The organism is Agathobaculum hominis, assembly GCF_014288055.1.
Lineage (GTDB): Bacteria > Bacillota > Clostridia > Oscillospirales > Butyricicoccaceae > Agathobaculum > Agathobaculum hominis.
This window is the reverse complement of record NZ_JACOPK010000006.1, coordinates 115,344-172,271: the sequence shown is the minus strand read 5'-3', so window position 1 is coordinate 172,271 and position 56,928 is coordinate 115,344. Positions and strand designations below refer to the sequence as shown.

Sequence of the window (56,928 nt, the reverse complement as noted above, 5' to 3'; positions counted from 1 at the left end):
CAAGACAGACGGAATGCACCGAACGGGTAATTTTCCCATCCGGTGCAGCGTTCTGTCGTTTTTATTTTCTGTTCTTCGGGTTGACGATGTTGCGCCAGTCCAGATCGCCGCGGTCAAGACCGAGGATGAGCATTTCAGCCGTTGCCGAGTTGGTAGCGATCGGGATGTTGTGCATATCGCACAGTCGTGCGATCGCGTGGACATCCGGCTCGTACTGCGAGTTGGACATCGGATCGCGGAAAAACAGCACAAGGTCGATCTCGTTGTAAGCGACGCGCGCGGAGATCTGCTCCTCGCCGCCCTGCATGCCGGCCAGACACTTGTCGATCTTGAGACCGGTTGCCTCTTCGACGAATTTGCCGGTCGTGCCGGTCGCGCAGATGTTATGCTTTGCCAGGATGCCGCAGTATGCCATGCAGAACTGTACCATCAGCTCTTTTTTGCGGTCATGTGCGATCAGTGCTATGTTCATTTCCAAACGTCTCCTTCCTTATCCCCATGGTTGGCTTGTGTCAACGTCAGATTTTGTCTCTCTGTGACGGTTAAATCTTCATCAGCGGCACGCGCTCTCCGTCCAGACGGCGCGCGATATTCTGATAAGCACGCGCAGCACCGTGCTTTTTGGCTGCGATGATGCTCGTTCCGCTGTTGCCGCAGGCGATCAGATCCTCATCCTCGGGCACGATGCCGAGCAGCGGAAGCCCTGCCTCATCCATCGCGTCGTCGATGTTGCCCGAGCGGCCGCGGCTGATGAGCCTCGGACGCACGCGGTTGAGCACCATGCGGATGCGCTGGATACAGTATTCCTGCTCGATGGTGCGGGCGCAGCGCTCCGCGCCGCGCACACAGGCGCGGTCGGTCGCGGTGACGATGATGGCCTGCGTGGCGATATGCGCCAGAAAGGACATCTCCGCCGGGAGTCCCGCCGGACCGTCGATGATGAGATAATCAAATCCGGCCTGCTCTGCCTGCTTTGCGAGCTGGTCCATGCCGCGCTCGCTCAGAGCGGGCAGTCTGACCGGCGCGGTCAGCAGGTACAGCGTCTCGTACACAGGATGACGCGCCATGGCGTCCGCGAGCTGCACCATGCCGCCCGCCACGTCGGCAAACGAGTAGACCACCCGATCCGACATGCCCAGTACGATATCCAGATTCCGAAGGCCGCAGTCGCCGTCGATGACGAGCACCCGATGCCCGTTTGCGGCGAGCGCCGCACCGACGCCGGCGGTAAGAGAGGTTTTTCCTGTTCCGCCCTTACCGGACGCCACCAGAATTACCTTTAACATACAGCCTCCGAAAGTGAGCCTGCCCGAATGTTTTTCCGCGCAGGCCGTGTAAGTTCTATTTGGTTACATTATAAACTAACGCCATGAATTTGACAAGCGGTCAGGCAAACTTTTTCTGCTGCGTGCGCGGACACTCGGAAAAAACTTATCGTAAAAGCGTGTTTTCCGTCGGCACAGCGTCAACATTTTCCACGTCGTCCGCCGTAAAGAACTCGTCGAGCATATCGCGGACGACCGGCGCGACGTATGCGCCGTGACCGGCGCCCTCGCCGACCACGCAGATGACGATCTGCGGGTCGTCGAACGGCGCGAACGCGATGAACAGACCGTTGTCGAACGCCTCGCCGTTCTCATAGGTCTCGGCTGTGCCGGTCTTGCCGCCGACCTTGATAGGATAGTCCGCGAACACGCTGCCGGCGGTGCCGCCCTCGTCGGTGACCTCGCTCATGCCCTGCATGACAAGGCGGCGGGTTTCGTCCGAAATCTCGATCTTCTCCTTCACATTCGGCGTTTCGTTCTTGACCACGCTTGAAAAGTCGTAGCTCTTGATGTTGCGCACGAGCGTCGGCTGATAGAGCGTGCCGCCGTTGACGACGGCAGAGATATAGTTTGCCAGCTGAAGCGGCGTAAAGCCGTTATCCGACTGGCCGATCGCCGCGATAACATCGTCGCCGCCCTGCCAGCCGCGCGTGGAGGGGTCAGCCTTTTTCATTTCCGCGCGGTAGGTCGGGCCTGCGGCATGGCCGGAGCGCTCGCCGATGCCGATGCCGGTGACGACACCGAGACCGAACCGCTCGGACCACTTTTCCAGATGCTCGCCGGTCAGTTTCTGACCGACGGTATAGAAAAACGTGTTGCACGAATACTTGAGCGCGCCTGTGACGTCGAGCGTCATCGGCGTGTCATGGTTTTTACAGGTGAATTTCTGGCCGCCGTACTCGAAAACGCCCGTGCAGGTGATCTGCGTGTTCGCGTCGATGACACCCTCCTCCAGACCTGCGATGGCGGACAGGACCTTGAAGGTCGAGCCGGGCGGATACACGCCGCTCGTAACGCGGTTCACCTCGGGATGACGGCTGTCGTTTGCACGGTCCTCGGCCGCGGCGGTCGAATTGTAGTCCGCAAGGCTGTACGTCGGGTAGGACGCCATCGCGAGCACCTCGCCCGTATTCGGGTCGAGCGCGACCGCCGCGCCGCCCCTGCCGTTTCCGGCAAGGTTTTCCGCGAGCGAACGCTCCGCGACCTCCTGCAGGTCGAGGTCAAGGGTCGTCACGACGTTGTCGCCCGGCCGGGGCGCCGTGGTGGACTGCTCCGCGACCTCGCTGCCGCCGAGGTCGGTCTCCACCGTGCGCGAACCGGACGAGCCGTGCAGATAGCTCTCGAACGCTTTTTCCAGACCGGTCTTGCCGATGACCGAGGTCATCTGATAGCCGGCGAGGTCCTTATAGGTGTCCTTCCACTCGGTCGCGTCCACGACGCCCACCGTTCCGAGCACATGCGCGGCGGCGGTCGTGTCGTACTGACGCACGGCCTCACTCTGCACCTCGACGCCCGGATACTCCCCGTGATGCTCCTTGATATAGGCGATGAGGTCCATCGAAACGTCGTCTGCGAGCGTAAAGGTGATGGTCTTGCTGAAGCCGACCTGACGCATGCTGTAATACACGCCGACGAGCGTGCGCACATCGTCCTGCGGCAGATTTGCCGCCATGCCGAGCTTTTCGGTCATATATTTTCCCATCGCCGCAACAAATTCGGTCGGAGAGACCAGCGCTGTCGCGTCGATCTGCTTTGTTTTGTCGATGGCGTTTCCGTCTGCGTCATACTCGACCGGCGCTTCCCTCGCCTGCCGGACGGCGGTCTGCACGGCGGTCAGGCCGAGCGTCTCGCAGCTGTCCTTGATGTAGGCGGACAGCGTGGACATGCTACTGCTCCCCGCCTCGGCGGTGTAGGTGTAGGGCGCGGAGGCCGAGATCGGCAGCATATCGTTCAGGAGAGCGCGCGCCTCCCCGGCTTCCTCCTCGGTTTCGTCCGTATATTCATCCTGCGCAGGCTGCGCCTGCTTTTTTGCCGCCGCAAGCGTTTTGCTCACGTCGCCCGTGACATTCAGGCCCGCCGCATCCGCCTGCACGCGCTGCGCAAGGTCAAGCAGCCGGTCAAATTTGTCCTCCTTGTTCTCCCAGAAGTCGGAATACAGCAGAACGAGCGAAAAGCCGGTCTTGTTCGAGACCATCGGACGGCCGTAGCGGTCAAGGATCTCGCCGCGCGCGGCGGAGACCGTCGAGGTCGTCGTCAGAAACTGCGCGGAACGCTCGAGATATTCCTGTCCGTGCACAAGCTGGAGGTCGACCAGACGGCTTCCTGCCAGACCTGCGCACAGCAGCAGCATGACGAGCAGCGCGGCAAGCCGGTGCAGCAGTTGTTGTTTATTTTCCATGGGGTCGCTCCTTTATATCCACCGGTCGTCCCTCGAAAATGCGCGGCTGATGCGCCGCATGGGCAGATAGACGATAAAGCACAGCATGCACGCGACGAGCGTTCCGCCGACCGTCTGATGCAGCACGAGCAGGAAGGACGCGCCCTCCCGCATGAGCTGCACAAAATAGCGCAGCATGCCGAGCAGCAGCATCTCGAAGGCGTTCATCAGCACCATGGAGAGAAAGCCGCCTGCGAGCGCCGTCCGGCTGATCAGGCCGCCGAGCAGGCCGTACAGCATGAACCAGATCGGGTAAATGCCGTCCATGCCGACCAGACCGACGTCGTACAGCACCCCGGCGAGCAGACCCACGACCGCGCCCTCGACCGGGCCGTCGAGCAGGGCCGCCGCCGTCACGGCCGCAGGCAGCAGATCGACATGGTAGCCGAACAGCGGATGCGCGCCGAAGACAGTCGTCTGGATGACGTAGACAAGGATGGTCACAAGAGCGTACAGCAGCATTTTCGGGATAGAAATCAGTTCTCTCTGCATGGCATCACTCCGTTGTATCGGTGAAATCGGTGATGATGGACACGCTCGAAACGTTCGAGACGTTGACGAACGGCCGCAGCACGGCATAATACGAAATGCCGGTCTCCTCGGGCTGCACGCTCTCGACCGTGCCGATCATGATGCCCTTGGGAAAGGCGCCGCCGCGGCCCGAGGTCTCGACCGTATCGCCGACAACGACCTGATTGCCTGCCGTAAGGTAGGAAAGGCGCAGCCGGTCCTCGCTCATGAGGTCATAGCTGCCCTCCGCGATGGCGGTCTCGCGCGTGCGCGTGATGAGCGCGCCGCACTGCATGTCCACGTCGGTCACGGTCGTGACCTCGCACGTATTTGAGCCGGCCTCGCTGACGTAGCCGACCATGCCGTCGATCGTCGTGACGAGGTCCCCCTTCGCAACGCCGTGCGCGGTACCCTTGTCGAGCGTCAGCGTGACTGCGGTGTCGCCCGGATTGCGGCTGATGACCTCGGCGTTCACGGTCGTAAGGTTGCGCTGCCGCTCAGGCTGGCCTGCCTGTGCGCGGAAGCGGTTGTTCTCCTCGATGGCGAGCTGTGCGTCGCGCACCAGCTGCTCATTCTCGCGGAGCTGCTTTTTCAGCTCTTCGTTTTCCGCCTTCAGCTCGTCGAACTCGGTAAAATAGCCGATGCCTCTGCCGAACACGCCGCCGATGCCGCTCGCAAGGCGCTGCACCGGGCGGATGACCGCGCCTGCCGCGCGGCTCACCGGCGAGGGATTTCCCGTCACGCCGCTGTATACGGCCGACAGGATACACAGCACGGCCACCGCGGCGATTCCGACGAAAAACCGCGGCTCTACGCTTTTTCTTCTGCGCAAAACAAATCTCCTCTCAACGAACAGCGTTCAGCTTCCGCAGCATGACGCCGAGCGGCGCGACCGGAAGCCCCATAACGCTGTAATAATCGCCGCAGATGCCCTCGATGAGCAGCGCGCCGTGACCCTGGATGCCGTAGGCGCCCGCCTTGTCGAGCGGCTCGCCGGTCGCGAGATATTCCTCGAGCTCCTCCTCGGAAAAGTCGCGGAAAGTAACCTCGGTACGGGTGCACAGCGTCTGCGCGCCGCCGTCCGGCGACAGCACCGCAAGTCCGGTCAGCACCTCGTGCGTGCGGCCGCGCAGGCGGCGCAGCATATCCGCCGCGTCCGCTCTGTCCTTCGGCTTGCCGAGCGGCAGATGGTCGATGGTCACCATGGTGTCCGAGCCGATGCACACCGCGTCCGGATGCGACTGCATCGCCGCCTCGGCCTTGAGGCGCGACAGGCGGACGACCTCGTCCGCGAGCGGCGCGCCGTCGCGCAGGCTTTCATCCGCGTCCGCCGGGCAGACGGCAAAATTCTCTGTGATAAGGCTCAGCAGCTCGCGCCTTCTGGGCGAGCCGGATGCCAGTACGATTTTCATTTATTCGACTCCTCTTTTATATAAGCCGCGCGTGAACTCGCCCTCGAGCGGCGCACCGCTGAGGAACGCGCGTGCGATGTGTGCGCACTCCTCCGGACTTTCCGTTGTGAACAGCAGACGCGCTGTCTGCACGCCGAGCCGCGCGAAATCCTCGCGCAGACACAGCGGACGGTTGCCGATGAGCGTGTTGCGGCAGCCGTATTCGGGCAGCAGCGGAAAGCTCTCGTGCCGGCGGTCGGTCAGCACGGTCACGCCGTTTTTACACGAGCATTTTCCGCCGTGCTGACGGCGAATGGCGCAGTTTTCGAAGATCATGAGCGGCAGACGGCCGTAGACGATAAGGTCGGTCTCGAGCGGTCCGCTCATGTCGCGGATCTGCGCAAGACGCGCCTCGAACGACAGCGTCTGGCGCGAAACACCCATTTCCGCGAGCGCGCACAGCGTCCTGCTGTTGTAGGCGTTCAGGCCGAAATCGCCGTGCACGGCAAAGCCGAGCCGCCTTGCGAGCGGGATGTGGCCGATGTTGCCGACGAGCACGGTGTTCGTGCCGCGGCTCATCGCCTCGCCGAGCAGCATTTCGATCTGTCCCTGCTCGCTGTCGGAAAAGACGCGCGGCAGTACGGCCGGAAGACCGGTGCGCGCGGCAACCTCGAGCGGCGCATAGACAGCCTCCAGTCCGAGACCCTCGAGCGCTTTCGCCTGCGCCTCGGTGCGGACGGCGGCCGTATAGCCGCGGAAGCCCTCACGGGACGCCGCCTCCTCGTCGCGCGGCAGCACATTGCCGTCCATCCAGTCGCGCGAGGGCGCGACCGAGCGCTTGGAGAGCAGAAGCGCGAGCGCATCGCGGCGCATGCCGTTCATGACGGATGCCGGGACGACCAGACCATCCTCGACCTCGATATGCATGTTCTTCACATAAAACGGCGTGCCGCCGGTCTTGGAGAGCGATTTTTCCACCATTTCCGGGGTCGTCGGGCGGTTTTTCGCCTGCTCCGTCCCGCCCGTCACGGTCACTTCTCCGGCGCTCAGCACAGCGCCCGTGTCTCGGCGCGCGCTGAAGAACAGATTCACCGGCACGAGCGGCGCTTCCTTGCCCTCGGCAAAGCGGCGCGCAGCCTCGTCATAGAGCGCCTTGACCTCGTTCATCGGCACGTCGGTCTTGGTGCCGAACATGCTGTCGCCCTTTTTCCCGGTGTAGTAGCCGTCGGTGAAGCCGTCGCGCGAAAACACGCGGCGCAGGATGTCGCGCTCCCCGGCGGTCGGCTTTCTGTGCTCGCGCAGCAGGTCGGCATAGACCTTCGTAACGATCGCGGCGTACTCCGGGCGCTTCATGCGCCCCTCGATCTTGAGCGAGGATACGCCCCAGTCCGCCAGCTCCGCAACGTGACCGGCGAGCATCAGATCCTTGAGCGAGAGCGGGTAGCCGCCGTTGTACGGCAGGCGGCACGGCTGCGCGCATAGGCCGCGGTTGCCCGAGCGCTGTCCGATGACGGCGGACAGGTAGCACTGACCCGAATAGCACATGCACAGTGCGCCGTGGACGAACACCTCGGTTTCGACGCCTGCCTCGCGCGTGATCTGCTCGATCTGCTCGCGCGTGCATTCGCGGCTGAGCACGACGCGGGAAAAGCCGATGTCGCGCGCCTGTCTTGCCCCGTCGAGCGTGTGGATGGTCATCTGCGTGGAGGCGTGCAGGGCGAAATCCGGCGCGTGCGCATGGATGAGCCGCGCGAGACCCAGATCCTGCACGATGAGCGCGTCCGCGCCCGCCTCATACAGGAACTTCGCGTCCTCGAGCGCGTCGTCCAGCTCGCGGTCTCCCACGAGGATGTTCAGCGTGATGTTGCTCTTTACGTTTCGTGCGCGGCAGTAGGCGATGGCGTCCGCCATTTCCTCGTGCGAAAAGCCCTGCGCGTTGCGGCGCGCATTAAAGGTGCCGAAGCCCATGTACACCGCGCCCGCACCCGACTGCACGGCGGCGCGCACGCCCTCGGGCGACCCTGCCGGCGCAAGAAGTTCAGGAATTTTTACGTTCATTTGCTGTCTTTTCCGTTCTTTTCAGTCTTTTTGCCGCTGCGGAGCGCCTCGAGCTCTGCCTCGAGCTTGCGGCATTTTTCCTCCGCTGCGAGCGCCTCGCGCTTGGCCTTGATGCACTGGTCGGCCAGATTGACCGACGCCAGCGCGATCGCGCGCGTCGAGGCAAAGGAGGCGCTGCCGCCGCAGGACACGATGACCTGCTGGGCGAAGGAGGCGACCTCGTTCATGTATTCCACCGACTCATCCGCCATCAGCGTGTACTTCTGACCGGCGATGCGGAGTAAAATTCTGTTTTTCATATTTTCTCCCGTCCTTTCGAAAACGTGCAAGAGGGCATATTATCATAAATTACAGTATACCACATATTTCGTGTTTGTGGAACGGAAAATATGCGCAAAATGGCGTTTGGGCGTCAGGTGGATTTTGTACGCCCCCTGAACGGAAAAGCCGGGCGGCGCTCTTGTGAGTTTCGCTTTGCTGTGCTAAAATAGAAGTATCTATCGGACGGAACTGTCTTCCGCCGTATTTTCCGGAGGTTTATTGATTATGCTGAACATGAAAGAGGTGCGGCGCATCGTCGTCAAGGTCGGCTCCTCAACGCTGACCTACGACAACGGCAAGCCGAATATCCGCCGCATCGAGCAGCTCGTGCGCACCATCAGCGACCTGCAGAACCGCGGGTTCGAGATGGTACTCGTCTCGTCCGGCGCAGTGGCGGTCGGCACGGCCAAGCTGGGTCTGAAGGAGCGACCGCGCGAGCTCGCCGTAAAGCAGGCGGCCGCCGCCGTCGGCCAGTGCGAGCTGATGCACATTTACGATAAAATGTTCCTTGAATACGGCATCAATGTCGCGCAGATCCTGCTGACGCGCGAGAATATCGTCGACACCGAGCAGCGCCAGAACATCCACAACACGTTTACCGAGCTGACCAAGATCGGCGTCGTGCCCATCATCAACGAGAATGACTCGGTCGCGACCGCCGAGCTCAAGCACATCGAAAACTTCGGTGATAATGATACGCTGTCCGCCGTCGTGGCGCGCATGTGCGAGGCCGACCTGCTCGTCATCTTCTCCGACATCGACGGCCTGTACGACTCCGACCCGCGCAAGAATCCGCAGGCCAAGCTGATCTCCCATGTCCCGGTCATCACCTCCAAGGTGCGCAAAATGGCCGGCGGCGCCGGCTCCTCGCTCGGCACGGGCGGCATGGCGACCAAGATCGGCGCGGCCGAGCTGTGCATGGACGCGAACATCCCCATGCTCGTAGCCAATGGCGACAAGCAGGGCCTGCTGTACGACATCGTGGACGGCAAGCAGGTCGGAACGCTCTTCTCCCGAAACAACGAATAACTCAGAGGTGAAAATCAATGCGACAGCTTCTTGAAATCGCCGAGGACGCGCGACGTGCGAAATACACGGTCGCAAAGCTCGGCACGAACGATAAAAACCGTGCGCTCCTCGCCATCGCGGACGCGCTCGAGGCGCGTGCAGACGAAATCATCGCGGCAAACGCCGCCGACATCGAAAACGGCAGAGCCGCCGGACTGAACGACGGTCTGATCGACCGCCTGATGCTCGATAAAAAGCGCATTGCGGGCATCGCGGAGGGCTGCCGTCAGGTAGCCGCCCTGCCCGACCCGGTCGGCGAGGTGCTCTGGATGCGCAAGCGCCCGAACGGTCTCAATATCGGTCAGAAGCGCGTCCCGATGGGCGTGATCGGCATCATTTACGAGGCGCGCCCGAACGTCACCGTCGACGCGGCGGCGCTGTGCTTCAAGGCCGGCTCGGCCTGTATCCTGCGCGGCGGAAAGGAGGCCTTCCGCTCCTCGATGTGCCTGACGAAGATCATGCGCGAGGCGCTCGCCTCCTGCGGTCTGCCCGAAAACGCCATCAATCTCGTCGAGGATACCTCACGCGAGACCGCGACCCAGATGATGAAGCTCAACGGCTATCTCGACGTTCTCATTCCGCGCGGCGGCGCAGGTCTCATCCGCTCGGTCGTTATGAACGCGACCGTGCCCGTCATCGAGACCGGAACCGGCAACTGCCATATCTACGTCGACGCTTCCGCAGACCTCGAAATGGCAAAGAACATCCTTGTTAACGCCAAGTGCCAGCGCCCGAGCGTGTGCAACGCGGCGGAGAGCCTGCTCGTGCACCGGGATGTCGCGGCGAAATTCCTGCCGATGGCGGCGGAGGGTCTGGCGGGCGACCATGTCACCATCCACGGCTGCGCGCGCACGACCGAAATCCTCGGCGACGCCATCCTTCCGGCAACCGACGAGGACTACGGCCGCGAATACCTCGGCTACGAGATCTCCTGCAAGGTCGTCGACTCGCTTGACGAGGCCATCGACCACATCAACCGCTTCAACACCGGCCACTCCGAATGCATCGTCACCCGTGACTACGACGCTTCGCAGCGTTTTCTGGAGGAAGTGGACGCGGCGGCGGTCTATGTCAACGCCTCCACGCGCTTTACAGACGGCTTCGAGTTCGGCTTCGGCGCGGAGATCGGTATTTCCACTCAGAAGCTGCACGCACGCGGCCCGATGGGACTGAATGCGCTGACCACGACCAAGTATATCATCTACGGAAACGGACAGGTAAGATCATGAATAAAACGATGGAGAAGGAATACAAATGGCGTGCGGACGAGCTGCTGCTGAACCGCGCGCTGCTGTGGGCCTCCTCGCGCATCGGCAGCCAGAGCCGCACCATCCGCATGGAGTCAAGCTATTTCGATACCGCGGACGGGATGCTGCGCAATAAGAAGGCTGCGCTGCGCCTGCGCCGCGAAAACGAGCGCACGGTGTGCTGCATGAAGCTGCGCGGCGAGGAGGAAAGCACGGACGGTCTGCGAGCACACGAGGAATATCAGTGCGATGCAGGTACGCTCGAAGACGGTCTGCGGCAGCTGCCCGAAAAGGGCGCGCCCGAGGCGCTGTGCGGCGAACTGCTGCACGCGGAGCTCAAGGAGATCTGCACGGTTTCGTTCCGCCGCTGCGCCGTGCTGCTCCAGGAGCAGGATACGGTCTGCGAGCTTGCGCTCGACAAGGGCGAGCTGCGCCGCGAGGGTCGGAGCGCGCCGCTGTGCGAGATCGAGCTGGAATATGTCGCAGGCGACGAAAAGGCGTTCCATGCTCTTGCCGCCGAGCTGGCCGACCAGCTCGACCTTGTCCCCGAGAACGAAAGCAAGCTCGCGCGGGCCATGAAAGTCTAACCTGCCGCGGAACTTCGTTCCGCCGGCAAGCGAGACTGTCGAAAAACTTCGTTTTTCCGACAATCTGTGTTTTGACGTTGCAAAACACGGACGTCCGAAAGTTCCCATGCGGAAACTTTCTCCCTCTTAAAGTATAAAAACCGAGGTACACGCCCCCCGGTTGCTCTCATTGAATATTTTTGAGGATAGAGGCCTACGGGCTCATAAATTTGCTCTGCAAATTTGATTAAATGAAAAGGCACGCCAAAGGCGTGCCTTTTCTGCGCCCTCCGGGCGCTATTTCCTGCCATATTTTGCCTTCGGCAAAACAGGCAGGACAGGCGCTCCGCAGAGCGCCGCATAAAATTCCCCATAAAAGTCCAGCTCTGCCGGACTTTTATACCTCTGCCCGCGCCGCGGCGGCGCGGCCTCGTCCGCTGTGCGGACGAGAGGGGGTTATCGCCCCCGGTTTCGTCAGGAACCGGGGGCGTATCTAAGGGGGACAGCGTCCCCCTTAGAGTCCCAGCTCCTTCTGGAGCTGAGAAATCATTTCCTTGTACTCCTCGTCCTTCAGGAATACCGGCTCCGGATTGGTGATCGCGAAGCTGCCGCCGAACTCAAAGCCGCCCTCGTACTTCGGTACGATGTGGAAATGCAGATGCGGATTGCTGTCGCCGAAGGAGCCGAGGTTGATCTTGGTGCAGCCCCACAGCTTCTTGATCGCACCGGAAGCCGCTGCCAGATCAGCACAGTAGTCGTTGCGCTCCTGCTCGTCGCACTCGCACAGCTCCTTCTTGTGGCTCTTCAGCGCCAGCGCGCAGCGGCCCTTGTGCGCCTGATCCTTGAACAGATACAGCGTGCCGGCCTTCATATCGCCAACCTTGAACATGATCGCCTCGCGGCCCTCATGATGCTCGTCACAGTAGAAACATCCCATTGTAATTATCTCCTTTACTGCGGACAGGTCTCGCCCGTCCTGTATTTGTCTTTATTATACAACCTGCGCACCGAGATTTCCACTCTTTTTTATCTCGCGTACAGATTGGTGTCCCACGCCGGGACATAGGGGTGATGGCGCAGGTACAGCGCATAATCTGCGCACAGACTGTGGATAAGCAGCGGAAGCTCGAAGAAATCCTCGCTGCGGTGATATGCTGCGATATTCAGCTTCGGCCTGTCCCGCTCGATGGTCTGCCGCGCACCGGCGATCGCCTCGCGCTCCGCGCCCTCGACATCCATCTTAAGATAAGTGCACGGCCTGCCGTTCAGCACGCTGTCGAGCGCGCGCATCTGCGTCTCGCGGCCCTTGTTCGCGACGTGCGACTGACGGCCTGCCTGATCGGAGAAGCAGCGGATCTCGTCCCTGTCCCACGCGCCCGCCTGCACGAGCGTCACATCGCCCTCGATATTCGCCGAAGCCCATTCGTTCAGCTTGCGGAAGCTGCGGCGGTCGGGCTCGAGCGCGGTAACGGACGCAAAGCGGCCGTCCGTGTAGTGCAGCAGCTCTCGGATGGTGTCGCCGTTGTACGCACCGAGATCGGAAAAATGCTCGTCTGCGCCCGGCCGGAGAATATTCTCGAACACCTCATCCTTGCCGCTCTCGCTGTTTCGCAGGTATTTCAGCCTGCCCGACAGCTTGAAGCGCACGGTGTCGAGAAATACCTCGCGCGAACGCTCGTCCGCAAGCAGCTCATACGCCCTCTGCATGTCCGCGCTGTGCTCACGCACGAACGCCTCGTCAAAAAGCGGTCCCGGCACGACCGGAACATCGGGCGCGACAACGTCATAGCCTGCGTCCAGCTCGTACATCTTCGCGAGCACCTCGGGACGCTGACTGGCGAACGAAATGACGATCACGATGTCCTCGCCAAGCTCCGCCGTCGTGTCCGACAGCTTGCGCACCGAAAAGCCGTGAAACAGATTGCCGCGCGCAAATTCATCGCTCGCGAACACCCCGCTCGCGCGGATGCCGAGGCGGTCGAACTGCGCGAGTATCTTATCCGCGCCGTCGCCCATGCCGTAAAGCACGATGGGGCGCGTCTCTTCCTTCAGCCGGCTCCAGACCGACTGCTCCAGTGTTAAAAAGTCCATATCTTCTCCTGTATCATTCAATCTGCACGGAATGTACCGTGTTTCCGTGCTCCGAGATCAAGGCGATCAGATCGCCCGTTTTCAGCCATACCGTCGCGGTGTTGTCGTTCGGATGCACGCCGATCTTTCCCGGCTCCGCGAGGAAGTCTCGGTCAAGACAGACCTCCACCCGGCGCTCCTCGTCGTTCAGCACGCCGAGCGGCGTGACCGCGCCCGGGATCAGTCCCATGATCGCCATCAGATCGTCCGCCGACGCAAAGCTCAGCCTGCGCGTGCCGTGCTTTTTCTGAAATTTCTTCAGATCGACGCGCTTGTCGCCCTTTACCGTGATGAGATAGTAGTTCCGCTTTTTATCGTCCCGCACAAACAGATTTTTTGCGTCCGCCTCTGGGTACGGCAGCGCCACCTGAGCCAGCTCCTCCATGCTGTACACCGCCGGATGCTCGGTGATCTCGAAATCGAGATTTTTCTCCTTCAGAAAAGCGTAAACCTCCTGTTTGTTCATAATATCCGCTCCCCCTTCATTGACTGTATTATACGGGAAGCTGCCCCATGTTGTAAAGGGAAAAAATTTGCCCATTTTCCCGTTGCGGTTTATCGGACAGTACAGTATAATTTATTATGATAAGTATGTAACGAGGAGGTGCCGCCATGTCCAAACCAAACGGCATTCTGGCGATGAACCCGGAAAGATATCGAGAGATCGACGGTGTGGTCTTCGATCTGGACAGCTATGCGCGGCACTGCAAACCGGCCCCTGAGGAACGCCCCTCACAGACCGATGAAGCACCGTCTGCTGCGCCTGCGCCCGTGTTCGCGGTCGACCCCTATCCCGACGGCTGGTACCCGGCCGAGGACGGCCGTCCGCCGGTGCCGGTCATGGGCGGCGCGCTGCCGCCGTGCGAGAGTGAAAGCGACGTCATCCGTGAGGAAAACGGCGTAAAAACCGTCGTTCAGACGGTTTATTATGCGCCCGGCTCCGGTTCCGGCTCCGGCTCCTACACGACCTCGTATACCACGAGCTTCCGCTCGTCCGGTTCGGGTTCGGGCGGCTCCTGTGTATTCGGCTCGTGCGTTTACACGGCCGGCGGCTACGGACTGGAGCTGATCTGATGCGCGGCTTCCATGTGAACTGGACACGCCCCTTTGCGGTCCGCGCCCCCGGTATGCCGTATGCGGTCGAGCCGTTCGAGCTGCTCACGACCGCGCTCTCCGCGCTCTTCTGGCGGCGCGAAAACGGCAGCATCTGCATGGTCTGCGACAGCCGCGCGGCGGAATACTACGCTTCGCTCGGACTGGATTTTCTCTGGGACGACGGGATGCACCCCCTGCTCGATGCAATGCCGGACGACATCAACGCCACGGCGTTCTGGGCCGCCGGCAAGCTGTACGCAGTCGCCGCGATGAAGGCGCCGTGCGTCATGCTCGACACCGACCTCATCTGTTGGAAGAATATCGATGCGCTGCTGGACGGCGCGGACGCCGCCGCCATCCACCGCGAGGACATCATTTCGTCCATTTATCCCGGAAAATCCGCCTTTTCCCGCTCGAACGGCTTTGATTTCGACGCTTTCGACTGGAGCGTGCAGCCGCTCAACACCGCGCTGTGCAGCTTTTCAGACGATGATTTCCGCCGGTTCTATGCAGATACCGCCATCCGCTTCATGCGCTCTGCGCCGCAGGCGGACGACACGCTGACCTACATGGTGTTCGCGGAGCAGCGCCTGCTCGCCATGTGCGCCGAAAAGGCGCACATCCGCATCCGTGCGCTCTCCGACCTGCCTTCCCTGTTCGGCGGCGCGCAGAACGGGTATTTTTCACATGTCTGGGGCTTCAAGCAGCAGATGCGTGAAAATCCGGCGCTCTATGAGGACTTCTGCCGCCGCTGCGCCGCAAGACTGCGCCGCGATTTCCCCGCCGAGGCCGAAAAAATCGCACGCATCCCCGCGCTCAGCGTATTTTTTGACGAAAACAAAGCACAGAGACGATGAAGATCGCTCTGTGCTTTGTTATATCTGTTTTCACTTCAGCGCCAGCACGAAATCCGCGAGGCGTTCGGTGGCGTCGGGGTGCGCGACCGCCTTCATCGTGTGGCGCACGGTCTCCAGACGCACCGGATTGGTGAACAGCTCGTAAACCGCCTCATCCACCGGAAAATGCTTGGTGATGAGCGCCGCCATGCCGTTATTTACGAGAAAATCGACGTTCCGCTCCTCGTGACCCGGGATGGGGTCTGCCAGCAGCATGGGCAGGTTCTTCGCGAGCGCCTCCGAGACCGTCAGGCCGCCCGGCTTGGAAATGATGCAGTCGGACGCACTCATCATCACCTCAACGTTGTGCACAAAGCCATAGGGGCGGATGACGCAGTTTCCGTTGTAGCGCGCGGCGAATTTTTCAACGTGCATCTGCATTTTCTTGTTATTGCCGCAGACGACGAGCATCTGGAACGGCATGCCGATCTGCACGATCTTTTCGATGGTCTTTACGTGCTCTGCGTGTCCCATGCTGCCGCCCATCAGCAGAATGGTATGCATATCCGGGTCGATGCCGAGCTCCGCCGCCGCCGCACGGCGGTCGAGGCGCTGGTTGAACTTCGGATGCACCGGAATGCCGAACGGCAGGATGCGCTCACGCGGCACGCCGCGCTGCACGCAGCGGTAGGTCAGTAGCTCGCTCGCCGTGACGATATACTGCACGCGCGGCACATCCTCCCAGTACGGATGGAGCGTGTAGTCCGTGACGATGCCGATGGTCATGATGTCCGCGAGCTTTTTACGCTTTTTCAGCTCATCCACCATCTGCGCGGCGAAAACATGCGTGCAGATGATGACGTCCGGCTCGCGGTCGGAAATGACGCGCGCGAATTTGGTCGCGCCGAGAGCATTGATGATATTGATGATGCTCGGCGCAGAGGAGAAATAGCTCGCGCCGTTGTTCTCTGCCAGCTGATAGACCAGACGGTACAGCGTCTGCATATGCTTGGAGGAGAACAGATATCCCTTGTCGATCGTGGTTTTAATAAGGTTGCTGATATAGGCGTACACATCGAGCGTGTCCACCTCCGCCCCCTTGTTCTTTAGCATATCTCCGATCGCCTGCGCCGTGGCATGATGACCATAGCCGGCGGTAACGGACAAAATCAAAACTTTCATGCTTACTTCCTTTCCTGCATGGGGAACGCTGCATCCTTCGCAGCAGCTATGTTCATTGTACACGAAACCGTCCCGAATTGCAACCGCAAACGCAGTTTATCCCGGTAACAATATGGAAATACCGAACATTTTCGCCAGACTTTGCACACTTCATCAAGCCGTCATTTCCTGCCGTTTTTCTTTTTTCGTGCATTCGTTCATTTTTTGTTCGTTTCCCTATTTTATTTTATCGGAAACTGTACTATAATAAAAAGAAGCACAGCTTTCGCTGAAAAAAACCAGAACAAACAGGAGGCTTAGGGAAATGGCCCTGTCTATCAAGCCCTATATTGAAAATAAGGAAAGAATTCACCTCATCGGCATCGGCGGCGTATCCATGAACTCGCTCGCAGAGCTTCTGCTGAGCAAGGGTGTGCCGGTCTCCGGCTCCGACCGCCTGCGCACCGACGTCACCGCGCGTCTCGAGGCGCTCGGCGCCTCGATCACCTATGAGCACAAGCCGGAGAACGTCGAGGGCGCGTCCCTGATCGTGCGCACCGCCGCCGTTCACGACGAAAACCCCGAGATCGTCCGCGCACACGAGCTCGGCATCCCGGTCATGGAGCGCGCAGAGGCCTGGGGCCACATCATGCGCGACTACGATAATGTCGTCTGCCTCTCCGGCACCCACGGCAAGACCACCTCGACCTCGATGATGACCATGATGACCATCGAGGCGCAGATGGACCCGACGGTCATGGTCGGCAGCAACCTGCCCGCCATCGGCGGCACGCTCCGCATCGGCGGCAAGGGCTGCTTTGTTGCGGAGAGCTGCGAGTACACCAATTCCTTCCTGCGCTTCGCGCCGACCGTTTCGGTCATCCTGAACGTCGAAGAGGATCATCTCGACTTTTTCAAGGACATCAACGACATCATCCACTCGTTCCACGAGTTCGCAGAGCTGACCCCGATGAACGGTCTTGTCGTTGTCAACCATGACGACCCGAACGCGATGCGCGCCGTCGCGCACATCGACCGCCGCATCCGCACCTTCGGCACAACGCCCGATGCAGACGTTTACCCGACCGAGGTCCGCGACGAGAACGGCTACTACCGCTTTACCGTCAACATCGACGGCAGGGAATACGCAAAGGTCGCGCTCTCGGTGCCCGGCCGCCACAACATGCTCAACGCCCTCGCCTGCTGCGCGGCAGCGGAATTCCTCGGCGTTTCGAGCGAGGCCGCGGAAAAGGGTCTGAACAAGTTCACCGGCTCCTCCCGCCGCTTCCAGCTCGTCGGCAGGATGCCGAACGGCGCGACGGTCGTTGACGACTACGCGCACCATCCGAGCGAGATGAAGGCGACCCTCTCCACCGCGAAGGAGATGCACTTCGACCGCATCCTGTGCGCGTTCCAGCCGCACACCTATACGCGCACCAAGGCGCTGTTTCCCGAGTTCGTCGACGCTCTGAAGCAGTGCGATCAGGCCATTCTCGCGCCCATCTATGCTGCGCGCGAGCAGAACACCATCGGCATCTACTCCTCCGACATCGCAAAGGAGGTCCCGGGCGCTGTCTCGTTCGATACCTTCGATGAGATCGCGGATTACCTGCGCAAAAACGCAGGCCCGAACGACCTCGTCCTCACCATGGGCGCCGGCAACATCAACACGGTCGGCCCGATGCTCATCAAGTAAATCCTTCGGCGGCTCTGTCTGTTTTCACGCACGCAGAGCCGCTTTTTTCATCTCAAAGGAGGCTTTTCCCATGCCGAACGACCTGCAGAGCGATCTTTCCCGTCTCGTTGCGCGCATCGAGCGCGAGGACGCGCCGCTTGCCGCCGCCGACCCGTACCGGCCGTATTTTCACCTTGCCCCGCCGGTCGGCTGGATGAACGACCCGAACGGCCTGTGCCGCTGCGGCGAATGTTATCACGTGTTCTATCAGTACGGCCCCTTCGACCCCGAGGGCGGCGTCAAGCACTGGGGGCATTACCGCAGCCGCGACCTTCTGCGCTGGGAAAAGTGCCCGGTTCTGCTCTTTCCGTCCGATACATGGGACCTGCACGGCGTGTTTTCCGGCTCGGCGCTCGTCGAGGACGGCGTGATGTACCTCTACTACACGGGCAACGTGCTGTCCGCCGGAGCGCACGACTACATCACCTCCGGCCGCGGCCACAACACCGCGCTCGCGGTCTGCCGCGACGGACTGACCGCCGAGACAAACGAGCTGCTGATGGAAAACCGCGACTATCCTGCCGGGCTGTCCTGCCATGTCCGCGACCCTAAAGTCTGGGCGCAGGACGGAAGATACTACATGGTGCAGGGGGCGCGGACGCTGGACGACCGGGGCGAGGTTCTGGTATTTGAAAGCACGGACAAACGCCGCTGGACGCACATCAACACCATCCGGACGCCCGCGCCGTTCGGCTATATGTGGGAATGCCCCGACCTGTTCGAGCTCGACGGGCAGTGGTTCCTCTGCTGCTCGCCGCAGGGCGTGCCGCACGAGAAAAAGCGCTTTCAGAACACCTATTCCTGCGGATTTTTCCCGCTTTCGGGCGATTTCCGCAGCGCGTGCACGCTCAGCGCGTTCATCGAGCTTGACTGCGGCTTCGACTTCTACGCGCCGCAGAGCTTTCTCGACGGCGCGCGGCGCATCCAGTTCGGCTGGATGGGCATGCCGGACGCGCCCTGCGGCAATCCCGCGACCGTCGCGTGCGGCTGGCAGCACTGCCTGACCGTGCCGTGCGAGCTGACGCAGCGCGGCGGCAGACTGCACCGCTATCCTGTGAAGGAGCTGGAGCAGCTGCGCGAAAAGCCGGTTTCTCCTGAAAACGCGCATATTTTCGACATGGAACTGCGAATTTTTTGCCCCGGAAGGCTTGTCATACGCGGAGCCGCTGTGGTAGAATGGAGCGATGACGAGGTCATCCTGTCGCTCGGCGCCGTGAGCGGCGCAGGCCGCACGGTACGCTATGCCCGGACGCAGGCGCAGACCATGCGCATCCTCGCGGATGCCTCGTCGCTCGAAATCTTTATCAATCACGGCGAGACTGTGCTCACGACGCGCTATTATCCCGACCCGGCCGCGCGCGGCGTCGTTCTGGACGGCGGTACGGCACAGCTCTGGAGTATAAACAGAATGGAGATCATGGATGGCATTTCCCGGTAATCAGTACAAGATCCTGGCTCTCGACCTCGACGGCACGCTGCTGAACGAGAAAAACCAGGTCTCACCCCGAGATGCACAGGCAGTGCGCCGCGCCCAGGAGCGCGGCGTTCAAATCGTACTCTGCACAGGCAGAAATGTGCGCGAGGTGCGTGCGTTCAGCGACCAGCTGCTCGCGCCGCCCGACTGGCTCGTCACCTCGAGCGGTGCGGCCGTACAGCGGCCGCAGGATGCAGAGCCGCAGTTTTTCAGCAGTCTGAGCCTGACGCACTGCGAGGAAATTCTCGCGCTCTGCGAGGAATTTGAGACCGACCCCTGCCTGTATACCACGCAGTCGCTGTACTACGGCGGCGCATTCCGCGCGCTCCTGCGTCATCTGGAGCAGGGCGGACAGATCGTCATGAACGAGGCGGACGAGGGCTATTTTTATCTGGACAGCCATGAAAAATGGCTGAAGGCGCTCGAAAGCGAGACGCTTCCGTTCACAAAGGCCGTACTCTATCCCTCGCACGATATTTCCGATCTGCTGGTCAGCCGCCTGAAGCACATGGGCAGCTTTGAAATCGCGCCGTCCGTGATGTTCGGCGGCGAGCTGCACAATATCGAGATCAACCGCCGCGGCGTGAACAAGGGGCAGGGACTGCGCTGGCTCGCAAAGGAGCTCGGCTGCACGATGGAAAATCTGGCCGCGATCGGCGACAGCGACAACGATCTGACCATGCTGCGCGCGGCCGGACTGGGCATCGCGATGGCAAACAGCAGAAAAAACGTTCGTCTGACAGCGGATGCCGTGACCGGCAGCAACACGGAAAACGGCGTCGCGCAGGCGATCGAGCGCTATATTCTGGAGGAAAAGCTATGAAAAAAGCAGTTGCGATCGGTGAGCTGCTCATCGACTTCGTGCCGCAGCAGAAGGGCTGCGCGCTCGACGAGGTGCAGCAGTTCGAGCGTGTGGCAGGCGGCGCGCCCGCCAATGTTGCGACGGCAGTCGCGCGGCTCGGCGGCGAGGCGAAAATGATCTCGCAGGTCGGCGAGGATGCCTTCGGCACGCACATCCTCAAGGTTCTGCGTGCGGCAAATGTGGACATTTCCTCGGTTTTCCGCACGAATCGCGCCAATACGGCGCTCGCCTTCGTCTCGCTCGACGCGGCGGGCAACCGTGAGTTCTCCTTCTACCGCAATCCCTCGGCCGACCTGTTCCTTGACGAAAAACAGATCACGCCCGAAATGTTCGAAAGCTGCGCGGTCCTGCACTTCTGCTCGGTCGATCTGGTCGATTATCCGGTGCGCGGCGCACACCGGCGCGCCATCGAGCTTGCAAAGCAGGCCGGAGCCTTCATCTCCTTCGACCCGAACGTCCGCCTGCCGCTCTGGAGCAGTCCGGCGGACTGTCAGGCGGCAATACGGCAGTTCCTGCCCTGTGCGGATCTGGTCAAGCTGAGCGATGACGAGATCGAATTCGTCACCGGCTGCGCCGACGAACGGGCGGCAGTGGAAAAGCTGTTCGCCCTCGGCGTCCGCATGGTGGTCGTGACACGCGGCGCGAATGGCTCGGCGGCGTATACGCCGTCCTGCCATGCGGAGACCGCGACGATCTCCGTGCCCGTCACGGACACGACCGGCGCCGGCGACTCGTTCATCGGCTCGTTCCTCTATCAGCTGACGCGCGACGGCGTTTCCGCAGACGAGCTTGCCTCGCTTTCCGAGCAGACGCTCGCAGAATATCTGCGCTTTTCCGCACGCTGCGCCTCCTTCACCGTTCAGCACAGGGGCGCTGTCATGCCGACGCAGGCGGACCTGCGCGCGGCCTGTCCCGGCTGAACGCCGCATCCCGTTCTGCATTTTCGCTGAACGGGATGTAATTTTATACATTTTTGCGTTTTTCCTTTACTTTTTCGCCCGCATCGGGTATACTGTATGAACATTTTACCGGCAGCATCACCTGTTTCGCTGCCGCAGGAAAGGATCGCCATGTCAAATAAACTTCGCGGCAAAGGCCTGCTTCTCGTAGGCTTCACCCTGTTTTCCATGTTTTTCGGGGCCGGAAACCTGATATTCCCGCCGTTTTTAGGCGCTGAGGCCGGACAGAATGCCTGGGCGGCTCTCGCCGGCTTCGCGGTCAGCGCGATCGGCCTGCCGATTGCCGGCGTCATCGCGGTCGCGCGCGCCGGAAGTCTGGGCACACTCGCCTCGCGGGTGCATCCGCGCTTCGCGCTCGTGTTCACGATGCTGATCTACCTGTCCATCGGCCCCTGCCTCGCGATCCCGCGCACGGCGAGCACCTCGTTTCAGATGCTCGCGCCGCTCATCGGCAGCGAGGGCAGTCATCAGCTGCTCTATTCGGCGGTTTTCTTCGCCGCGGCGTTCGCAGTCGCTCTCCATCCCGAAAAGCTGACCGACCGTCTCGGGCGCGTGCTCTGCCCGACGCTCATCGTTCTCATCCTCGTGCTGTTCGGCGCCTGTCTCGTGCATCCGGTCGCGCCGCATTACGCCTCCCCGGCGGCCGAATATCAGTCCCTGCCCGCGCTGAGCGGCATTCTGAACGGCTATCAGACGATGGACACACTCGCCGCGCTCAACTTCGGCGCAGTCATCGCCCTCAACATCCGCACGCGCGGCATTGATGAGGAAAGCGAGGTCCGACGCGGCACGATCTCCGCCGGTCTGATCGCCGGTGCGCTGCTGCTCGCCGTTTATTCCATGCTCACCCATGCGGGCGCGCTGTCCGGCGCGGCCTTTCCCGGCGGCGCGACCGGCGCGGACACGCTGACCAGCCTCGCGCTCGGTCTGTTCGGCCGGGGCGGTCAGATGCTGCTCGCAGCGATCTTCGTGATCGCCTGCTTCAACACCTGCGTCGGCCTGATCTCGTCCGTCGGCCAGTATTTTCACGAGCTGCTGCATCTCCCCTATCCTGCCGTTGCCGCCTTTTTCGCCGTGACGAGCATGCTCATCTCCAATCTCGGCCTTGCCGGCATCATCCGCCTGTCCACGCCGGTTCTGAACGCCGTTTATCCGATCGCCATCGTGCTCATCGCGCTCTCGTTCGCCCCCTTCGCCGCGAAAAAGTGCGCGGTCTGGCCGCTCACGATCGCCTGCACCGCGGTGCAGAGCGTGTGCGCCGCCCTGCCGCTCGGCCCGCTTTCCTCGCTCGCGAACGCGCTCCCGTTCTCCTCTCTCGGCTTCGGGTGGCTGCTGCCTGCCGCCGCCGGTCTGGTGCTCGGACTTGTGCTCCCCCCAGCAGAAAAAGCATAAAAAAGACCTTCCGTTACGGTTTGTGAACCGCTTCGGAAGGTCTTTTTCTGCTGTCAAAAACTGCGGCGTTTTCGGCGCAGCCTATTTTCTCAGGAGTGCGCGGCGGCGCTTGTAATCCGGCATGTACTGCCCGACGAGCGCCCAGAAATCCGGTCCGTGGTTTTTATGAACGATGTGCGCCAGCTCATGCACGACGACGTAATCGACCGCCTCCTCGGGGTACTCCATCAGCCGCCAGGAAAAGCACAGACTGTTTTTCCCGCTGCACGAGCCGAACCGCGTCCGCGCAGAGGTGATGCGGATGCCGGTCGGGCGCAGCCCCATGATCGCGGCGTAGTGCCGCACCTTCGGCGGTATTTCGCGCACCGCACGCTCCGCCAGTGCACGCGCCTGCGCTTCATCCGGCTCGGGATGCGCCTCGGCAAGCGTGCGCTGATGCGCGAGCGCACGCGCGATCCAGTCCGCGTGCTCGGACACAAAGCGGTCGATCTCACGCTTTGCAAGGCGCAGCGGCGCACGGACGATGACGCGGCATTCGCGCGTCACCTGCACGCTCAGCGTTTTCCGCCGCGAGCGGACGAGTTCATACTCCGTCATGCCTGCTCCTTTGCGTCCAGACGGCGGTTATAGCAGAACATCGCAACCGAAACGCCGCAGATGACCAGATAGCCCAGAAGGCTCAGGCGGTCGGGGATCTGGCCGAACAGGAAAAATCCGAGTAGTGCGGAGAAAAGCACCTGCGTATAATCGAATACGGAGATTTCCTTCGCCGGAGCGTGCTGGTAGGCGAGCGTCACGCCGAACTGGCCGAGGGTGGCCGCCGCGCCCGCGCCCATCAGGCACATGAACTGGGCGAACGTCATCGGGTGGAAGTCCGCAATGACGAACGGAAGCGACGTCAGAATGGAGAAAGCCGAGAAAAAGAACACGATACGCGCACTTTTTTCGTTTCTCTTGCTGAGCGCACGGACGAACGTATAGGCCGCGCCCGCGCTCATGCCGCCGAGCAGGCCGATGACCGCCGGGAAGGTATCCGCCGAAAAGCCCGGCTTGATGATGAGCATCGCGCCGCCGAACGCCGCGAGAACGGAAAGATACTGCCAGACGTTCGCGCGCTCCTTGAGCAGCACGAGCGAGAACAGGATGGCGAAGAACGGCGACATCTTGTTGAGGATGTTCGCATCCGCGAGGACCAGATGGTCGATGGCGTAATAGTTGCAGAAGATGCCGAGCGTGCCGCAGGTCGAGCGCAGGATGAGCAGAGGAAGGTTGCCCTTCTCCCACTTGAAGCCGCATTTTTCGCGCCTGAGCACGATCACCGCGACCGCGACCGCGACCAGATTGCGGAACAGCGATTTCTGTGTGAACGGCAGATCGCCCGCGAGGCGCACGAACGCCGTCATGAGCGCGAAGCCGAACGCCGAGAGCATGATATAGCCGATGGCCTTGCTCTTGTTGGAAAGCATAGCTTTCTCCTCCCCTTTTTTCTGCTGCGGCAGTGCACCGCAGCATTTTCTTTTGTTCTTTTTTATTGTATCACGCTCAGCCCGCTGAGTAAAGGCATTCTCCTCGGCGCTTGCCGGCGGCGGAATGCTGCACCGTGCTGCGTGCGCGGGAACGCATTTTTCACCTTCATTTTTCCTGTTTTTACCTCCTTTTGTGAAAGCGCTTACATTTGGTTTTCCGCAATAAATTGCGGAATCCATGTCCTCCCGCCCGCTTTACGCGAACTTGATTTGCATTAATTCTTTGTTAATACTGCACAAAACACCGGTAATAAAACGGCGGTGTGTGTAAAAATTGTCGTTTTCCTCTTGCAAATCGTGCGACAAGATGCTATGCTGAAGTCAAGCCAGAGGAAATGAAAAATCCGAATATTTTCCGGCTGGAATTTGTGAAAACAATGTAAGCGTTTGCATAGAATTGCAAGGGAGGCGAATTATGGATACCCCAACGATATACGATGTTTCCCGTCTCTCCGGCGTTTCCACCGCGACCGTTTCCCGTGCCTTCACCGCGCCCGACCGTGTCCGCGAGGAAACACGCCGCAAGGTCCTCGCCGCCGCCGAGGCGCTCGGCTATCAGCCCAGCGCGATCGCGCGGGCCATGGCGCGGCAGCAGACCGACAAGATCGCGTTCCTCATCTGCAAAAAGGACGCGACCATCCTCGACGAGTTCTATGCGAGCATCTGCGAAGGCGTGATGCGGCGCGCGAACAGCACCTCCTACCAGCTGCTCATCTCGACCGCCGCCGACTGGCAGCGAACCGGGCAGAGCAAGCAGATCGAGGGCGTCATCCTCGCAGGCGACGCCGAGCCGTCCCTCATTTCGAGCTTTCAGCGGCAGGGCGTCGCGGTCGTGCTCGTCAATCACCGCGCGAGCGGCTTCGAGCTGCCGAGCGTGGTCGCGGACGAGCAGAACGGCGCACGGCAGGTCATCGACCACCTCACCGCCTACGGCCATCGGCGCATCGCGCTCCTTGCCGGACGGTTTTCCTCTTACATCACGAGCGTCCGCTACAACGCCTTCCTCACCGCCATGCAGGAGCACGGCATCTCGGTCGACGATTCGGGCATCGTGATGTGCGGCCGCGACGTCGAGAGTGCGACGCAGGCATCTGTCGAGCTGCTCCGCCGCCCCGAACGCCCGACCGCGGTATTCGCGTTCAACGATGTGCTCGCCGCCGGCGTCATCAAGGCCGCGACCCGGCTCGGACTCCGCGTCCCCGATGATGTCGCTGTCGTCGGATTCGACGATTCCTCCTCCTGCACGCTGCTCACGCCCGAGCTTTCCTCGGTGCACGTGGACTGCCGGAGGATGGGCGAGATCTGTCTCGAACAGCTCACCGCCCTGCTGAGCGGCGACACCGAAGTGCCCCGGCTGACGGTCGTTCCCGTCTCGCTGCGCACGCGCGCTTCGTCCATAAGATTGTAATGATGCAGGAGACGCTTTCCTGCTCGATAAAGGAGGAGATCATGTGAAACGTAAAAAGAGGATCGGAACGGCTGCGAAGGCGGTCGGATGTGCAGTTCTGCTTATGATCTCGCTGTTCCCGATCTACTGGCTGCTCGCCATGGCGATCCGTCCGACCGACGAGATGAGAGGCCATATCGCTCTTATCCCGCAGTCGCTCACCGGCATGCACTTTGCGCAGCTGTTCACCTCGGAAAACTTCGGTCAGGCGATCATGAACAGCCTTCAGACCACGTTCGGCTCGCTCATCATCTCGCTTCTCGCCGGTATCTGCGCGGCCTACGTCATCGCGCGACGCCGCTTCCGCTTCGGCCTGAAAAAGCCGATGACCTACTGGGTCCTGCTCGTCCGCGTGCTTCCCCCGGTAGCCTTCACCATTCCGCTCTACATCATGTTCAACCGTCTGGGTGTCCTGAACACCAAGCTGCCCGTCATGCTCGCCTGCGTGCTCATCAACGTACCGCTCATCATCTGGTTCCTCATCAGCTTCTTCCAGGATCTGCCTGAGGAGATCGAGGAGAGCGCGAAGGTCGACGGCGCGACCGAGTGGCAGCTGTTCTGCAAGATCGTGCTCCCGCTCGTGGCGCCCGGCATCGCGGCGGTCTCCATGCTCAGCTTCATGTATGCCTGGAACGAATACACCTACACCGTTATCTTTACCCGCATCCCGGCCAACAACACCGTTCCCCTCGCGCTCGCCCTGCTCAACACCGAGGACAACCTCACGAACTTCGGTCTCGTCGCGGCAGGCGGCGTCATCTCGGTCATCCCGATCACCCTGTTTGTCATCTTTGCGCAGAACTACTTGATCTCCGGACTGTCAAGCGGCGCTGTCAAAGAATAACAATACCGCGGCTTTGCCGCACCGATCCACAGAGAGAGTTCCAGAGAGTTATGATTGGAGGAAAAATCATGAAACGAAGATTACTGGCAGGCGCACTCGCAGCTACAATGGCACTGAGCATGACCGCATGCGGCTCCGGCGGCGGCTCGACCGACACACAGGGCAGCGGCTCGTCCGACGGCTCGCCCACCACGCTCAACCTCATCCTGCGCGCAGGCGCATATGCAGACGTCATCAAGGAGTGCCTCCCCAAGTTCGAGGAGGAGCACAACGTAAAGTGCGAAGTACAGGAGCTTTCCGAGTCCGACCTGTATTCCGGCATCGCCCTCGACGCCATCAACCAGAAGGGTTCCTACGACCTGTGCATGGTAGACGGCTCGTGGATGGCTGAGTTCACCGAAAACGGCGTGCTCGCCAACCTGTCCGACCTCGGCTATGAGCTCGACGACGACATCATCCCGGCGACCACCTCGATCTGCTATGTCGGCGACGACGTTTACCTCGCTCCCTACTACGGCAACGTTACCGTCCTCATGCTCAACAAGGAGAACGTTAAGGCCGCAGGCTACACCGCAGACACCATCGAGTCGCTCGACGACGTGCTCGCCGTCTGCGAAAAGGCAAAGGCCGACGGCAAGAAGGGCTTCATCTACCGCGGCGACAGCCAGAACAACACGGTAGTCGACTTCCTGCCGATCCTGCTGAGCTACGGCGGCTGGGTCATCGACGACAGCAACAAGCCGACCGTCAACACCCAGGAATTCAAGGACGCCATGAACTTCTACCTCAAGCTCATCGCTACCGGCGAAGCACAGGTCAAGGATGACCTCATCGCATCGGTCGACACCGGCGCCGGCACCATGGGCATCGGCTGGCCGGGCTGGTACACCCCGACTGCTGATTCCGCCGCGGACTACATCGCCCTCTCCGGCGCAGTATCCAAGGGCGGCGAGACCCACAACGCGAACGTTTACGGCATCTGGACCATCGGCATCCCGGCCAACAGCCAGAATCAGGAGCTCGCAGCCGAGCTGCTGACCTACCTGATGGACAAGGACGTTCAGAAGTCTACCGTAGACAAGGGCGGCGTTCCGTGCCGTTACTCCAGCCTGCAGGACCCCGAGATCCTCAAGACCTATCCGCAGTACGAAGTCGTATGCAAGGCGCTTGAAGGCGGCGTTTACCGTCCGGTCATCGCAGAATGGACCCAGTTCTACACCATCCTCGGCACCGAAATGGACAATATCATCAACGGCGTCAAGACCGTTGACCAGGGACTTGCTGACGCACAGTCTCAGCTGGAGACGCTGATGGCAGGCTGATGCCCCATCTCCCCTCCCTTTCTATGAGGCGTATCGCCTCGACTAACGGATGAAGAGCAGCCGGGTGCGGCTCACAGACCGCTGCACCCGGCTGACTTTTTCCTCAACCTCCCGGAATTGCGAGGCCAGAATTATGAAACGAACCCACACCAAACTCAATACCGCCGAAGGCCAGACCAAACGCTTCGGTGTCGGCATGCTTTCCCCGACCGTCGTCATCCTGCTGATCATGACGGCCTATCCGCTCATCTTTACCTTCTTCTACAGCTTCACCAACTACAACCTGCTGCGCAATCTGCGCTCGCCGGCCAAGATCACCGTCTTCCAGAACTATGTCAAGCTGCTCAAGGACCCCTATTTCCAGCAGTCCATCTGGAACACCGTCAAGTTCACCATCTTTGCAGTTATTTTTGAGATGCTCATCGGCTTTGCAATGGCACTGTTCGTCAACAGCCTGCACAAGGGTCAGAAAACCATGCGTACCCTGCTGCTGCTGCCTTATCTGCTGCCGACCGTTACGGTAGCGCTGAGCTGGCGCATGATGCTCTCCCCCAACTACGGCATCGTCAATCAGGTCCTGCAGGCGCTCCACCTGCCGGTCTTCAACTGGTTTTCCGATATTCGCACGGCGTTCGGCATGCTCGTCCTCATCGACGTATGGCAGAGCGCACCGTTCGTGTTCCTGCTGCTGTACGCAGCGCTCCAGAGCGTTCCCCAGGGTCAGTATGAGGCCGCGCGCATCGACGGCGCGAACTCACTGAAGATCCTGTTCTACGTCACCATCCCCAACATCAAGAACAGTCTTGCGCTCTGCGCTCTGCTGCGCACCATCGACAGCTTCCGTCTGTTCGACAAGGTAAACCTGCTGACCGGCGGCGGCCCCGCCAACAGCACCTCCACCATCACGCAGTACCTCTACAACTACGGCATCAAATCGCTCGACTTCGGCTTCGGCAGCGCCGGCGCCATCGTCATGACCATACTGGTCCTCATCCTTTCCAGCGTTTACATCAAACGCGCGATCTCCTGACTGCCTATGAAACAGGATACTACCGAATTACGGCTCACCTTCATCAACGTGGGCTACGGGGAAGCGATACTCATCGACGCCCCGGACGCGGCCCGGCCGGACGGACGCTTCTATGCGCTCATCGACGGCGGCAGCGCAGCGGACAGCGAGTTCGCCGACCGCACGAGCGGCCGCATCCGCGCAGAGGAGTATCTCGCCCCGCTTCCGCGGCTCGACCTCGCGGTCAGCACACATATCCACGAGGATCATCTCTGCGGTCTGCTCCGCGTGTGCCGCGATCATCCTCCCTCTGTGCTGCGGCAGACCCTGCCGCCCGGCTTTTACCGCTCGCTTCATCCGCTCGGCGACGCCTCCGCGCGCAATCTGTCCGAGCGCAATTTTCTCGCGGCGCTCGATGACTATCGGAAGCTGTGCGCCCTTGTCGAGCAGCACGGCGGCTGCATCGAGCAGAGCGTTGCGGGTGATACGCTGACGCTCGCGCCCGGCCTCACCGCCGAGGTGCTCGCCCCGTCGGGGGCACACGCCGACGCGCTCACTGCGTCCATGCAGGAGCTTTACCGCACGCCGCAGGGCGTGCCGGAATTCCGCGAAAAGCTGGACGCGCTCGACGCCTCGATGAATAATTTCAGCTTGATCCTGCGGCTGACGTTCGGCAAAAACCGCATTCTGCTGCCCGGCGACACCAACCGCGCCGGCTACGGCGGCATACCGCCCGAAAAGCTCGCCGCCGACATCTTCAAGGTCGGCCATCACGGTCAGCTTGACGGCGCGGACGCGGCGCTTGTAAATGCAGTCCGACCGCGGTTTTCCGTCTGCTGTGCATCGAGCGACCGCCGCTACAACAGTGCTCACCCCGACACCATGCGCCTGCTGAAGGACAGCGGCGCCGAACTTTACTTTTCCGACTGTCCCCCCGTGGACGGTCAGTCCATTCCGCCCCACCGGGCACTCGAATTCACCATCTGTGCGGACGGCGCGGCAAGCGCCCGTTATCTTCCCTGAGCGTCCGCCGATGTACAAGAGAAGGAGCAAGACATGGCTGAAGTAATCCTTAAAAACATCAAAAAGGTCTATCCGCATCAGGATGGCAAAAAGAAGAAGAAAAAGGGCGCGGAGGAGCGCAGGAGCAACCTCACCGTGACCGACGAAGGCGTACTCGCCGTGCATGACTTCAATCTTTCCATCAAGGACAAGGAGTTTATCGTTCTCGTCGGCCCGTCCGGCTGCGGCAAGTCCACCACCCTGCGCATGGTCGCAGGTCTCGAGGAGATCTCGGGCGGCGAGCTGTACATCGACGGCACGCTCGTCAACGACGTTGCGCCGAAGGACCGCGACATCGCGATGGTATTCCAGAACTACGCGCTCTATCCGCATATGACAGTCGCGGAGAACATGGCGTTTCCGCTCAAGCTGCGCAAGGTTCCCAAGGAGGAGATCGCGCAGCGCGTCGCGCAGGCCGCGAACATCCTCGGCATCACCGAGTACCTCGACCGCAAGCCGAAGGCGCTCTCCGGCGGCCAGCGTCAGCGCGTCGCCATCGGCCGCGCGATCGTGCGCGAACCCAAGGTCCTGCTCATGGACGAGCCGCTGTCCAATCTGGACGCCAAGCTCCGCAACCAGATGCGTGCCGAGCTCCTTCAGCTGCGCCAGCGCATCGACACCACCTTTATCTACGTCACCCACGACCAGACCGAGGCAATGACCCTCGGCGACCGCATCGTCATCATGAAGGACGGTCTCATCCAGCAGATCGGCACGCCGCAGGAGGTCTTTAACCACCCGGCGAACCTGTTCGTTGCCGGCTTCATCGGAATGCCGCAGATGAACTTCTATAACGCCGAGCTCGTACAGGAGGACGGAAGGTACGCCGTCGTCCTCGACAGGGCAAAGGTTTTCCTATCGGATGAGAAGCAGACAAAGCTCAAGAAGAACGGCGTAAGGCCTGGCTCTGTCACCCTCGGCGTGCGTCCCGAGCACCTGCTGCTCACCGGTGACCCGAACGCGATGGTCTGCGGCACGGTGAACGTCAGCGAAATGATGGGCAGCGCGGTCCATCTCCACATCTCCGCCTGCGGCACGGATACCATCATCATCGTGCCGACCGCAGAGCTTGAAAACGCGAACAACTACGCCATCGGCTCGGAGGTTTCATTCACCTTCAGCGGCGCCACCGCTCACCTGTTCGACCGCGAGACCGGTCTCAATCTCGAAGCCTGACCCTAACCTAATACCTCCCTTTTTCGTTTTCCGGTCTCAGTCCGGGCCGGAAAAGGCAAAGACCCCGCTGCGGTTTTGTGCACCGCAGCGGGGTTCTTCTTTATGAGACCGGCGCCGCAAACAGGCTGCTCTGCCTGTCTGTGCCGCCGAACAGCTCGTTATACTGTACGGTCTGATACTGTCTGATGAGGTCGGTCATTTCGGTCGTCTCAAGGTGGCTGTATGCGTTGCCCTCGCTGTCGAAATAGCCGGCAAACGTCATCGCCGGAATGGTCTTCGTCAAATTCCAGAGATAGGAGCCGAACGCGCTCGTCTGAATGCCTGCGTCGCGCAGAACGTACTGCGCGAGGAAGTTCAGGCTCGTGATGCCCGGCTTTTCGCCGGTCAGCGGATAGTTCGCCCAGATGACGAACGGCACCTTGAACTTATCCATGTACTGCTCCATGGTCATGCCGTCCTCCGAGACGCCGTAGGCCATGTCGAGAAATTCCTGTTCGACCGACGGCTGATGGTCGCCGAACATGACGATGATGGTCGGCTCGGTCTGCTGCTCGAAATACTCGACGAGCTGACGGAACGCCTCGTCGGTCTTGTTCGCAAGCGTCAGATACTGCTCCGCCTTGGGATACGCGCCCGGCGCATCCTCGACGGTCACTTCGGCCGGATAATCCTCGACCGTATACGCGCCGTGGTTCTGGATGGTGACGTTGAACAGGAAAAGCGGCGTGCCCTCCTGCTTGTGCTCGAACTCCCAGATGACCTGCCTGAAATCCGAGTCATCGCTGACGTAGCCGTGCTCGTCGGTCTGCGGAACATCCATATCGTCGCCGCACTTGAACGAGTCAAAGCCAAGGCGCGGATATGCTATATTGCGCTGCCACGAGGTCTTTTCGCCCGGATGGAAGGCGCGCGCTTCGTAGCCGTATCCCTTCAAAAGCGTCGCGAGCGAGTCGGACGCGCCGAGGATGTACTGCTGATACGGGATGCTGCCCGACGGCAGGAAGGCCATCGAATCGCCCGTCAGAAACTCAAACTCACTCGTGCTCGTGCCTGCGCCGAACACAGAGGTATAAGCATGACCGACGACCGCGTTATCCAGACTTTTGATGTAATCCATCGTGCTCTCGCTCAGCGTTATGTTGCCGAAATCCTCGAAATCTGCCCAGGATTCGTTCATAATGGCGAGGATGTTCGGGTGCTGCGCCGAAACCGCGGGCAGCGGATCGGCTTTCGCTCCGCTCACGATAGCCGAGACGGTCTCCGGCGCCGTATCCTCCGGCTGCTCGACCTCCATGAACTCGGTATTGCGCAGAAACTCCGCGACCGCGCCGCTCGAGCGGTATACGCTCGTTTGGTCCCAGACGTCGGTCTTGACGCCGAACAGGCCGAGCAGCTGCGGATGCAGCACCGGAATGAGGCAGATCGCACCGGCGAGCACCATCATCATGCGGCGGCGGAAGCCGCCGGGTGCGACGCGGAAGCGGTCCTCACTGTACTGATGGCGCAGGCTCCACGCGAGCACCACGAGCAGGATGACGCCCACGACCATCTCCCAGGTCACCGCAAACTGATAGCTGTCCGCGACAGCTGCGGCAGTGCCCAGCGCGGAGAAGTCCCACGGCAGGATGGGCGTGCCGCGGAAGTTCGAGACAAAATAATTTGCCGTACCCCACGCGCCTGCCAGCAGATGCAGCAGCACGCTGAACCGCGCGACATGGCCGAACAGGCCGCACGCGAGCCAGTAGACCGCGCCGAGACAGATCCAGTTCGCAAGCGCCGCGCCGGGATTGATCTCCCACGGCATCGCGCCGAAAAAGAACTGCATCAGCCAGAACGCGGTGAGCGGCGAGATCAGCAGCACAAGAATCCGCTCCCTGCGGCAGCGGCTCGCCTGCTTCCATGCCGTCCTCCCCTGCGCCGCAAGGTTTTTCACCCGGCGTGCTAAGGATAAAATGAGTTTTTTCATACATTTCTCCCCGATTTTTCACAGTATGTCAAGTCGTAAATTCTATCTTCCACAAGTGCGAAATTATACACGAAAATCAGAGAAATGTCAAGTTTATGTAAAAATGAACCTGTAAAAAGTGACAAACCGGAATGCAGCTTTCTCCCGTTCGGACAGGACTTTCCGTACATTTCCGACATTTCGCCTCGGAAATGCGGCAAAAAGCGGCGCTTCCGCGCCGGGATTTTTTCGCAGTTTGCACGAATTCAAATGATTTTTTCGTCTAACTGACGATTTTTTGCGCAGGATTTTTCCTCAAACGCAACAAATCCCCGTGACCTTACGATCACGAGGATTTATATGGCGGAGACGGAGAGATTTGAACTCTCGCGCCGATTTCTCGACCTACTCCCTTAGCAGGGGAGCCCCTTCACCAGCTTGGGTACGTCTCCATGTCAAGTTATGCAGTTTTCGTGGTCTCTCTTCCCGTCTCAGCCAAAGTAAATGGCGGAACGGGTGGGATTCATTTTCTGCGGAAAATCCACGGCAGTTGCAACATGCCGCCGGCATGCTGCCAAGAGCCGCCTTTCGAATCCCAGACTCACCCGGTTCCATAAATGGCGGAACGGGTGGGATTCGAACCCACGCGCCCTTTCGGACAAACGGTTTTCAAGACCGCCTCGTTATGACCGCTTCGATACCGTTCCGTGTCTTGCCCGATAAGCAAGATTTATTATACAGCATCAGACGTCTTATGTCAACTCTTTTTTGCGAATATCTGAAAAGAAACTGCCCGGAGCTTCTGCTCCGGGCAAAACGGTGCTTATCCGTTCAGCTTTTCCCGCCATTCCTTTTCCCTGAAGCCGGGAAGCGCGAAGTCCTCCCCGATGAGCAGCGGACGCTTGACGAGCATGCCGTCGGTCGCGAGCAGCGCGTACTGCTCGTCCTCGCTCATTTCGGGCAGACGCTCCTTGAGACCGAGCGCCTTGTACTGAAGGCCGCTCGTATTGAAAAACCGCTTGAGCGGCAGACCGCTGCGGCGGTGCCAGTCGCGCAGCTCCGCCTCGGTCGGGTTGTCCGTTTTGATGTCGCGCTCCTCAAAGGAGATTTCCTGCTCTTCCAGCCATTTTCTTGCCTTTGCGCAGGTCGAGCATTTGGGGTAGCATACAAAAAGCATATGGTCTCCTCCTCATTCCGCGTGATCTGCGTTTCTCGAGCACAGCACGAAAAGCTGCGCGAGCACATAGATGCAGGCCGCTGCCGACAGGCCGCTGCGCAGCAGCATCTTGCCCGGCCACGCGACCGAGGTCACGCCCATCAGACGAGCGAGGCCGTAGCCGCCGAGGTCGGAGAACGACATGACTGCCGCGAGCGCACCGAACAACGCGAGCAGCATCGGCTGCGGACGGCCGTAGAGCAGACGCGCGATCTGGTAGAACGCGAGCACGAGCATGACGTCCGCGAGCAGGCCGAACGCAAACAGCTGCAGGCGCGGGTCGGTGCAGGTCATGCGGTAGTTGACGAGCAGGTGCAGCGCGCTCCAGAACAGCGGCAGCAGCACGCATTTCGCCGCATCCGACGTCATGTAGGACGCGCCCTGCGCCTTGGTGAAGGCGATCATGCACACGCCGCTGCCGATTCCCGTGATCGAGTAGACGATCTCGAGCACATGCGACCACAGCGCCGCGCCTTCCTCCTGCGCGGTAAAGGTGAAGCAGAGATAGCCTGCGCTGCCGGCGATGAGCAGCAGCCCGGCGATGACGGCTGTCATGCGGAACAGCGCGTGATCCGTGCCGAGCAGCTTTTCAAACGGCACGCTTTCCTTCTCGCGCAGCGGTGCGGCAAGTACGCCGTACAGCACGGCGCACAGCACGAAGAACACAGCGCAGACCCATACCCACGGACTGCCTGCCGTCGGCAGACCGCTGTCAACGTCAAAGCCGTTCAGCAGATGCAGCGCGCGCAGGCCGATGCCGGGAATTGCGAGCGCCGCCGCTGCCAGCGGCAGAAGCTTCGTTTTATTCATTTGGTCGTTCCTCCAGTAAAAAAGCTCGTTTTCCTGCTGCCGCGTGCAGCAGGCGATACCGTGTTCAGTATAGCACATTCTCCGGCCGTCGGCAAGCAAAAGGACCGCACAGTGTGCGGTCCTTTGAGATAACATTTCGCGGAAGTCTTTAGAAACGGCTGTTCTTGGGCATATTTGCGGCTTCCTGAGCGGAAAACTCGGTGTTTGCCGGCGTTTGCTTCTTCATGCCGAACTTGAGCAGGATCGGCGTGACGAGCGTGGTGACGATAACGACCAGAACGATCGGCGGGAACATATGCGGATCGATCAGGCCGGCCTGCTCGCCCTTCTGCGCAACGATCAGCGCGACCTCGCCGCGCGATACCATGCCCAGACCGATGGAGAACGCATCATAGGCCTGGAAGCCCATCAGCTTTGCGCCGAGGCCGCAGCCGATGATCTTGGTCAGGATCGCGATAATGGTCAGCACGACCGCAAAGCCGAACATCTGGACGGTCAGGCCCTCCAGATTGGTCTTGATGCCGATGGACGCGAAGAACAGCGGAGAGAACAGCATATAGCCGAGCACGTTGGTCTTGCTTGCGACATAGTCGCGCACATCAGCCAGCGAGCAGAGGACGATGCCGGCGAAATATGCGCCGGTGATGTCGGCAATGCCGAAGAAGCGCTCTGCAACGTAGCTCATCAGCAGTGCGAACGCAACCGCATAAATCGCGATGCGGCGGTGCTTGTGCCATTTCTGCTCCATCTTGAGGAATGCCTTGTACATGATCAGGCCGACGACCGCAACGAATACGAAGAACGCTACAATGCGGGTCAGAACGAACAGCGGGCGTACCGAAGGATCGGTCAGCGCGCTCAGAATGGTCAGGACGATGATGCCCAGAATATCGTCGATAACGGCCGCGCCCAGTATCGCTGTGCCGACCCGGCTTTTCAGCTTGCCCATCTCGCGCAGCGTCTCGACCGTGATCGAAACCGAGGTTGCGGTCAGAACGACGCCGATGAACGCCGCCTTGATCATGTTCATCTTATCGCCCGGGTTGTTGTCGAACACAAGATAGCATCCCATGCCGCCGAGAAGCGGTACGATGACGCCGATCATTGCAATGATGAACGAGGCGAAGCCGGTCTTTTTCAGCTCCTCCAGATCGGTATCCATGCCCGCATTGAACATCAGAATGATAACGCCGAGCTCAGCTGCCTTGACCAGGAAGTCAGTCTCGCCCACCCAGTTGAGCACACTCGGGCCAACCAGAACACCGGCGATCAGTGCGCCGACGACCTGCGGCATGTGAACTCGTTCGCTCGTCAGACCGAAAACTTTCGTCGACAGCAGGATGATCGCTATCGTCAGAAGATAATCGTAAGACATTATTTTTTCCACCTTTCTGCCTGAGAAGCGGCGGCGGTGAACCCCCGTTTCTCTTATATTTATCGGCGCGGCTGTCACAGTTCCTCTCAGCCGGCCGATCGTGCGCACGGTCTGCTGTTCCTCTCGGCCGTGCTTCGGGGATGGTACGCGGACGGCGGTCTCCGGTCGCTGTCGGTATCTCCCGATTACCTATATAATTATACATCTTTTTTGCAAAACAGCACGTTAAAATAGCTGAAATTCGTCCGTTGTTTTGTACGAAAAAAACAAAACCAAACCCGCTCAAACTGTGCGTTTTTTCGTCATGCACATTATTTCGCCGTTTTCCATCTGAACACGCCGTTAAGAGCTCAAAAAACACCTCTGCCGCATCAACAGAAAAAAACGCTTCTAAAAATACCGCATTCCCCCAGCGCAATAGAAAGCTGCCCCCGTCCGGGTCTCGGACGGGGGCAGAAATCTGTCGATAACGTCAATTCTATACCGAAGCAGCTGCGCGAATGCAATAGAAATCGCACAGCGATTTCATCGAAACCGGGGGCGTGTGCCTCGGTTTTGATACCTTAAGAGAGAGAAAGTTTCCGCACGGGAACTTTCGGACGACTCGTGTTCTGCACAGTCAGAACACAGATTGTCGGAAAAACGATAGTTTTTCGACAGTCTCTTACCGGCCGAACGACTTCAGCGCGCCGTACATTTCCGGACGGCGGTCGCGGAATACACCCCACGAATGGCGCATCTCGCGGATCGCGTCGAGGTCGAAGGTGTGCGTCAGCACGCCCTCGTTTTCGCGGTCGGCCTGCTCGACGAGTGCGCCGGTCTCGTCCGCGATGAACGACGAGCCGTAGAAGGTCAGCGAAGAGGACTGCTGCTGATTATCCTCGCTCGGCTGAACGGTCTCGGTGCCGATGCGGTTGGCCGCGATGAGCGGCATGATATTCGCAGCGGCATGACCCTGCATGCAGCGGCGCCAGTGCGGCATGGAGTCGCAGTCGAGGATGGGCTCCGAGCCGATGGCGGTCGGATAGAACAGGATCTCCGCGCCCATCAGCGCCATGCAGCGCGCGGACTCCGGGAACCACTGATCCCAGCAGATGCCGACGCCGATCTTCGCGTAGGCGGTGTCCCAGACCTTGAAGCCGGTGTCGCCCGGGGTGAAATAGAATTTTTCCTGATAGAAATGGTCGTCCGGGATGTGCGTCTTGCGGTACTGACCGAGAATAGAGCCGTCCGCGTCGATCACCGCGACCGTGTTGAACGTGGTGTTGCCGACGCGCTCATAATAGCTGACCGGCAGGACCACGCGAAAATCATGCGCGATCTTGCGAAGCTCGCGCACCGCCGGATTTTCCTCCAGCGTTGTCGCGAGATGATAGTTTTCATAGCTTTTTTCCTGACAGAAATACCAGTTTTCGAACAGTTCGGGCAGAAGGATGATCTGTGCGCCCTGCGACGCCGCCTCGCGCACCTTTTCCATCGCGTTTTCCAGACCGTAGGTCATCTGCACCGCTGCAACGGTTACTTTACTCATGTTATCTGCTCCTTACTTTTTCGGGATCTGCTGCGTGATGCAGTGAATATTGCCGCCGCCGATGAGAATATCGCGCGCCGGGATGGCGACGATCTCGCGCGTCGGGAACAGCTTCCGAAGGATCTCCTGCGCCCGCTCGTCGGCCGGATCGCCGAACGCCGGCATCACGACCGCGTGGTTCGCGATGTAGAAGTTGACGTAGCTTGCGGCAAGGCGCTCACCCGGCGTGCGCGTCGGCTCGCCCTCACACAGGTCAAGTCCTTCGCATTCCTCTGCGGTGATCGTGACCGGCTTCGGCAGCGGCAGTCTGTGCACCTTGATGCGGCGGCCCTTCGCGTCAAGCTCGGTCTCGAGCACGGCAAGGCTCGCTGCCGACAGCGCGTACTGCGGGTCGTCCTCGTCGTCCGTCCACGCGAGCACGACCTCACCCGGCGCGGTAAACGCACAGACATTGTCCACGTGTTCGTTGGTCTCGTCGTTGTAAATGCCGCGCGGCAGCCAGATCACCTTGCTGACGCCGAGATAATCGCACAGCACCCGCTCGATCTCCGCCTTCGTCAGGTCGGGGTTGCGGCCGGCGCTCAGCAGGCACGCCTCGGTAACGAGCGCCGTCCCCTCGCCGTCCGTATGGATTGAGCCGCCCTCGCAGATAAAATCGCGCTTGTCGTAAACGTCGTCCCCAAGCAGGTCGCAGAACTTGCGCGCCACGCGGTTGTCGTTCTCCCACGAGGGATACAGGCCGTCCACGTTGCCGCCCCATGCGTTGAAGCCCCAGTCGATGCCGCGGCGCTCGCCGCGGCTGTTTACGACGAAGGTCGGCCCGACGTCGCGCGCCCATGCGTCATCCGTCGCCATCACGACGAGCCGCACGCGGTCGGGAAGCTGTGCGCGGGCGTTGTCGTACTGTCCCTCCGAGCACAGCACGGTCATGCTCTCGCTCTCGGAGATGGTCTCGATGACGCGCAGGAAGGCTTTGCGCGCCGCATAGGCGCCGTACTGCCAGCTGTCTCCGCGCTCCGGCCAGATCATCAGACAGCCCTCATGCGGCGCGAACTCCGCCGGCATGTAAAATCCGTCCTGTGAAGGTGTGGTATGCAATATCTTCATGTTTTTATACTCCGATCCGCTCATGGGCAATACCGCACAGCGGTGCTGCCTGTGATTTTTCGCTACCCTTAGATTACATCATTTCTCCCGTTCCTGCAACGCCTGTCTGCGCTTTTTCGGCTTTGGCGCAGGCAGTTCCTCATACATCGCGCCGATCAGCTCCGTCAGAAACTCCCTGTCGTCCACGTTCCCGACGAGCAGCATCGGCCTTGCGCCCTCATACGGCAGCTCACGCAGAGCCTCCGGCATGCGGCTGACCGCCGCCGGGACCGGTTTGACGAGCAGCCGGTCGTCGTAAATGCCGCCGATCACCCTTCCGCGATAGTAAAGGATGTATTCGCCCATCATCGCGCGGTGCGTGATCTCCTCGAGGCCGGAAAGCTGTCCCAGAATGAACTCCAGATATTCCCTGCTCGATGCCATGCTTCTCTCCCCTTCCCTGCGTTCTGTCTTTATCTTATCATACTGCTCCTTCCTCCGCAAGACCGTCCGGAACAGCCGCCGATTTCGATTCCGATCGTTCTGCTCCGGCTGTGTTGCAAAAAAATCGTTTTCATGTTATACTGTTTAATAATATGAATGCGAACCGCCGCACGCACACGGCGGAAAATCTACAACAAAGGGGGCCGTGCACTTTGAAGATCCAGGAAAGCGCGGAAAACTATCTGGAAGCTATTCTTGTTCTCATGCAGAAGAACGGTCAGGTGCGCTCGATCGACGTAGCGCATTATACCGGCTTCTCCAAGCCCAGCATCAGCCGAGCAGTCGGCCTGCTGCGCGATAACGGTTATGTTTCCATCGACCAGAACGGTCTGCTCGGTTTGACCGAGGCGGGTCTCAAGATTGCAGAGACCATTTACGAGCGTCACACCGTACTGACGGCATTTCTGACCGCCCTCGGCGTCGATCACGAGATCGCTGCGGAGGATGCCTGCCGCATCGAGCACGTTCTCAGTCCGGAGACCTTCGAAAAGCTCAAGGCGCACGCCAAGGAGTACATCGAAAACAAGCAGTAACACCGCAAACCCACGGCCGGCCGCAAGGCCGGTCCTTTATCTTTGAGACTGTCGAAAAACTTCGTTTTTCCGACAATCTGTGTTCTGACTTTGCAGAACACGAGTCGTCCGAAAGTTCCCATACGGAAACTTTCTCCCTCTAGAAGCATGAAAACCGAGGCGCATGTCCCCGGTTTTCATACGTTTGCTACGCAAACGCTTTTTTAATGCGCGCTGCCGCGCGATAACATCAACATCGTGAAAATAAACTTTATCGACATACCGAGGAGGCTCTTCATGCCGCAGACGACCGAAACTCTGCCGAACGGCTTATCGCTTTTACAGGACGACCGATTTTTCAAGCTCGGTCAGGACAGCGTCCTGCTCTCCGCCTTCGCGAAGATACGCAGGCGTGCCAAGGTCCTCGACCTCGGCTGCGGCACCGGCGCGCTCGCGCTGCTCTGCTGGCGCGAGGACCTCACCGTGACCGGTCTGGAGATACAGCAGGACGCGCTCGACCTGTTCCGCCGCTCGATCGAGCGCAACCGGCTCGAAAACGTCACAGCGCTGCACGGCGACCTGCGCCATATGCGCACACTCCTGCCCCACGGCAGCATGGATTACGTCATCTGCAATCCGCCTTACTTCGGCCGGACCACCGGCGCGGCCGCCCCTTCGGCCGAAAAGCGCACCGCCCGGCAGGACATCTGCTGCACGGTCGAGGAGGTCGCGGTCGCGGCGTCCTTTGTCCTGCACACCGGCGGCAAGGCGGCCTTTGTGTTCCGTCCCGAACGGCTGTGGGTGCTGCTCGAGGCGCTCAGCCGCGTCCGTCTCGTCCCCAAGCGCCTGCGCTTCGTCCACCAGAACGCGCTCGCCGTTCCGAGCGCCGTGCTCGTCGAATGCCGCAAGGGCGGCAGCGCGGAGGGCCTCAGCGTAGAGCCGCCGCTGCTGGTCGAGAGCGAGGAATATCTGAAAATCTACGGCAAAACCGGCAGTTCGGACTGAAAAACACCTGTCCGCTGCAATCATTTCATTTCTGACGATCCCGGAGGGATTCCACCATGTCTACACTCTACTTAGTCGCAACCCCGATCGGCAATCTGGGCGATCTTTCTCCCCGTGCACGCGAAATCCTCAGCACGGTCGACTTCATCGCCGCCGAGGACACGCGCGTTACGCAGAAGCTGCTGACCGCCTGTGAGCTTCCCCGCAAGCCGATGATCTCCTATTATGAACACAACCGCCGCGCACGCGGTGAAGTCGTGCTCGAGCGGATGCTCGGCGGCGAGACCTGTGCGCTCGTGACCGACGCCGGCACGCCGGCCGTCTCCGACCCCGGCGAGGATCTGGTCGCGCTGTGCGCCGAGCACGATATTCCGGTCATCCCGGTCCCCGGCTGCTGCGCTGCGGTCTGCGCGCTCGCCGCAAGCGGCCTGCCGACCGGGCGCTGGTGCTTCGAGGGCTTTCTTTCCGTGAATAAAAAGGCGCGGCGCGAGCATCTGGACGCACTCGAGGGTGAAAAGCGCACCATGATCTTCTACGAAGCACCGCACAAGCTGTGCGCGACACTGCGCGACCTCGCCGCCGCCTTCGGCGAGGAGCGCCGTCTGTCGCTCTCGCGCGAGCTGACCAAGCTGCACGAGCAGACGCTCCGCATGACGCTCGGCGAGGCAATGCGCTACTTTGACGAAAATGCGCCGCGCGGCGAATTCGTCCTCATCGTGGAGGGTGCGCCCGACGAGCCGGAGACCGAGCAGAGCGAGGAGGAGCGTCTTGCCGCCGCCGCGGAGGCTGTGCGCCGCCGCATCGAGCAGGGACAGACCCAGAAGGACGCCGTAAAGGCGGTATCCGCCGAGGTGGGCGTGAAGAAAAATGCGCTGTACCGCTACGTGCTGGAAAACGAATAAGACTGTCGCGAAACTGACGTTTCGCCGACAATCTGTGTTCTGACTACGCAGAACACGAGTCGTCCGAAAGTTCCCATACGGAAACTTTCTCCCTCCAGAAGTGAAAAAACCGAGGCGCATGTCCCCGGTTTTTCGCGTTTGCGCAGCAAACGCTTTTTAATGCGCGCTGCCGCGCGACTGCTGCTTTGTATGAAAATCGACTTTATCGACAAGCTGGAGTGCAAGCAAAACTGTCTGTGCCTTTTTTTCTCAATGTCTGCACAGCGGACAAAATGTTCACACAACGAACAAATTGAAACCGTATAATAAATGCAACAAACGATAGCAAAGGCGGAATTCTTATGTCTACTATACTCATCGCAGACGACGAGGCGCGCATCCGCCGGCTCGTCAGCGACTTTCTCAAACGCGACGGACACACCATCCTTGAGGCGGCCGACGGCAAAGCAGCGCTCGAGCTGATCGAAAACCGCCGCCCCACGCTCGACCTCGCCATTCTCGACGTCATGATGCCGGGCATGGACGGCTTCGAGGTGCTGCGCGAGATACGCGAGCAGGAAAACGGCGAAAAGCACCTGCCTGTCATGCTGCTGACCGCACGCGCCGAGGACGCCGATCAGGTGCGCGGTCTGGAGGGCGGCGCGGACGATTACGTCACCAAACCCTTCTCCCCCATCGTGCTCGCCGCGCGCGTGCGCACCCTGCTCAAGCGCGAGGGCCGCGCAGCCTCTCCCCTCGAGATCATCGGTCTCCTGTCGGTCAACGAGCTGCGCCGCGAGGTGCTCGTCGAGGATCAGCCGGTCGACCTCACGCCGAAGGAATACGAGCTGCTCATCTATTTCAAGAACAACCGCTCGATCGCGCTTTCCCGCGAGAGCATCCTGAACGCCGTCTGGGGCTACGACTACTTCGGCGACCTCCGGACGGTTGATACGCATGTGAAAAAGCTGCGCGCCAAGCTCGGCTGCTGCGGCTCGATGATCGAGACCGTGCGCGGCTACGGATACCGCTTTGAAGGATGAAACTGAAACCGCATTCCATTCGATTCAAGTTCTTCTCAGCCATCAGCCTCGTCGCGCTCATGTTCATCGGCATCCTGCTGCTGCTCAATCTGTTCTTTTATCAGGATTACTTCATGATGACGCGAAAAAGCAGCCTGTGCGACGCCTTTGACACGGTCTGCGGCAGCTATGACGGCGATATGGACGACATCGTGACCCTACTGGACAGCTACGAGAGCCGCTCGGCCATCCGTCTGGCGGTCGCGATGGACGACGGCACCGTGCTCACCTCCTCCTTCCTGCACGACCGCGGCGACCATGCCGCGCCGGACTTTGAGTTCGGCATGAACGAGCAGCAGTTCCGCAGCATCGCGGTCCTCGCCTCGGTCATGCAGAACGAGGACTGGTCCTCGCTCGCCGAGCATCAGTACCGCTTTGCCAATATCAGCCTGCGCGACAACGACCAGTATCTCTGTCTCATTGGCTCGCTCGACAAGGACGAGGGTCGCTACCTTATCGCCTATATGCCGTTCGCGTTCATCGAGCAGAATTCCTCGCTCAACCTGGTGTTCCTGCTCATCGCCGGCGGCTGTGCGCTGCTCATCTGTCTCGGCATCGCGTTTTTCTTCTCGCGCGAGTTTACGCGCCCGCTCGTCTCCATGGCGGCGCTCGCCGACCGCATGAGCGAGCTCGACTTTTCCACCCAGTACACCGGCAAGGGCAGGCGCGAATCCGACGAGGTCGAACAGCTCGGCCAGTCGCTCAACCGTCTCAGCGCCTATCTCGAGCAGGCCATCGGCGAGCTCAAGGAGTCCAATGATCAGCTTGCGCAGGAGGTACGCGAAAAGGAGCGCATCGACAATATGCGCCGCGAATTCATCGTCAACGTTTCTCACGAGCTGAAAACGCCGATCGCCCTCATTCAGGGCTACGCCGAGGGTCTGACGGCGGGTGTCGCGGACGACCCTGAGGACCGCAAGTTCTACTGCGACACCATCGCGGACGAGGCCGGTCATATGAACCGCCTTGTCATGCAGCTGCTCAGCCTGTCCAAGCTCGAACTCGGCGCGGAACAGACATTCTATGAAGAGATCGACCTGCACGAAATGTGCCGCGACGCGGTGCAAAAGACCGCCGTGCTGTGCGAGAGCAAAAACCTCAGCGTGGACTGCGCGGACACGCACATCACCGTGCGCACGGACAGCGGCCTGCTCGAGCAGGTGCTCATGAACTACCTGTCCAACGCCATCCGCTACACCGCCGAGGGCGGAAGCATCGTCATCTCCGCCGTCCGAAACGGCGGGCGCACGCGCCTGACCGTTTTCAATGCAGGCGAGGGTCTGCCCGAGGATGAGCTGCCGAAGATCTGGGAGAAATTCTACCGCACCGACCGCGCTCGTACCCGCGAGGCCGGCGGCACCGGCATCGGTCTGTCGCTCGTCCGCGCCATCGCAGATACGCTGCACGGCGACTGCGGCGCGGAGAACGTCCCCGGCGGCATCGCGTTCTGGTTTGACATACCGGACGCACCGCCGCAGACAGAATAAGCGCTTTATCGCAGCAAAAAACCGCCTTTCGGCGGTTTTTTTGTTTATACAATGATTTTTACACTGCTGCCGCTGCCGTTTTTATCCTTGGTGATGACAAGCTGACGGTCGATCTTCTCGCGGAGCTCTCCCACGTGCGAGATGATGCCGACCAGCCGTTTTCCCTCGGCAAGGCTGCTGAGCGCATGAATGGCCTGCGCGAGCGACTCCTCATCGAGCGAGCCGAATCCCTCGTCGACGAACATCGTATCCAGACGGATTCCGGCCGCCGCCGCGGACTGCACCTCATCCGAAAGGCCGAGCGCGAGCGACAGCGAGGCTTTGAACGACTCGCCGCCCGAGAGCGACTTGACGCTGCGCTCCGAGCCGTTGTAGTGGTCGATGACATCAAGCTCCAGACCGGTCTTGGACTGTCTGTTATCCGATATGCTGCGGCGCTTGAGCTCGTACTGACCGCCCGACATGACGAGCAGACGTCCGTTTGCACGCTGAAGGATACGATCGAAGAAGGTCATCTGGATATAGGTTTCGAGCGTGATCTTGTCTTTTCCGGAAAGTGTGCCGTTCGCCGTCTGCGACAGCATGCTCAGCCAGCTATACTCCCGTTCCAGCCGTTCCAGCTCGTCCGACTTGTTCCGCACGCTCGCAAGTGCAGTCTTATTAGTGTTCGCCCGGCTGTGGAGCGTGCGCTGCCGCTCGAGCAGGGAAAGCCGCTCGACTGCCAGTGCATTGCCCTGCTGCCGCTGTGCCTCCTCGTCGATCTCCTCGCCGCCCGCAAGCTGCGCCTCCAGCTGTTTTGCGCCGGCTTCCAGCGCGATCTGCTCCTTGCGGCAGGCCTCGAACCGCTCCTCTGCCGCCTTCCGCGCCGCAGCCGCCGCGTCCATCTCCGCTGCCAGCGTCTGCCGCTGCTTTTCCGCCGCAGCCACCGACGGGAACGACAGCCCATCGCGCAGTCTTGCGTTCTGCTCTCCGAGTGCGCCTTCGCGGCTTTCCGTCCGCGCCAGCTCCTCCCGTCCGGCATTCATCGTCTGCTCCTGTCCGCGCAGTTCGCTTTCGCGCTGCGGGATGAGCAGGGCGAGCGTTTTCCTGCGTGCAATGCCTGCATCGAGCGATGCCAGCTGCGCCTCCAGCGCCGCGAGCGCCTGCTCTGCCTCCACCCTCTCGGCGGCGATGCATGCGGCAGCGTTTTCCATGCGGCAGCCCGGCAGGGCCTCCGCAAGCTGACGGCTGAGCCGTTCTGCAAGCTGCTCCTGCTGACCGCGCAGACGGCTCAGCAGGTTTTCCGCCGCCGAAGCCGCAGAGCGCTGCTCCTCCTGCTCGGCGGCAAGCCGCTCCAGTGCCTTCTGCTGTGTCTCCATGCTGTGCCCCAGTGCTTCGCGTGCGGCAAGCTGCGCGTCCAGAGCGGAAAGCTGCCGTGCGGCATCTGCACCCTCCTGCCGCGCCTTCTCCTCGCATACGCCCAGCTGCGCCTCTGCATTTTCATAGGCCGGCTGCTCCGCAAACGGCTGCATCTGCGCGATCAGCTGCTGCTTTTTCTCCGTGAAGGCGGCGTTTTTCGCGCCTGCGTCCAGGCTTTTCGCGTGCGCCCTCTGCTGTGCCACATCGCGTGCCTGCTCCGCTTCGCGAAGCTGCTCCTCGGTCGGGGCGTGGCCGGGCGCGTGCGCCGGCGCCGGATGATGCACCGAACCGCATACCGGGCACGGCACGCCCTCCGCAAGCTCGCGCGCGAGAATACCGGCCTGCGCGTCAAAGAAGGCGCGGCGGCTCTCGCCGTATGCTGCGTCCGTCTGCTCCGCCGCGTTCTGCGCACGCAGATACGCCTGCTGCGAGGCAAGCACCGCCTGCTCCGCTGTCCGGCACTCGCGCAGCAGCGCGTTCAGTGTGCGCAGTTCAGCTTCACGCTCCTGCGTTTTTGCCTGCTGTGCGCGCAGCTTTTCGCGCTCTGCGTCCAGTCCCGCGCCCTGCTCCCACGCTTTGCGGTCTGCCTTCAGCGTTTCGGTCTGCGCGGCAAGCTCCGAGGCAAGCGCTTCCTGCCGCTGCTTTCGGACCGCAAGCTGTTTTTCCGCGTCCGCGATCTCCTGTTCGCCGCGCCGCTGCGCCTCGACGTCCTCCGCCAGCGCCTTGAGCGCGGTTTTGCGGTCGAGCCTGCGGCTCCTTTCGCCAAGCAGACGCTCTCGGTCAGCCGCAGCACTCGCAAGGCTCTCATGCTCCTGCTTCCATGCTGCAAGCTCCGCGCTCTGCGCCTGATGCGTGCGCTCCTGCTGTACGAGCACGCGGCGTTTCGTCTCTATGTCAGAAGCAAGGCTGAGGCGTTCCTTTTCCGCGTTTTCAAGCTCAGCATAGCGCGGCAGCTCGTTTTCGAGGTCGGCAAGCGCGCGCTGACGCGCCTCCTGCTGCGGCTGCTTCGCCTGCTCGGCGGCAAGCGCCGCTTTCGCCTGTTCGGCCTCCCCGCGCTGCACCTCCTGCTGTTTTCGATTTGCCTCGAGTGCTTCGCGCATCTTTCTTCGCTCGTCCGCCTTGATAAGCCGCGCATTGACCGCACCGATCTTCTCCTCCAGCACCTCAAACTGCCGTGCGCAGGCCGCATCCTCCGCTTCGTCGCGGTCAATGAGCGTTTCGAGCAGCTCCACGGTCTCCGCGAACGGGAGTTTTCCCTCCTTCGCCTGCTGCGCCTTTTCGCGAAGCATATCACCCTCCGCGCATACGATGCCGCCGATATACTGCTGTACGCTCGCGCGCGCCGCCTCACATTTTCGGTAAAGTGTGTTCGCGCTGTCCTTCAGACGGTTTTGCAGCACCTCGTAGCAGTTCGTCTTGAATATCTTGCGGAATATCTCCTGCCGGTCCTTTGTTTCCGCTGTCAGCAGCTTTAGAAATTCGCCCTGCGCGATCATGGCGATCTGCGAAAACTGGCTGCGGTCGAGGCCGATGATCTGCGTCAGTTCTGCGTTGACCTCCTTCGGCTTGTCGAGCACGCGGCCGTCCGGCAGATGCAGCTCCGCCTCGGCCTTCTGCTTTGTCATTTTGCTGCCGCGTCTGGCAGGGCGCTCGTATTCCGGGTTTCGTCTGACGGTATAGACCTTTCCGCCGCAGGAAAACGTCATTTCGACGAAGGTCGGCGTTTCGGGAGACGCATACTTGGAGCGGAACATGGATGTATCGCGGTTCGTGCCGCTCGGCGCGTCGTACAGCGCATAGGTGATCGCGTCGAAGATCGTGGTCTTGCCTGCGCCCGTATCGCCGGTGATCAGGTACAGACCCTTCTCGCCCAGCTTTTCCAGATCGATCTCGGTGTGTCCGGCATACGGGCCGAATGCGGACAGTGTAAGTTTCAGCGGTCTCATCTTTCTTCCTCCCAGATGCTCGCGATCAGCTTATCTGCGAACGCCTGCTGCTCCTCGCTCATCGGCGTTCCGTTCTGGCTCTCGTAGAATTCACCGAACAGGGTGAGCGGCGGCTTCTGCTCTGCCCTGTCCGCGCCCTCGATGATGCCGCCTGCACGGGTGCGCGCATTGTCGTAGTCGAGCCGCATCAGATTCGGGTAGACCACGCGCAGATTGCTGACGGCGTTCGGAATATCCTCTTCATCGGTGAGCGTAATGTGCAGATAATCGTTCCAGAACGGCTTTCCCTCGTAATTCTCGCGCAGCATGAGCGTGTTATACGTGCCGCGCAGCTCGGACATATCGCGCCGCGGCACGAGCGGCACTGTGCGGATGCCGACGCTGCCCTTCTCTCCCATTTCCACCACTGTGACGGATTTTTTGTGGCTGACCTCCGAGAAGGAATACTTGAGCGGCGTGCCGCAGTAGCGCACGGTCTCGCGGCCGACCTTCTGCGGGCCGTGGATGTGACCGAGGGCGACATAATCGAAATCGTCGAACACGCAGACCGCCACATTGTCCGTGCCGCCGACCGAAAGCTCCTCGGACTCGCAAGGCACCGCGCCCGCGACGAACTGGTGCGCGACCAGCACATTGCGGCGCGCCGTGTCCACGTTCGCCGCGCGGAGCACCGCCGCCATCGCGTCCGTATAGCTTTCGATGTCCTCATCCGGGAAGAAACGCCGCACCTGCACCGGCTTGAGGAACGGCAGCAGATAAATATCCACCGGGCCGTGCTCGTCCGACAGCGTCAGCGGCGTCAGAGAGCCGTCGTAGACCGGCGCGATATGGATGCCGGCCGCATCCATCAGCCGTCCGCCGAACGACAGGCGCTCTGCCGAGTCATGGTTTCCGCTGATGAGGCAGGTCTGCACGCGGCGCGAGGCAAGCTGCACCAGAAAATCATCGAGCAGTGTCACCGCTTCCGCCGACGGGACGGATTTATCGTAAACGTCGCCTGCGATGAGCACCGCATCCGGCGCCTCGCTGTCGATAATACGCAGGATTTCGCCTAAAATATACTGCTGATCCTCCAGCATCGAGCATTCGTTGACTCGCTTGCCGAGATGCAGATCGGAAAGATGAATGAGCTTCATTTTTTCAGTTTCTTCCTTTCAAGCCATACGGGCAGCGCCGCACGGTGGAGACTGCGGCGCTGCCCATCGTTTTCTTATCCCATCAGCATTGTCCAGAGCAGACTGAACGGCATGACGAGAAGAAGTGCCGGCATCAGATCGACGAGCGGCACGGGTTTGATTTTGGAGACGCGAAAGCCCGCCGCCATGGTCAGCACGCCGCCGCAGGCGGAAAGATCCGCGAACATGGTCGGCGTCAGCACGCCGGCCAGCAGCCGTCCTGCGCCGAACACGCACAGCAGGATGACGCACTGCGGCAGCGGAATGGCGCAGATGGATTTTCCGAGCGTCGAGGCAAAGATGAGCGCCGTGAAGCCGTCGAGGACTGCCTTGGAGAACAGCAGCGACGGGTCGCCTGCGATCCCCTCGGTCAGCGTGCTGTACCAGCCGAAGCCCGAGCAGCAGAACAGCGCGACCGCCGTGATGTAGAACTCCATGTCGATGCCGTCTCCGCCGAGGTGCATCGCCTTTACCAGCTTATGAAAAAACCGGCTCGTCCACTGTTCAAGATGCAGCAGATGACCGATGGTGAAGCCGACGAGCAGCGCCAGCACCACCGGCGTCATCGCTGAGGCCTTGATGATGGAATTGATGCCGATGGCGATCGAGCACAGGCCGAACATGGTCGGCAGATGCTCCTTGAGGCTTGCGGGCAGGATGTGCCCAAGCGCCGAGCCGATCACGCCCCCCGCCAGCACCGATGCGCAGTTGGTCAATACTCCGATTGGCATTTGTGATAGTCCTTCTTTCTGATCGTGATTTATTTCCAGTATAATTATATTCTTTTTCAATTTTCGTTGCAAGACGCAAAAAAGGCATTCCGCCATGCCGAGAGCAGCGGAATGCCTGAGATCGTTCAGCTTTTCAGAAATTCGAGCACGGTTTCCACGACCAGCTTTTTAAATTCCGGTGTATATCGTTTGTTTGGTACTCCTTTGGGCATAGCAAAACACCCCATCTGTTAGATAGTATATCATACTGTCTAACAAATGGGGGGCAGTTCAATTATATGGTGCAGGGATTTTTCCTTTCTGCTGCTCTCAGCGCGCGAGCATGAAGTACGCGAGCACGGCAATGCCGAGAATGATACGGTACCAGCCGAACACCTTGAAGTCGTGCTTCTTGACGAACGCCATCAGCAGCCGGATAATGAGCATGGACGAGACAAATGCCGTTACCATGCCGATCGCGAGGATGATCATCTCGGTCTGCGTAAATACCAGGCCGAACTTGACCAGCTTGAGCAGGCTCGCGCCGAACATGACCGGAATGGCGAGGAAGAACGTGAATTCCGCCGCCACCGTGCGCGACACGCCGAGCAGCAGCGCGCCGACGATGGTCGAGCCGGAACGCGACGTACCCGGGAAGATCGCGGCGATCAGCTGAAACATGCCGATCATGAGAACGGTCGGATAGGTCAGCTCGTTCAGCGAATTGATCTTCGCCGGCTTGTCTTTATGCGCGGTCTCGACGGCGATGAACGCAACGCCGAACACGATCAGCGCGACAGCGACCGACTGATAGTTGTAAAACAGCTCCTCAAACAGATCGTTCCACTTGAGGCCGACGACCGCCGCCGGAATGCAGGCGACAACGATCTTGCACCACAGACGGATAATATCGCGGTCGATCGTGATGGACGCACCGCCGTGACGGCCGTGATTGCGCTTGAGCGGCCAGATCTGGTTCCAGAACAGCACGACGACCGCAAGAATCGCGCCGAGCTGAATCACGACCTCAAACATTTTATAGAATGCGTCCGAAACGTCCAGCTTGACAAATTCGTTGAGCAGTATCATGTGGCCCGTGCTGCTGATCGGCAGCCATTCCGTGATGCCCTCCACGATACCGAACAGGAATGCCTTGAGCCATTCCATATATTGTACCATTATAGCTCTCCCTCCTGCGCCGGGCGGCTCGAATACCGTTTCCCGCGCTCTCATGTACTTTTCCTTTTATAACAGTAACAGCATACCATATTTCGCGCCGCCGCGCAAGCGCGTCTGTCTTTTCCGATCCGCCCTCCCGTACACAGCACCCGTTTTTTTGCGTAGCGCACACGTTTTCGCAGCATATTTTCCAAATATTTTATTGTGTTTAACCATGTTTTATGATAGAATGACAGTATAGAGTTGTAAAGACCTGTTGCAAAGACATGCAGACACATCTCTGTGCCCTGCAATATCTTGAGAAAGGAGTTGCGCACAGGAGTGTGCGCAGGAAAGAAAAAATGGAAAAAGAATATGACGTACTGGTGGTCGGTCCGGTTTCTCTCGACCACAACATTGATTATCTCGGCAACGAACGCAGCGAGGTAGGCGGCGCGGTCGTCGCGTCCGGCTGGGCGGCCGCAGGCAGCGGCGCAAAGGCTGCCATCTTCTGCAAGCTGAATCCCGAGGAGGCCGACGTAAACGAGCGCTTCGAGGGCATCAAGGCCGACCTGTACTGGAAGCCGTCCGCACATACCTGCTCCATCCGCAACCAGTATTTTACCGCAGACAAGGAGAAACGCGCCTGCACCTCGCTCGGCAAGTGCGACCCGTTCCGCTTCGACGAAATGGCCGACATCAAGACCAAGATGTATCACTTCGCCGGTCTGGTATACGGCGACTTCGACGGCGAGCTCATCCGCGAGAGCGCCAAACACGGCAAGGTCGCCGTTGACGTTCAGTGCATGCTGCGCCACGTTGAGCCGGACAAGACCATGGCCTTCCACGACTGGGCGGACAAGAAGGAGATTCTGCCGCTCATCGACTACCTCAAGACTGACGCCGCCGAGGCTGAAATCCTGACCGGCACGAACGACCGCGTCAAGGCGGCGCATATGCTGCACGAGTGGGGCGCGAAGGAGGTCATGATCTCCCACAACACCGAGCTGCTCGTGTACGACGGCGAGAAGATCTACACCTGCCCGATCAAGGCGCGCAATCTGTCCGGCCGTACCGGCCGCGGCGACACCGCCTTCGCAGGCTACATCAACGAGCGTCAGCACGCTTCCGTTGAGGAGGCTCTGCTCTGGGCGACCGCTCTGGTCTCCCTCAAAATGGAGACCCCGGGTCCCTTCCGCGGCTGCCGTGAAGATGTTGCAGCTTACATCAACGAGTTCTATAAGTAATCCGCAAGGTAAATATGCACAGGAAACGCCCCTTCTGCATCAGCAGAAGGGGCGTTTTTATGGAACAGCGTCAAAACAGAGTTTGGGGCAGCAAAAAAGGACGAGCCTTTCGGCTCGTCCTTTCACTATGCCTTTATTCGGTTTTTATGCCTTGCCAAGCTCCTTAACGCGAGCCTGTGCTGCTGCCAGACGCGCGATCGGAACGCGGAACGGCGAGCAGGAAACGTAATTCAGGCCGACATTGTGGCAGAACTCGACGGACGAAAGGTCGCCGCCGTGCTCGCCGCAGATACCAAGCTTGATGTCCGGGCGGACGCGCTTGCCGTTCTCAACGGCCAGCTTGACCAGTCTGCCTACGCCCTTCTGATCGAGGCGTGCAAACGGATCGGACTCGAGGATCTTCTTCTCGAAGTAGGTCTCGAGGATGCGGCCCACATCGTCACGGGAGAAGCCGTAGGTCATCTGGGTCAGGTCGTTGGTACCGAAGGAGAAGAACTCAGCCTCTTCTGCAATCTCGTCCGAGGTGACTGCTGCACGCGGGGTCTCGATCATGGTGCCTACCATATACTTCATCTTCAGGCCGGAGGCTTCGATCAGCTCGTCAGCCTTAGCCTTGATTACCTTCTTAACAAAGCGCAGCTCGTTGATCTCGGAAACCAGCGGAACCATGATCTCCGGAGTGATGCGCAGGTCGTCTTCCTTCCAGACGTTGATGGCAGCGGAGATAATTGCCTCGGTCTGCATCTCAGCGATTTCCGGATAGAGAACATCCAGACGGCAGCCGCGAGTGCCGAGCATCGGGTTGAACTCATGCAGGCTCTCAACCTTTGCCTTCAGCTTCTCGAACGGAACGCCCATCTCGCCGGCCAGCTCCTGAATCTCGTCGTCCTCGTGCGGCAGGAACTCGTGCAGCGGCGGATCGAGCAGGCGGATGGTTACCGGCAGACCGCCCATTGCGCGGTAGATTGCCTCGAAGTCGCCGCGCTGCATCGGCAGGATCTTGGCCAGAGCGGCCTTGCGCTGCTCGAGCGTGTCAGCAATGATCATCTCGCGGACCGCCTTGATGCGGGTCGGCTCAAAGAACATATGCTCGGTACGGCACAGGCCGATGCCTTCCGCGCCGAACTTGCGTGCCTGCGTTGCATCGCGCGGCGTATCGCCGTTGGTGCGAACGTGCAGGGTGCGGATCTCGTCAGCCCAGCCCATGAAGCGGCCGAAGTCGCCGGTCAGCTCAGCTTCCTGCGTCGCGATAGCGCCCAGATAAACGTTGCCGGTCGAGCCGTCGAGCGAAATAACGTCGCCTTCCTTGGCAATCGTGCCGTCAGCGAACGTGATGGTCTTGTCCTCTTCGGAAACCTTGATGCCGTTTACGCCGGCAACACAGCAGGTGCCCATGCCGCGTGCAACTACGGCTGCGTGCGAGGTCATGCCGCCGCGAGCGGTCATGATGCCCTCGGAAACTGCCATGCCGTCGATGTCCTCCGGGGAGGTCTCCTGACGGACCAGAACGACCTTGAGGCCGGTCTTGTGTGCCTTTGCAGCAGCGTCAGCGGTGAAGTAGACCGCGCCGCAGGCAGCGCCGGGAGATGCCGGCAGGCCGGTGGTGATCGGAGTAGCAGCCTTGAGCGCTTCCGGATTGAAGGTCGGATGCAGCAGTGCATCGAGCTGCTTCGGCTCTACCTTCATAACAGCCTGCTCCTTGGTGCAGACGCCCTCGTCTACGAGGTCAACTGCGACCTTGAGCGCTGCCTGAGCGGTACGCTTGCCGTTACGGGTCTGGAGCATATAGAGCTTGCCGTTCTCGATGGTGAACTCCATATCCTGCATATCGCCGTAGTGCTTCTCGAGGCGGCTGGAAATGTCAACGAACTGATTGTAAACCTCCGGCATGGTGTCTGCCAGCGCGGAAATCGGCTGCGGGGTGCGGATGCCTGCTACGACGTCCTCGCCCTGCGCGTTCATCAGGAACTCGCCGTACAGCTTCTTCTCGCCGGTTGCCGGGTTACGGGTAAATGCAACGCCGGTGCCCGAAGTCTCGCCCATGTTGCCGAATACCATCGACTGAACGTTGACTGCGGTGCCCCAGGAGTGCGGAATGTCATTCATGCGGCGGTAGGTGTTGGCGCGCGGATTGTCCCAGGAACGGAATACTGCGCGGACAGCTTCCATCAGCTGCTTCTTGGGATCCTGCGGGAAGTCCTCGCCGAGGGACTTCTTATAATGATCCTTGAACAGGACGATCAGCTCGGACATATCGTCTGCGTCCAGCTCATTGTCCATCTTGACGCCCTTCTTGTCCTTGACCTGGTCGATGAACTGCTCAAAGGTGGACTTCGGCAGCTCCATTACGACGTCGGAGAACATCTGGATGAAGCGGCGGTAGGAATCGCGTGCGAAACGCGGATTGTTCGTCAGCTTGGCAACAGCCTCGCAGATCTCGTCGTTCATGCCGAGGTTCAGGATGGTATCCATCATGCCGGGCATAGAAGCGCGCGCGCCGGAACGAACCGATACGAGCAGCGGCTTCTCGGGATCGCCGAGGGTCTTGCCGGTAACCTTCTCGAGCTTGTCGAGGTATTCGAGGATCTGTTCCTGGATATCCGGGTAGATGGTCTTGCCATCCTCATAATACCGGGTGCAGGCTTCGGTCGTGATGGTAAAGCCCTGCGGAACGGGCATGCCGAGACCGGTCATCTCTGCCAGATTCGCGCCCTTGCCGCCGAGCAGCTCACGCATTTTGCCATTGCCTTCCGGGAACATGTAAACATATTTCTTCATTGTGGATCTTTCCTCCATTCGGTTGATGCGCTCTTTTTACTCACACTTCAATCACACAACCGTATTATAGCACGCCTTTCCGCAAATTCGCTATTGTGGTATTACACCGAATTGCCAAATCGTTCTTGTGCATTATGCACAACCTCCCTGTTTTTATTCGTTTTTTCCTTGATTTCATTTTTTCATTTTGTATTATTTCTTTTTCTTTCTTTTACTTTTTCTTCTCATAAAACGGCATTTTCCCTGTTATGCAGATGTTTTTGTGCAAATAATCACAGAGATTTTTTACATTCATTTTTGCGGTTCAGCTGCACAAATTCTTGCAATCCTTTGCGGATTTTCTCGTCTATTCTGCAAAATTTTTTCATGAAATCTGCTTGAAATTTCAAAATCAGGTCATCTGATACTATCATAACCATTAAATAATACGTAAATCACAATATCAGTTGCCTGCTGTTTTCTGCCGTTTCGAACTATTTTCCCGGATTTCCTCTCATTCTCTATTCATAGCTGTAAATCCTGCACAACGCAAACGTTTGCAATTTCATATACAATCGGACAGAAAAAGAGCCGCCTCGAAGGAGGCGGCTGGAGACTGTCGGAAAACGCCGGTTCTGCCGGCAGCCAGTCCTTTCCGGTTTTATCCGAGCACACCGAGGTGCTCGAGCAGGATCTTAGTGCCCATAAGGATGAGCACAGCGCCGCCGAACAGCTCCGCACGGGATTTGTATTTAAGCCCGAACACATGGCCGATCCGAATGCCGATGCACGACAGAATAAAGGTCGTCGCGCCGATAAAGCAGACCGCCGGGAGAATGCTGACCTGAAGAAAGGCGAAGGTGACGCCGACGGCGAGCGCGTCGATGCTGGTCGCGACGGCCAGCGGCAGCATCGCGCCGAACGAGAACGAGTCGCTGAGGTTCTCCTCATCCTGCTCGCGCGACTCGCGGATCATATTCGCGCCGATCAGGCCGAGCAGCACAAAGGCGATCCAGTGGTCGATGCTTGTGATAAACGACTGAAAGCGCACGCCGAGTGCGAAGCCGATGAGCGGCATGAGCATCTGAAAACCGCCGAAATAAACGCCGACCGTGAGCGCGTGCTTCGGCTTCAGCTCCCGCACGCTCAGCCCCTTGCAGATTGAAACGGCGAAGGCATCCATTGAAAGCCCCACTGCAATGACAAACAACTCCAGTAATCCCATTTTTCTTGTCCTCCTTGTCGTATGAGCGGCAGCGGAGCATAAAAAAAGAGACCCATCTGCCGAAAAAACAGATAAGTCTCGTCATTTCATGCAAAACCAGAGAAGCGTCCTTCTCAGTATGTTGGCTCTGCCGCGTGCATCGGAACGAATGCACGCCGACTACTCCCTTATTGCATCTGATTATAGCATATTCGGGGAGAAGTGTCAATATGCGGGGCGAAAACGTTTGCGGAAGCGTTTTCTGCGGTAAGATGTTGCTAACTCAGTCGATATTCTGTGCGCAGATGATCGAGATGCTGGTGGAGAGCTGATCCCTGCCGGGCTGTGTGCCGAGCTGAAGCAGATCGCACAGCAGTATGAGCGGCTGGCTGCCCTGACGGAACATATCCTGTGTGATGGTCAGGTCGAGCGTGCCCTCGCGCAGCATCTGGGCGCGGCCGGGAGACATATCGTGTGCGATGACGCGGACGCGGCCGGTACAGCCTGCGGCGCGAACCGCATCGATGCAGGCCGTGACCGAACGGTTCGCCATGTAGATGGCGTCGGGCGGCGTCGGGCCTTTCAGTGCCGCCATGACCTTGTTATAGGTGACGCGGTAGTCGTTGTAGGTCTCTCCGATGTCGATCTGTGCGGCGGAAAAGCCTTTTTCGCGCATGTGCGAGCAGAAGCCGTCCAGCCGCGTGCGGTGGCCGTTGTATTCGAGGTTGCCGGCGAGCGCAAGGATGCGCGCGTCAGGCGCAATGCATTTGGTCAGCAGCTCGGCGGCAATGCGGCCGCTTTTGGCGTAATCCTGACCGACAAAGCACAGACGGCGGCTGTTCGGCAGGTCGGAGTTGAACGTGATGCAGGGAATGCCGTTGTCGGCAAGCTCCCCCACCTTCGCTTCTATGGTAATGTCGTTGAGAGCGCAGAGCGCGATGCCCTG

50 protein-coding genes and 2 tRNA genes (1 of these 52 cut by a window edge) are annotated in these 56,928 nt (G+C 60.1%); 22 read left to right on the top strand and 30 right to left on the bottom strand.

Going from position 1 to position 56,928, the window contains the following annotated elements; translation table 11 throughout:
- Positions 1–61: 61 nt before the first annotated feature.
- The 8 genes from H8S02_RS08140 to H8S02_RS08105 form a co-directional block, all read right to left on the bottom strand.
- Positions 62–472 (bottom strand): methylglyoxal synthase, encoded by a 411-nt coding sequence (locus tag H8S02_RS08140; protein WP_118685532.1) that lies wholly within the window; start codon positions 470–472, stop codon positions 62–64.
- A gap of 70 nt (positions 473–542) precedes the next feature.
- Entirely contained in the window at positions 543–1,286 is a 744-nt protein-coding gene (locus H8S02_RS08135) for a nucleotide-binding protein (RefSeq protein WP_118685533.1), read from the bottom strand.
- A 145-nt stretch (positions 1,287–1,431) separates the two neighbouring features.
- Positions 1,432–3,723, bottom strand: a complete 2,292-nt coding sequence (locus H8S02_RS08130) for a penicillin-binding transpeptidase domain-containing protein (protein ID WP_186970104.1) — start codon at positions 3,721–3,723, stop codon at positions 1,432–1,434.
- A gap of 12 nt (positions 3,724–3,735) precedes the next feature.
- Positions 3,736–4,254, bottom strand: a complete 519-nt coding sequence (locus H8S02_RS08125) for a hypothetical protein (protein ID WP_186970103.1) — start codon at positions 4,252–4,254, stop codon at positions 3,736–3,738.
- Between the two features lie 4 nt (positions 4,255–4,258).
- Positions 4,259–5,104, bottom strand: a complete 846-nt coding sequence (gene mreC, locus H8S02_RS08120) for a rod shape-determining protein MreC (RefSeq protein ID WP_158577012.1) — start codon at positions 5,102–5,104, stop codon at positions 4,259–4,261.
- Between the two features lie 13 nt (positions 5,105–5,117).
- The gene (locus H8S02_RS08115) at positions 5,118–5,684 is read right to left on the bottom strand and encodes a Maf family protein (protein WP_186970102.1); all 567 of its coding nucleotides are present in this window, start codon (positions 5,682–5,684) and stop codon (positions 5,118–5,120) included.
- Positions 5,685–7,721: a U32 family peptidase gene (locus tag H8S02_RS08110; protein WP_186970101.1), complete on the bottom strand. Its 2,037-nt coding sequence runs from the start codon at positions 7,719–7,721 to the stop codon at positions 5,685–5,687. It lies immediately after the preceding gene.
- Entirely contained in the window at positions 7,718–8,020 is a 303-nt protein-coding gene (locus H8S02_RS08105) for a cell division protein ZapA (protein WP_118685539.1), read from the bottom strand. The genes H8S02_RS08110 and H8S02_RS08105 overlap by 4 nt, the downstream gene beginning before the upstream one ends.
- A 247-nt stretch (positions 8,021–8,267) precedes the next feature.
- Between H8S02_RS08105 and proB the strand changes: the two genes are divergently transcribed.
- The 3 genes from proB to H8S02_RS08090 are packed head-to-tail and all read left to right on the top strand — an operon-like array spanning position 8,268 to position 10,944.
- On the top strand, positions 8,268–9,071 hold the full coding sequence (proB, locus tag H8S02_RS08100; RefSeq protein ID WP_243023545.1) for a glutamate 5-kinase: 804 nt from the start codon (positions 8,268–8,270) through the stop codon (positions 9,069–9,071).
- Positions 9,072–9,088: 17 nt separating this feature from the next.
- Positions 9,089–10,339, top strand: a complete 1,251-nt coding sequence (locus tag H8S02_RS08095; protein ID WP_186970100.1) for a glutamate-5-semialdehyde dehydrogenase — start codon at positions 9,089–9,091, stop codon at positions 10,337–10,339.
- Positions 10,336–10,944, top strand: a complete 609-nt coding sequence (locus tag H8S02_RS08090) for a CYTH domain-containing protein (RefSeq protein WP_186970099.1) — start codon at positions 10,336–10,338, stop codon at positions 10,942–10,944. The genes H8S02_RS08095 and H8S02_RS08090 overlap by 4 nt, the downstream gene beginning before the upstream one ends.
- Before the next feature lie 493 nt (positions 10,945–11,437).
- Here the strand turns inward: H8S02_RS08090 and H8S02_RS08085 are convergent, their stop codons facing one another.
- The 3 genes from H8S02_RS08085 to H8S02_RS08075 form a co-directional block, all read right to left on the bottom strand.
- A complete protein-coding gene (locus H8S02_RS08085) occupies positions 11,438–11,860 on the bottom strand; it encodes an HIT family protein (RefSeq protein WP_118685542.1) in 423 nt (140 codons plus the stop codon).
- An 89-nt stretch (positions 11,861–11,949) separates the two neighbouring features.
- Positions 11,950–13,014 (bottom strand): FkbM family methyltransferase, encoded by a 1,065-nt coding sequence (locus tag H8S02_RS08080; protein WP_186970098.1) that lies wholly within the window; start codon positions 13,012–13,014, stop codon positions 11,950–11,952.
- A 13-nt stretch (positions 13,015–13,027) separates the two neighbouring features.
- Positions 13,028–13,519 (bottom strand): prolyl-tRNA synthetase associated domain-containing protein, encoded by a 492-nt coding sequence (locus H8S02_RS08075; protein ID WP_186970097.1) that lies wholly within the window; start codon positions 13,517–13,519, stop codon positions 13,028–13,030.
- 146 nt (positions 13,520–13,665) lie between these two features.
- Between H8S02_RS08075 and H8S02_RS08070 the strand changes: the two genes are divergently transcribed.
- A complete protein-coding gene (locus H8S02_RS08070) occupies positions 13,666–14,127 on the top strand; it encodes a hypothetical protein (RefSeq protein WP_186970096.1) in 462 nt (153 codons plus the stop codon).
- Positions 14,127–15,005, top strand: coding sequence for a hypothetical protein (locus H8S02_RS08065; RefSeq protein ID WP_186970095.1), 879 nt, complete (start codon positions 14,127–14,129; stop codon positions 15,003–15,005). Before H8S02_RS08070 ends, H8S02_RS08065 begins: the two co-directional genes overlap by 1 nt.
- Before the next feature lie 30 nt (positions 15,006–15,035).
- Here H8S02_RS08065 and H8S02_RS08060 read toward each other — a convergent pair whose 3' ends face one another.
- Complete coding sequence (locus H8S02_RS08060) at positions 15,036–16,166, bottom strand: MGDG synthase family glycosyltransferase (protein WP_186970094.1); 1,131 nt, start codon at positions 16,164–16,166, stop codon at positions 15,036–15,038.
- Positions 16,167–16,470: 304 nt separating this feature from the next.
- On the opposite strand from H8S02_RS08060, the gene murC reads away from it, so the two are divergent.
- The 5 genes from murC to brnQ all read left to right on the top strand — a co-directional run bounded on the left by murC (position 16,471) and on the right by brnQ (position 22,567).
- The gene (murC, locus tag H8S02_RS08055; protein WP_186970093.1) at positions 16,471–17,841 is read left to right on the top strand and encodes a UDP-N-acetylmuramate--L-alanine ligase; all 1,371 of its coding nucleotides are present in this window, start codon (positions 16,471–16,473) and stop codon (positions 17,839–17,841) included.
- A gap of 70 nt (positions 17,842–17,911) precedes the next feature.
- Positions 17,912–19,318, top strand: coding sequence for a glycoside hydrolase family 32 protein (locus H8S02_RS08050; RefSeq protein ID WP_186970092.1), 1,407 nt, complete (start codon positions 17,912–17,914; stop codon positions 19,316–19,318).
- Complete coding sequence (locus H8S02_RS08045; RefSeq protein ID WP_186970091.1) at positions 19,302–20,177, top strand: Cof-type HAD-IIB family hydrolase; 876 nt, start codon at positions 19,302–19,304, stop codon at positions 20,175–20,177. Before H8S02_RS08050 ends, H8S02_RS08045 begins: the two co-directional genes overlap by 17 nt.
- Positions 20,174–21,136 carry a carbohydrate kinase family protein gene (locus tag H8S02_RS08040; RefSeq protein ID WP_186970090.1) on the top strand — a complete coding sequence of 321 codons (963 nt, stop codon included), beginning with the start codon at positions 20,174–20,176 and terminating at the stop codon, positions 21,134–21,136. Before H8S02_RS08045 ends, H8S02_RS08040 begins: the two co-directional genes overlap by 4 nt.
- A 150-nt stretch (positions 21,137–21,286) precedes the next feature.
- Positions 21,287–22,567, top strand: a complete 1,281-nt coding sequence (gene brnQ / locus H8S02_RS08035) for a branched-chain amino acid transport system II carrier protein (RefSeq protein WP_186970089.1) — start codon at positions 21,287–21,289, stop codon at positions 22,565–22,567.
- Positions 22,568–22,648: 81 nt separating this feature from the next.
- Here the strand turns inward: brnQ and H8S02_RS08030 are convergent, their stop codons facing one another.
- Together H8S02_RS08030 and H8S02_RS08025 are read right to left on the bottom strand one after the other, a co-directional pair.
- On the bottom strand, positions 22,649–23,164 hold the full coding sequence (locus tag H8S02_RS08030) for a M48 family metallopeptidase (protein WP_186970088.1): 516 nt from the start codon (positions 23,162–23,164) through the stop codon (positions 22,649–22,651).
- Positions 23,161–24,033, bottom strand: coding sequence for a DMT family transporter (locus H8S02_RS08025; RefSeq protein WP_186970087.1), 873 nt, complete (start codon positions 24,031–24,033; stop codon positions 23,161–23,163). Before H8S02_RS08025 ends, H8S02_RS08030 begins: the two co-directional genes overlap by 4 nt.
- 475 nt (positions 24,034–24,508) lie before the next feature.
- Between H8S02_RS08025 and H8S02_RS08020 the strand changes: the two genes are divergently transcribed.
- The 6 genes from H8S02_RS08020 to H8S02_RS07995 all read left to right on the top strand — a co-directional run bounded on the left by H8S02_RS08020 (position 24,509) and on the right by H8S02_RS07995 (position 30,953).
- On the top strand, positions 24,509–25,501 hold the full coding sequence (locus tag H8S02_RS08020; protein WP_186970086.1) for a LacI family DNA-binding transcriptional regulator: 993 nt from the start codon (positions 24,509–24,511) through the stop codon (positions 25,499–25,501).
- A 43-nt stretch (positions 25,502–25,544) separates the two neighbouring features.
- Positions 25,545–26,384, top strand: a complete 840-nt coding sequence (locus H8S02_RS08015) for a carbohydrate ABC transporter permease (RefSeq protein ID WP_186970085.1) — start codon at positions 25,545–25,547, stop codon at positions 26,382–26,384.
- A 68-nt stretch (positions 26,385–26,452) separates the two neighbouring features.
- On the top strand, positions 26,453–27,706 hold the full coding sequence (locus tag H8S02_RS08010; protein WP_186970084.1) for an extracellular solute-binding protein: 1,254 nt from the start codon (positions 26,453–26,455) through the stop codon (positions 27,704–27,706).
- A 133-nt stretch (positions 27,707–27,839) separates the two neighbouring features.
- Positions 27,840–28,736, top strand: a complete 897-nt coding sequence (locus H8S02_RS08005) for a carbohydrate ABC transporter permease (protein ID WP_207722090.1) — start codon at positions 27,840–27,842, stop codon at positions 28,734–28,736.
- Between the two features lie 6 nt (positions 28,737–28,742).
- On the top strand, positions 28,743–29,738 hold the full coding sequence (locus tag H8S02_RS08000) for a ComEC/Rec2 family competence protein (protein WP_186970083.1): 996 nt from the start codon (positions 28,743–28,745) through the stop codon (positions 29,736–29,738).
- A 33-nt stretch (positions 29,739–29,771) separates the two neighbouring features.
- Complete coding sequence (locus H8S02_RS07995; RefSeq protein ID WP_186970082.1) at positions 29,772–30,953, top strand: ABC transporter ATP-binding protein; 1,182 nt, start codon at positions 29,772–29,774, stop codon at positions 30,951–30,953.
- Between the two features lie 100 nt (positions 30,954–31,053).
- Here H8S02_RS07995 and H8S02_RS07990 read toward each other — a convergent pair whose 3' ends face one another.
- The 9 genes from H8S02_RS07990 to H8S02_RS07950 form a co-directional block, all read right to left on the bottom strand.
- Positions 31,054–32,919 carry an LTA synthase family protein gene (locus tag H8S02_RS07990; protein WP_186970081.1) on the bottom strand — a complete coding sequence of 622 codons (1,866 nt, stop codon included), beginning with the start codon at positions 32,917–32,919 and terminating at the stop codon, positions 31,054–31,056.
- Positions 32,920–33,259: 340 nt separating this feature from the next.
- Positions 33,260–33,350, bottom strand: a tRNA-Ser gene (locus H8S02_RS07985).
- A gap of 166 nt (positions 33,351–33,516) precedes the next feature.
- Positions 33,517–33,605: transfer RNA gene (locus H8S02_RS07980), tRNA-Ser, on the bottom strand.
- 116 nt (positions 33,606–33,721) lie between these two features.
- Entirely contained in the window at positions 33,722–34,075 is a 354-nt protein-coding gene (locus H8S02_RS07975) for an arsenate reductase family protein (RefSeq protein WP_186970080.1), read from the bottom strand.
- A gap of 12 nt (positions 34,076–34,087) precedes the next feature.
- On the bottom strand, positions 34,088–34,924 hold the full coding sequence (locus tag H8S02_RS07970) for a hypothetical protein (protein ID WP_186970079.1): 837 nt from the start codon (positions 34,922–34,924) through the stop codon (positions 34,088–34,090).
- Between the two features lie 148 nt (positions 34,925–35,072).
- Positions 35,073–36,302 (bottom strand): cation:proton antiporter, encoded by a 1,230-nt coding sequence (locus H8S02_RS07965; protein ID WP_186970128.1) that lies wholly within the window; start codon positions 36,300–36,302, stop codon positions 35,073–35,075.
- Between the two features lie 661 nt (positions 36,303–36,963).
- Positions 36,964–37,830 carry an N-carbamoylputrescine amidase gene (gene aguB, locus H8S02_RS07960; protein ID WP_186970078.1) on the bottom strand — a complete coding sequence of 289 codons (867 nt, stop codon included), beginning with the start codon at positions 37,828–37,830 and terminating at the stop codon, positions 36,964–36,966.
- Positions 37,831–37,842: 12 nt separating this feature from the next.
- Complete coding sequence (gene aguA, locus H8S02_RS07955) at positions 37,843–38,937, bottom strand: agmatine deiminase (RefSeq protein ID WP_186970077.1); 1,095 nt, start codon at positions 38,935–38,937, stop codon at positions 37,843–37,845.
- 78 nt (positions 38,938–39,015) lie between these two features.
- Complete coding sequence (locus tag H8S02_RS07950) at positions 39,016–39,360, bottom strand: TfoX/Sxy family protein (RefSeq protein ID WP_186970076.1); 345 nt, start codon at positions 39,358–39,360, stop codon at positions 39,016–39,018.
- Positions 39,361–39,572: 212 nt separating this feature from the next.
- On the opposite strand from H8S02_RS07950, the gene H8S02_RS07945 reads away from it, so the two are divergent.
- The 5 genes from H8S02_RS07945 to H8S02_RS07925 all read left to right on the top strand — a co-directional run bounded on the left by H8S02_RS07945 (position 39,573) and on the right by H8S02_RS07925 (position 44,387).
- Complete coding sequence (locus tag H8S02_RS07945; protein ID WP_186970075.1) at positions 39,573–39,953, top strand: metal-dependent transcriptional regulator; 381 nt, start codon at positions 39,573–39,575, stop codon at positions 39,951–39,953.
- A 276-nt stretch (positions 39,954–40,229) separates the two neighbouring features.
- Positions 40,230–40,937 carry a tRNA1(Val) (adenine(37)-N6)-methyltransferase gene (locus tag H8S02_RS07940; protein WP_186970074.1) on the top strand — a complete coding sequence of 236 codons (708 nt, stop codon included), beginning with the start codon at positions 40,230–40,232 and terminating at the stop codon, positions 40,935–40,937.
- A gap of 56 nt (positions 40,938–40,993) precedes the next feature.
- Positions 40,994–41,839, top strand: a complete 846-nt coding sequence (rsmI, locus tag H8S02_RS07935; RefSeq protein ID WP_186970073.1) for a 16S rRNA (cytidine(1402)-2'-O)-methyltransferase — start codon at positions 40,994–40,996, stop codon at positions 41,837–41,839.
- A 341-nt stretch (positions 41,840–42,180) separates the two neighbouring features.
- Positions 42,181–42,861, top strand: a complete 681-nt coding sequence (locus tag H8S02_RS07930; RefSeq protein WP_186970072.1) for a response regulator transcription factor — start codon at positions 42,181–42,183, stop codon at positions 42,859–42,861.
- Entirely contained in the window at positions 42,858–44,387 is a 1,530-nt protein-coding gene (locus tag H8S02_RS07925; protein ID WP_186970071.1) for a sensor histidine kinase, read from the top strand. The genes H8S02_RS07930 and H8S02_RS07925 overlap by 4 nt, the downstream gene beginning before the upstream one ends.
- Before the next feature lie 44 nt (positions 44,388–44,431).
- On the opposite strand, the gene H8S02_RS07920 is transcribed toward H8S02_RS07925, so the two are convergent.
- From H8S02_RS07920 to H8S02_RS07905, 4 genes are all read right to left on the bottom strand, one after another.
- Positions 44,432–47,731 (bottom strand): AAA family ATPase, encoded by a 3,300-nt coding sequence (locus H8S02_RS07920; protein ID WP_186970070.1) that lies wholly within the window; start codon positions 47,729–47,731, stop codon positions 44,432–44,434.
- Positions 47,728–48,867, bottom strand: coding sequence for an exonuclease SbcCD subunit D (locus tag H8S02_RS07915; protein ID WP_186970069.1), 1,140 nt, complete (start codon positions 48,865–48,867; stop codon positions 47,728–47,730). Before H8S02_RS07915 ends, H8S02_RS07920 begins: the two co-directional genes overlap by 4 nt.
- Positions 48,868–48,941: 74 nt before the next feature.
- Positions 48,942–49,637, bottom strand: coding sequence for a DUF554 domain-containing protein (locus H8S02_RS07910; protein WP_186970068.1), 696 nt, complete (start codon positions 49,635–49,637; stop codon positions 48,942–48,944).
- A gap of 309 nt (positions 49,638–49,946) precedes the next feature.
- Positions 49,947–50,795 carry an undecaprenyl-diphosphate phosphatase gene (locus H8S02_RS07905; RefSeq protein ID WP_243166454.1) on the bottom strand — a complete coding sequence of 283 codons (849 nt, stop codon included), beginning with the start codon at positions 50,793–50,795 and terminating at the stop codon, positions 49,947–49,949.
- 341 nt (positions 50,796–51,136) lie between these two features.
- On the opposite strand from H8S02_RS07905, the gene H8S02_RS07900 reads away from it, so the two are divergent.
- Complete coding sequence (locus H8S02_RS07900; RefSeq protein WP_186970066.1) at positions 51,137–52,021, top strand: PfkB family carbohydrate kinase; 885 nt, start codon at positions 51,137–51,139, stop codon at positions 52,019–52,021.
- Between the two features lie 144 nt (positions 52,022–52,165).
- On the opposite strand, the gene ppdK is transcribed toward H8S02_RS07900, so the two are convergent.
- From ppdK to H8S02_RS07885, 3 genes are all read right to left on the bottom strand, one after another.
- On the bottom strand, positions 52,166–54,799 hold the full coding sequence (gene ppdK, locus H8S02_RS07895) for a pyruvate, phosphate dikinase (protein WP_186970065.1): 2,634 nt from the start codon (positions 54,797–54,799) through the stop codon (positions 52,166–52,168).
- A gap of 640 nt (positions 54,800–55,439) precedes the next feature.
- Positions 55,440–56,003 carry a manganese efflux pump MntP gene (locus H8S02_RS07890; protein ID WP_186970064.1) on the bottom strand — a complete coding sequence of 188 codons (564 nt, stop codon included), beginning with the start codon at positions 56,001–56,003 and terminating at the stop codon, positions 55,440–55,442.
- A gap of 262 nt (positions 56,004–56,265) precedes the next feature.
- Positions 56,266–56,928 carry the 3' portion of a LacI family DNA-binding transcriptional regulator gene (locus H8S02_RS07885; RefSeq protein ID WP_186970063.1) on the bottom strand. The gene runs 384 nt beyond the window's last position, so the window shows 663 of its 1,047 coding nt (coding positions 385–1,047); its start codon lies beyond the right edge, outside the window; the stop codon is at positions 56,266–56,268.

What these genes read in the sequence shown, in the direction of transcription:
- H8S02_RS08065 (WP_186970095.1), top strand. Translation starts at nt 14,127, where the DNA reads ATGCGCGGCTTCCATGTGAACTGGACACGCCCCTTTGCGGTCCGCGCC.
- H8S02_RS07975 (WP_186970080.1), bottom strand. Translation starts at nt 34,075, where the DNA reads ATGCTTTTTGTATGCTACCCCAAATGCTCGACCTGCGCAAAGGCAAGA.
- aguA (WP_186970077.1), bottom strand. Translation starts at nt 38,937, where the DNA reads ATGAAGATATTGCATACCACACCTTCACAGGACGGATTTTACATGCCG.
- H8S02_RS07930 (WP_186970072.1), top strand. Translation starts at nt 42,181, where the DNA reads ATGTCTACTATACTCATCGCAGACGACGAGGCGCGCATCCGCCGGCTC.
- H8S02_RS07950 (WP_186970076.1), bottom strand. Translation starts at nt 39,360, where the DNA reads ATGGCATCGAGCAGGGAATATCTGGAGTTCATTCTGGGACAGCTTTCC.
- H8S02_RS08010 (WP_186970084.1), top strand. Translation starts at nt 26,453, where the DNA reads ATGAAACGAAGATTACTGGCAGGCGCACTCGCAGCTACAATGGCACTG.
- H8S02_RS07915 (WP_186970069.1), bottom strand. Translation starts at nt 48,867, where the DNA reads ATGAAGCTCATTCATCTTTCCGATCTGCATCTCGGCAAGCGAGTCAAC.
- H8S02_RS08110 (WP_186970101.1), bottom strand. Translation starts at nt 7,721, where the DNA reads ATGAACGTAAAAATTCCTGAACTTCTTGCGCCGGCAGGGTCGCCCGAG.
- H8S02_RS08130 (WP_186970104.1), bottom strand. Translation starts at nt 3,723, where the DNA reads ATGGAAAATAAACAACAACTGCTGCACCGGCTTGCCGCGCTGCTCGTC.
- aguB (WP_186970078.1), bottom strand. Translation starts at nt 37,830, where the DNA reads ATGAGTAAAGTAACCGTTGCAGCGGTGCAGATGACCTACGGTCTGGAA.
- H8S02_RS08045 (WP_186970091.1), top strand. Translation starts at nt 19,302, where the DNA reads ATGGCATTTCCCGGTAATCAGTACAAGATCCTGGCTCTCGACCTCGAC.
- rsmI (WP_186970073.1), top strand. Translation starts at nt 40,994, where the DNA reads ATGTCTACACTCTACTTAGTCGCAACCCCGATCGGCAATCTGGGCGAT.
- brnQ (WP_186970089.1), top strand. Translation starts at nt 21,287, where the DNA reads ATGTCAAATAAACTTCGCGGCAAAGGCCTGCTTCTCGTAGGCTTCACC.
- H8S02_RS07990 (WP_186970081.1), bottom strand. Translation starts at nt 32,919, where the DNA reads ATGAAAAAACTCATTTTATCCTTAGCACGCCGGGTGAAAAACCTTGCG.
- H8S02_RS07920 (WP_186970070.1), bottom strand. Translation starts at nt 47,731, where the DNA reads ATGAGACCGCTGAAACTTACACTGTCCGCATTCGGCCCGTATGCCGGA.
- H8S02_RS08075 (WP_186970097.1), bottom strand. Translation starts at nt 13,519, where the DNA reads ATGAACAAACAGGAGGTTTACGCTTTTCTGAAGGAGAAAAATCTCGAT.
- H8S02_RS07925 (WP_186970071.1), top strand. Translation starts at nt 42,858, where the DNA reads ATGAAACTGAAACCGCATTCCATTCGATTCAAGTTCTTCTCAGCCATC.
- H8S02_RS08030 (WP_186970088.1), bottom strand. Translation starts at nt 23,164, where the DNA reads ATGACGGAGTATGAACTCGTCCGCTCGCGGCGGAAAACGCTGAGCGTG.
- H8S02_RS08020 (WP_186970086.1), top strand. Translation starts at nt 24,509, where the DNA reads ATGGATACCCCAACGATATACGATGTTTCCCGTCTCTCCGGCGTTTCC.
- H8S02_RS07995 (WP_186970082.1), top strand. Translation starts at nt 29,772, where the DNA reads ATGGCTGAAGTAATCCTTAAAAACATCAAAAAGGTCTATCCGCATCAG.
- H8S02_RS08140 (WP_118685532.1), bottom strand. Translation starts at nt 472, where the DNA reads ATGAACATAGCACTGATCGCACATGACCGCAAAAAAGAGCTGATGGTA.
- H8S02_RS07910 (WP_186970068.1), bottom strand. Translation starts at nt 49,637, where the DNA reads ATGCCAATCGGAGTATTGACCAACTGCGCATCGGTGCTGGCGGGGGGC.
- H8S02_RS08125 (WP_186970103.1), bottom strand. Translation starts at nt 4,254, where the DNA reads ATGCAGAGAGAACTGATTTCTATCCCGAAAATGCTGCTGTACGCTCTT.
- H8S02_RS08025 (WP_186970087.1), bottom strand. Translation starts at nt 24,033, where the DNA reads ATGCTTTCCAACAAGAGCAAGGCCATCGGCTATATCATGCTCTCGGCG.
- H8S02_RS08005 (WP_207722090.1), top strand. Translation starts at nt 27,840, where the DNA reads ATGAAACGAACCCACACCAAACTCAATACCGCCGAAGGCCAGACCAAA.
- H8S02_RS07905 (WP_243166454.1), bottom strand. Translation starts at nt 50,795, where the DNA reads ATGGTACAATATATGGAATGGCTCAAGGCATTCCTGTTCGGTATCGTG.
- H8S02_RS08095 (WP_186970100.1), top strand. Translation starts at nt 9,089, where the DNA reads ATGCGACAGCTTCTTGAAATCGCCGAGGACGCGCGACGTGCGAAATAC.
- H8S02_RS07970 (WP_186970079.1), bottom strand. Translation starts at nt 34,924, where the DNA reads ATGAATAAAACGAAGCTTCTGCCGCTGGCAGCGGCGGCGCTCGCAATT.
- H8S02_RS08060 (WP_186970094.1), bottom strand. Translation starts at nt 16,166, where the DNA reads ATGAAAGTTTTGATTTTGTCCGTTACCGCCGGCTATGGTCATCATGCC.
- H8S02_RS08070 (WP_186970096.1), top strand. Translation starts at nt 13,666, where the DNA reads ATGTCCAAACCAAACGGCATTCTGGCGATGAACCCGGAAAGATATCGA.
- H8S02_RS08040 (WP_186970090.1), top strand. Translation starts at nt 20,174, where the DNA reads ATGAAAAAAGCAGTTGCGATCGGTGAGCTGCTCATCGACTTCGTGCCG.
- H8S02_RS08085 (WP_118685542.1), bottom strand. Translation starts at nt 11,860, where the DNA reads ATGGGATGTTTCTACTGTGACGAGCATCATGAGGGCCGCGAGGCGATC.
- H8S02_RS08000 (WP_186970083.1), top strand. Translation starts at nt 28,743, where the DNA reads ATGAAACAGGATACTACCGAATTACGGCTCACCTTCATCAACGTGGGC.
- H8S02_RS08080 (WP_186970098.1), bottom strand. Translation starts at nt 13,014, where the DNA reads ATGGACTTTTTAACACTGGAGCAGTCGGTCTGGAGCCGGCTGAAGGAA.
- ppdK (WP_186970065.1), bottom strand. Translation starts at nt 54,799, where the DNA reads ATGAAGAAATATGTTTACATGTTCCCGGAAGGCAATGGCAAAATGCGT.
- H8S02_RS08050 (WP_186970092.1), top strand. Translation starts at nt 17,912, where the DNA reads ATGCCGAACGACCTGCAGAGCGATCTTTCCCGTCTCGTTGCGCGCATC.
- murC (WP_186970093.1), top strand. Translation starts at nt 16,471, where the DNA reads ATGGCCCTGTCTATCAAGCCCTATATTGAAAATAAGGAAAGAATTCAC.
- H8S02_RS07900 (WP_186970066.1), top strand. Translation starts at nt 51,137, where the DNA reads ATGGAAAAAGAATATGACGTACTGGTGGTCGGTCCGGTTTCTCTCGAC.
- proB (WP_243023545.1), top strand. Translation starts at nt 8,268, where the DNA reads ATGCTGAACATGAAAGAGGTGCGGCGCATCGTCGTCAAGGTCGGCTCC.
- H8S02_RS07940 (WP_186970074.1), top strand. Translation starts at nt 40,230, where the DNA reads ATGCCGCAGACGACCGAAACTCTGCCGAACGGCTTATCGCTTTTACAG.
- H8S02_RS08115 (WP_186970102.1), bottom strand. Translation starts at nt 5,684, where the DNA reads ATGAAAATCGTACTGGCATCCGGCTCGCCCAGAAGGCGCGAGCTGCTG.
- H8S02_RS08135 (WP_118685533.1), bottom strand. Translation starts at nt 1,286, where the DNA reads ATGTTAAAGGTAATTCTGGTGGCGTCCGGTAAGGGCGGAACAGGAAAA.
- H8S02_RS08105 (WP_118685539.1), bottom strand. Translation starts at nt 8,020, where the DNA reads ATGAAAAACAGAATTTTACTCCGCATCGCCGGTCAGAAGTACACGCTG.
- H8S02_RS07890 (WP_186970064.1), bottom strand. Translation starts at nt 56,003, where the DNA reads ATGGGATTACTGGAGTTGTTTGTCATTGCAGTGGGGCTTTCAATGGAT.
- H8S02_RS08090 (WP_186970099.1), top strand. Translation starts at nt 10,336, where the DNA reads ATGAATAAAACGATGGAGAAGGAATACAAATGGCGTGCGGACGAGCTG.